Genomic DNA, 57,671 nt, shown 5'->3' with positions numbered 1-57,671 from the left:
GCCGGCGGGGCTTTTTCTTGTCTGGACCGTAGCCGTCGCTACTCTAGCGCATGGATCTGATCAGGACGTTCGGCTGCGACGACGCGAACGCGTACCTCATCATCGGCCTGCTGCTCGGCGGCTTCGTCGGAGAAGTGGTCTATCTGTCCGGTGCCCGCACCCGCTTGAGGCGGCTCTGGTTCCTGGGTGGCACGGTCGTCGGTGTTTTCGCTGGAAGTGCCAGCTATTGGCTGTTGAATGGCAGCTGCGCCTAGCCCGGTTGCCGTACACGTCGCCCATGACAGAACCGGCGACCGAGATCGACGACGTCATTGCCGAGCCCGGCAGCGAGCGGCTGCGATCCCGCCCCTGCTGCTCGACCTCGCCGAGTTGGCTCTAGACGGCGATCGTGCGAGCTCGCGCAGCTACCAGCCCACTCCCGGTGCCAGCAAAGGCAAAGTCGTCGCGGTTCAGCCTGGGCCTGCCACGAGCAGCTTGCGCGGCATTGCTGTCAACCGCCGGCCGCCGTCGGCTTCCACAACGACGGTTTCGCTGAAGCCCAAGCCGCCGGCCGAGACGTACATGTGGAAGACCATGCCCTCCTCCAGCCGCCAGCAGGCATTCGGCAGGAAGACGCGCGAGAAGTCGCTGGTGCGCGGTGTTCGGGCGTAGAGGCCGAGCATATAGCCAGTGACATTGTCGTAGGAGGGACGCAGGCCTGCCGCCAGAACGGCCTCACGCAGGATTGCATCGACATCGCAGGCGAGAGCGCCCGGGCGCATCGCGGCGAATTGCCTCTCCTGCAAGGCGACGAGACGCTCGGCCAGCGGCGCGAGGCCGCGCCGGTCCCCGCCGATCAGCACCGGCCGCATCAGCCGGGCGCCGTGATTGCGGACCTTCGGGATCAGCTCGACATGCAGGATGTCGCCGCCCGCCAGCGGCTCGCCGGTCATGACGCCGTGCAGGAATTCGTGGTCGCCGACACCCGGCAGGATCGGCCCGGTTTCGCCAGTGTCGGCGCCATTCTCCAGGAAGCAGGCGGCGGCTATCGCAGCGGCCGCCCGCGGCGACAGACCTGGTCGGGCCTTGGCTGCGATCGCGGCCATCGCCTTGTCGGCGATGCCAGCCGCTTCTGCGAGCAGGGCGATCTCGGCCGGTGATTTCACCGCCCGCAGCAGGTCGCTGGCGTGTGGCAGATCAATGAACCGCGCCTCCGGCAGCAGTGCCGCGAAACGGTCGCGCGTCGCAGCGGTGAAGCCGTAGGACGCGTGGTCGGCGCCGGTCGCGGCGCCTGCGAAGCCGCGCCGGCGGATTTCCTGCGCCATCACCTCATGCGGCTCGGCCGTATCGGGAAAGCCGACGACATCGGCGAACCAGCAGGCGTCGCGGCACGGACCGGCGTCGAGTTCGCGCAACACGAACCAGGGCTCGCCCTCCCTTGGCAGGAAGGCGGCGCGATACATCGTCTCCGAGACGGTGTAGCCGGTCAGCCAGGCCAGGAACTCGGCATGGTCGACCAGCAGCAGCTCGGCGCCCGCTTCCGCCATCGCGGCGCGGGCCTTGGCGACCCGGCCGGCGAACTCCTCGCGCGGGAAGAGCGGGCTCACGCCACTTCGCAGATGTCGAGGATGGTCAGCATGTAGATACGGACCATGTCGAGGAAATCGCGGATCTCGACGCGCTCGTCGGGCATGGTGTTGTAGCGCCCACCCGGACCGCAGACGATGCCTTCCATGCCGGCCTCGGCATAGAGATGGCCGGCATCGGTGCCGAAGAAGCCGGGCGGCTTGATCGCGCCGGTCGGCTGCTTCTCGCCGCGCACCGCCTCATAGGCGGCATTCACGGTCTTGACGATGCGGGCGTCCTTGGCGACCTCGAAGGCCGGCATCGACTGATGCCCTTCCTTCTTCTCGATGCGGATCGAGGTCTTGAGGCCAGGGAAGCGCTGCTCCAGCGCGGTGAGCTCGCGCTGCATGTCGGCGAGCGCGCCGTCCTGCGTCTGTCCCGGCGCGTAGCGGCCGGAGCCCTTGAGCTTGCAATAGTCCGAGACCTGCGGGGCGCGCCATTCGTGCAGCTCCTTGCCGAGCGCGCCATGGACGACGCCGACATGGACGCGGTTGATCGATTCATGCTCGGGCGATGGCGCGTCGGAGAAGGTCATGGCGTTGAGCCGCGGGATCAGGTCGCAGGCGGCCATGATCGCGTCGACCGCCTGCTCGCGTTTGGAAAGATGGCGGGTGTTGCCGGTGAGTTCGATGACGAAGGAGAAGGCGCAGGCATGCATGGTCACGGCCTGCACATCGGTCGGTTCGCTGTTGACGAAATAATCGGCGCGGATGCCGCTGCGGATTGCCGCGACCGTGCCGACGCCGCCCTGCAGCTCGCCAACGACATAGGTCAGGATCACATCGCCTTTCAGCTTCACGCCAGCGTCGCGCAACGTCTTGACCGCGCAATAGGAGGCGGCATCGCCCGCCTTCATGTTGGAGACGCCGATGCCGTAGATGAACTCCTCATCCACCACGCCGCCCCAGGGATCGACGGTCCAGCCTTCGGTCGCCGGGTTGGTGTCGAGATGGCCGTTGAAGAGCAGGCTCTTGCCGCCGCCGGTGCCCTTCCAGCGGCCGATCGCATTGGCGCGGCGGCCGTCGTCGAAGGGCTGCGCCTCCGCCTCGATGCCCATCGCCTGCATCTGCCCGACGACATGGTGGACGAGCGCCTTCTCGCCTTCGGTCTCGCTGTAGCTCTTGTGCTTCACCCAGTCGGAGAGCAGCGCGAGGCAGGCCTTCTCGTCGAGCGTGTGGATCAGGTCACGGGGATTCATCGTCATAGCCTCGCAAGATCAGGCGGCGGCCGTGGCCGGGGCGGGCACGGCTTCGAGCAGCGATTGCGTGTAGGGATGGAGGGGGCCGGTCGAGAGCGCGGCGACATCGACGAGATCGACGAGGTCGCCGCGATACATCACCGCGATCCGGTGTGCGATCTGGCGCACCAGGTTGAGATCGTGGGTGATGAAGAGATAGGCCGTCCCGAAGCGCTTCTGCAGGTCGACGAGAAGCTCGATCACTGAAGCCTGCACGGAGACGTCGAGCGCCGAGGTGATCTCGTCGCAGATCACCAGTTTCGGCCTGGAGGCGAAGGCGCGGGCGATGGCGACGCGCTGCTTCTCGCCGCCTGAGAGCTGGTGCGGATAGCGCTCGGCGTAAGAGGCCGGCAGCCTGACCTGCTCCAGCAGCGCGCCGATTGCAGCCGCGTCCTTGCGCACACCCGGCTCGCCATAGAGCGCGAGCGGGCGCGACAGGATCTCGCGGATGCGTTGGCGCGGATTGAGCGAGGAATCCGGGTGCTGGAAGATGATCTGGACGTCGCGGCGATAGGCACGATCCATGTCGGAGAGGCCGGTGATCCTGCGGCCGGCGAAACGGATTTCGCCCTCGAAGCGATTGAGGCCGGTCATCGCCCTGGCCAGCGTCGACTTGCCTGAGCCGGATTCGCCGACGATGCCGAGGATCTCGCCCGGCTTCACAGACAGGCTGACCTCGCGGTTGCCGGTGAACTGCGTGTTCGCCCGGCCGAGCAGGCCGCCGAGAAAGGGCTTGCGGCCATAGAGCACGCTGACCTTCTCGACCTCGACCAGCGGCTTGCCCGCCGTCTCGGGAGCCGCCTCGACCAGGCGATGGTCCGGCCGCGGCACAGCTGCCAGCAGCCTTCGGGTATAGGCGTCCTGCGGCCGGGCGAAGACCTCGCCCACCTCGCCCTGCTCGACGATGCGGCCGCGATGGATCACCGCAACCCTGGTCGCGATCTGCGAGACCAAAGCGAGGTCGTGCGAGATATAGAGCGAGGCGACGCCGGTCTCTTCCTGCAAGGCCTTGAACAGATCGAGGATCTGGCGAGCGGTGATGACGTCGAGCGCCGTGGTCGGCTCGTCGAAGATGATGCATTCGGGCTGGCAGGCGAAGGCCGTGGCGATGACGACGCGCTGCTTCTCGCCACCCGAAGCCTCGTGCGGATAGCGCCGCATCATCTGTCCGGGCACCTTCAAGCCGACATGGGCGAGGCGCTCCTCGCCCTCCGCCCAGGCCTGCCGGCGCGTCAGGCCGCGATGGCGCACCAGCACCTCGGCGAGCTGCTCGCCGAGCGGCAGCGTCGGGTTGAGCGAGGTGCTCGGGTCCTGGAAAACCATGCCGATACGCCGGCCGCGGATCGCCTCGATCTCGGCTTCCGAGGCCTTCAGCAGGTCCTGCCCGGTCAGGCGGATGCTGCCGGCCTCGCGCGCGCTCTTGGGCAAATGGCGCATGATCGCCCAGGCGAGCGAGGTCTTGCCGGAGCCGGATTCGCCGACGAGGCCGAGCACCTCGCCTTTGGCGATCGCGAGCGTGACGTCGTCGAGCGCGCGCGTGAAACCGGTCGGCGTGGCGTAGTCGAGGCTGTAGCCGGCAATGTCGAGGATCGGTTCGCCCATCGCCTCAGCTCCTCGGGTTCAGCACGTCGCGCAGGCCGTCGCCGAGCAGATTGAAGCCGATCGCGACCAGCGCGACGGCAAGGCTCGGCCACAGGATCATCCACGGGCTCAAATGCATGAAGCGCCTGGCTTCGGAGACCATCAGCCCCCATTCGGAGGCCGGCGGCTGGGCGCCGAGGCCGAGGAAGGAGAGCGTCGCGAACAGCATCACCGCGAAGGCGACGCGGATCGTCATCTCGACGATGATCGGCGCGATGACATTCGGCAGCATCTCGCGCCCGACGATGAAGGCGGCGCTCTCGCCGCGCGCGATCGCGGCGTTGACATAGTCCTGCTTGCGGACGGAAAGCGCGACCGAGCGGGTGACGCGCGCCATGCCCGGCGCGAAGGCGAGCGCGATTGCGAAGAGCGCGTTGAGGCTGCTCTTACCGAGCAGGTTCACGATCAGCAGTGCCAGCAGCAGGCTCGGGATCGACATGATCGCATCGACCGTGCGCATGATCGCCTCGTCGCTGCGCCCGCCGAGGAAGGCGGAGACGGTGCCGACGACCGCCCCGACCAGCGTGCCCAGCGCGGTCGCCAGCACCGCCAGCAGGACGGTGGCGCGGGCGCCGTGAAGAAGCCGGCTCAGGATGTCGCGGCCATACTGGTCGGTGCCGAGCCAGAACTGCGCACTCGGCGGCTTGTAGCGCATCAGCGGCGCCATCTTCTCGGGATCGTAGGGCGCGAAGGCGGGTCCGACGATGACGACGAGCAGGATCAGGCCGACGATCAGCAGGCCGAGCGCGCCCTGCGGCGAGCGCAGCATGCGCCTGAGGATCTCAATCATACTGGATCCTCCGGTCGAGCCAGGCGTAGGCGATGTCGGCGAGGAAATTGGCGACGGCGTAGGTTGTCGCCATGATCAGCGCTCCGGCCTGGATCGAGGGCAGGTCGCGCGCCTGGATGGCGACGATGAGCTGCCGGCCGATGCCGGGCAGCGCGAATATCTCCTCGACCACGATGACGCCGCCGAGCAGATAGCCGACATCGAGCGCGACGATGGTGATGGTCGGCAGCAGCGCGTTGCGCAGCGCGTGCTTGAACAGCACCTGCCGCTTCGACAGTCCCTTCAGCCGCGCCGCGCGGATATAGTCGGAGTGCAGCACGTCGACGAGCTCGGAGCGCACCATGCGCGAGACATGGGCGATCAGGATCAGCGAGACCGTCAGCACCGGCAAGACGAGATGCTTCAGGCCCCGCAGGGGATCTTCGGTCAGCGGCACATAGCCGGTCGCCGGCAGCCATTGCAGCCAGTCGGCCAGCACCAGCACGATCAGCGTCGCGGTGACGAATTCCGGCAAGGAGACGCCAACATAGGAGAGGAAGCCAACGCCGAGATCGGCCGCCTTGCCCCGCCGCACCGCCGCGACGATGCCGAGCGGGATCGCGACCGCCAGCATCAGCAGGATCGAGAACAAGGCGAGCAGCAGCGAGCGGCCGAGCGCCTCCAGCATCGCGGGAGCGACCGGCTGGCCGGTGCGCATCGAGACGCCGAAATCGCCGCGCACGACACCGCCGAGCCAATGCAGATACTGCATCCAGATGGGGTCGTTCAGCCCCATTTTGGCGCGCAGTGCCGCCAGCGCATCCGGCGTCGCGTTCTCCCCCAGCATCATGACGGCAGCGTCCGCCGGCAGGATTTGGGTGATCGCGAAGACGATCAGCGATACGACGAAGAGCGTGTAGCCGATCAGCAGGATGCGCTTGAGGACGTAAGCCGGTGACACCGCGCTACGGTCCCGCGCTCAGCCGCGCTTCGGCGCACCAGCGCCGAGCGAGACATGGTCGAGCCGGAAGACGGCGCCGCGCGGATGCAGCTGATAGCCCTCGACCCATTCGCGCCGGGCGCCGAGCAGGTCGAAAAAGGCCGGGATGATCGAGGGAACCTCGTCATACATCAGCTTCTGCGCCTCGGCATAAAGCGCGCGGCGCCTGGCCTCGTCGACCGTGGCGCGCGCCTCGAAGACGAGCTTGTCGAAGGCAGCGTTGTTCCAGCGCGTCTCGTTCCAGGCGGCGTTGGAGGTGTAGAGCAGCGAGAAGATGGCGTCGGCCGTCGCCTGCATGTTGTAGAAGCCGACATAGAAGGAGCCCTTCTTCCAGACCTGGTCGAGATAGGTCGCGTGCGGCATGGTCTCGACCTTGATGTCGAAACCGGCGGGCTTGGCCATCTCGCGCAGCGCGACGGCGAGCTGGGTGCGCTGGCCCGGCCGGTCGGAGGCGATCAGCGTCGCTTCCAGCCCCTTCGGGTAGCCGGCCTCCGCGAGTAGCGCCTTGGCCTTGGCGATGTCGGCCTTCTTGGCCGGCAGGTCGGCATAGAAGCGATAGGCGGGATTGAGCGGCGTATCGTTGCCGGCCGAGCCGAAGCCTTCGGTGACGAAATCGACCATCGCCGCACGATCGACGGTGAGCGCCAGCGCCTGGCGCACACGCACATCATTGAAAGGCTTCTGGTCGCAGCCGAAATTGACGTTGCAGAACTGGCCGGACGCGACACGCAGCGCCTTCACGCCGCTCGCCTTCTGCAGCCGGCCGAATTCGGTTGGCGGGGTCGTGCTGATCAGGTCCGTATCGCCTGCGATCAGCGCGGACGCCTCGGCGCTGACGTCCGGAAAGACGACCACCTCGATCTTGTCGAGATAGGGCCGCGCCTTATCGTAATAGGCGTCGTTGCGGGCGACGACGATCTGCCGCTCCGGCTCGAAGGAAACGAGCTTGAACGGGCCGGTGCCTACCGCCTGCCGGTCGAGCTTCTCCAGCCCGCCCTTGATCACGGCAGCAGGCACGATCTTGGCGTTGGTGTAGGCCAGCGTCACCGGCAGGTCGGCGAAGGGCGCCGAGAGCGTGAAGACGACGGTGGCATCGTCCTTCGCTATGACCTTCGCGATCGGCCCGACATTCTGGCGCGCCGGCGAAGCGGTCTTCGCGTCGAGGATCGCCTCGAAGGTCGCGACCACATCGGCCGCCGTGCAGGCCGAGCCGTCATGGAAGGTCACACCCTTGCGCAGGACGAAGGTCCACTCGGTCAGATCGGCCGAGTTCGTCCAGGATTCGGCGAGATCGGGCTCGGCGCCCATGTCGAGCTTGAGCCGAGTCAGGCCGGAATAGAGCAGTTCGGCGACGAGATATTCCGGATTCACGCGGGTGACGAGCGGGTTGAGCTTGGATACCGCCTGGTCGACGCTGACACGCAGCGTGCCGCCGCGGCGCGGTGTTTGGGCGAAGGCCGGCACGCCGGACAGGGCAAGGCCGCTCAGAGCGGCGGAGGCGGCGAGGAAATCGCGACGATGGATGCTCGGCATGGGACGCTCCTTCAGCTCTGTTGCGACGGCAGGTCAGGGTTGATGTCGGGCCTGAAGTCGGCGGCGAGATAGGACAGCACCGCCAGCGCCAGCGAGACGATGTCAGGCACCGTCGTGTATTCGCCGGGCGAATGAATATTGCGGTCGGGCCGCCCGAGGCCGCCGAGCAGAACCTCCTGCCGGCCGGTCGCACGCTGAACCCAGCCGAAATCGGAACAGCTCGCCGCGCCCCATCTCCGGAAATCCTCGGGCGCATAGCCGAAGCCTTGCCCCATCGCCGCCTGCCAGCGCGGCCAATGCGGGCCGGCCGGATCGGCTGTGGGCATGAGATGGCCGACCAAGACGGTCTCGACGGTGAGCCCCGGCACGGTGGCGGCACTACGGCGGACCACCGCCTCGATCTCCGCCAGAGCCTCCTCGAAGAGTTCCTCCGGGGCGTAGCGCCGGTTGAGCGTCAGCTCGACGAGTGCGGGCACCTGGCCGCCGGCCGTCCCGCCCCGGATCGCAGCCAGATTGAGCTGCGCGGCGAGCGGCGGCTTGCCGGGCGGAGGCGGCAGAACGGAGGTCCGGGCCGCGACCTTCGCCTTCAGCGCCATCAGCGCATTCAGCAGCGGCAGCGCGCCCTCGATCGCGTTGAGGCCGGAGCCTTTGCGATTGCCCTCGCCGGCGTGAACGGCCTGGCCATGGATGCGCACCAGCAGGTTGAAGAGGCCGAAACAGCCGGCCCAGATCCGCGCCTCGGCACTGCCATTGAAGTTGAGGATGTGGCCGGAGAGCTTCCCCTGCTCGGCGAGATAGCGGATGCCGGGATAAAGGCCGCCTTCCTCGTCGGTGCAGAACAGCAGCATCGGGTCATAGGCGAGTGCGACACCACAGGCCCGGGCCGCGCGCAAGGCCAGCAGGATCGCAGCGATGCTGCCCTTCATGTCGGCGGCGCCGAGGCCAATCAGGCGATCGCCGTCGTGTTGCATCCGGAGCGGATCGGTTTCCCAGCCGGCCGCAGCAGGCACGGTGTCGACGTGGAAATAGAGGCCGCAGACCGGCCGGCCGCTGGCGCGGCTGGCTACCAGGTTGGTGCGCGGACCGGCGGCCGGGCCATTCGGCACCTTCCACAGGCTTTCGGGGACGGTCACACGCTCGGTCGCAAAGCCGAGCGGGGCGACGAACTCCTCCATCAGCCCGGCGAAATCATCATAGCCTAGACCTGGCGGGAAAGAGGTGTCGATCGCGATCATCCTGCCGAGCTCGGCAACGGCATCGTCGACATTGGCAGCGATCCAGCTGCGCGCCTCGGCCAGCGCCGCTGCGTCCCGCCGCAGAGGTTCAGGTACGCCCATCGCTCAGGCCAACGACGCCGCGCTTGTGGGGCGACGATGCAATCTGCGATGGAGCCCTCGAAAAGCCGCAGCTGGCAGCACCATTTGCGGTCCCCCTTCTTTCATATAAACTATATAGAAATAGGACTCACCGGCATGCCCCCTGTCAATGCCAAAAAAGCGACGCTCGCTGCCGCCGGAACGGGCAACGGCGCCGGAGCCGCGGCGCCGGTCCTGCCGAATTTCGGGGCCGGCGAAGCCGCCCCACTCTATGAACGCGTGAAACGCCACATGTCGGAAGCGATCCTGGTCGGTGAATGGCCGCCCGGGATGATCCTCCCGAGCGAAACTTCACTGGCGCAGGGCTTCGGCATCGCCGTCGGCACGGTACGTCGCGCGATGAGCGACCTTGTGGCGGAAGGATTACTGACGCGCCGCCGCAAGACCGGAACGGTCGTGACCGGGCGCTCGCCGCATCACAGCCTGCGCTTCTTCTTCCAGTATTTCCGCCTGCACAGGGCCGATGGCAGCCTCGTGCACTCGACGAGCCAGTTCCTGAATGTCGAAACCGGGCCGGCAACACCGGCGCAAGCCGAAGCGCTGCAGATCAGGTCTGGCGGCGTGATCAAGGTCCACCGCATCCGTCACGTCGACGGCCGCCCGGTGATGCACGACAAGCTGATCATGGCGGAGGAACGGCTGCCGAACTGGCCGCGCGCCACCTCCAGCTTGCCGCCCCTGCTCTATCTCCACCTGCTCGAGAGCTACGGCATCCGGATTTCCGCTGTTCGCGAACAGATCACCGCCGATCTCGCCAGCGACGAGGATATCGCGCTGCTCAAGCTGGATGGGCGTACAGCCGTCCTGACGATCGACGAGGTCGCATACGACCAGGCCGGCGTTCCCACCATCCTTGGGTGGCATCGCGCGACGACGGCCGCGCACACCTATGTCAATGAAGTCAGGTAGGCCCGCGCCGGGAGCAGACATTGGCATAGACCAGGAGCAGACGCCCCTGCCGGGCATACGCCCCCCTGCCCGGCTGGCGGAGATGCCTCGCGAAGAACGCCCCTGGAGTCCCGTCACGCAGCCCGCAATGTCTCGGCGACGAGATCACCGAAGCGCTTCGTGCCGGTCCTGCCGCCGAGATCGGGGGTGCGTGAGACGGGATCGGCCAGGACGGTGTCGATCGCCTTGTCGATCGCGTGGAACGCCTGCTCGAACGCGGGCAGCTTGCGCTTCTCCCCCAGCCACTGAAGCAGCATGGCACAGGACAGGATCATCGAGACCGGGTTCGCCTTGTCCAGGTTCTGGATGTCGGGCGCCGAGCCGTGCTGGGCCTGGGCGCAGCAATGGGTGTCGCTCGCCATCATCGAGCCGGCGAGCCCGAGGCTGCCGGAGAGCTCGCTCGCCAGATCCGAGATGATGTCGCCGTAGAAATTCGTTGCGCAGATGACGTCGAAGCGCTCGGGATTGCGGACGAGGTGTGCGGTCGAGGCATCGATCAGCAGGTCGTCGAGCTGCACCTGCGGGAATTCGGCGGCGACTTTGCGGACCTCGCGCAGGAAGAGACCATCGGTCTGGTGGAAGCTGTTGGCCTTGTGGACGGCGGTTACCTTGTTGCGACGCTTGGCAGCGAGTTCGAAGGCGCGGCGTGCGATGCGGTTGGAGCAATGGGCGGTGATCTTGCGCAGCGAGATCGCCATGTCGGGAGAGGGCATCAGTTCCGCCCAGCCGAGATGCATGTTGCGGTCGGGGTAGAAGCCCTCGGTGGCTTCGCGCATGATGACGAGGTCCATCGTCTTGCCGGGCTTCATGTTCGACTCGATGAAGGGACGCGTGCGGGCCGGGCGGACATTGGCGTAGAGATCGAGACCGATGCGGAAGCCGGCGGAGACGTTGCGCCCACCCTTCTCGGGCGCCGGATAGTCGGCATGCGACTGGGTGCCGAGGATCACGCCGTCGAAGTCGTTGCGGGCCCGGTCCAGCACGCTTTCGCGCAAGGTGGTGCCGTGCTTTTCGAGGCTCTCGAAACCGACATCGTCGTATTCGAAGCGGAGGCCGAGACCGAAGCGGTCGCTGGCGACTTCGAGGACAGCCATGGAGGCGGACACGATCTCCGGACCGATGCCGTCGCAAGGCAGGACGAGAATCTTCATTTTGGTTTTCCTCCGGCGCGATCGCGATCTTGAATTGGCTATTACATGTTATAAAACCAATAATGGGTCAAGACGCCCCCACGCAGTTTGCCATCCAGCCTTTGACCTGCGATCACTCGGGAAGTTTGAACGGCGCCAGTCATGCCCAATAGCCCCCTCGCTCTTCGCATCGCCAACGACATCATCGCGCGCATCGGGATGGGCGAATTCGGTACGGGATCGCATCTCGCGACCGAGACCCTTGCCAAGCGCTTCGAGGTCTCGCGCTCGCCCGTGCGCGAAGCGCTCGCAATCCTTTGCGAGCAGGGCGTCATCGAAAATCGCCGAAATCGCGGATTCTTCGTCCTCTCGACCGAGCAGCGCAAAAATGGAGAGGCATCGACGGAACCGTTCGGGCCCGTGGACGACGACCCATACTACCAACTGGCGGAAGACTGGCTGAAGGACCGGATTGGAGCCGATCAGACGGAGCAGGCCATCCGGGATCGCTACGATCTCACGCGCTCGCAGGCTCAGGATCTCCTGTCACGAGCCTCCCGCGAAGGCTGGGCCGAGCCCAAGCCGGGATATGGCTGGAAGCTGCGCCAGGTTGCCAAAACAGCCGAGGCGTTCGAGGAGATCTACCGATTCCGCGCCGTGATCGAGCCAGCAGCTTTGCTCGAGCCAGGCTTCCGTTTCGACCGGACCGTGGCTGCTGCGCTGCGCCGGACACAAGAGCGCCTCGCCTCGGGCAATCTGGAAGGATTGGCCCCGGCGGCGATGACGGCTGCCGGCGCGGAATTCCACGAGGGCATCATCCGGATGTCTGGAAACCCGATGTTCTTCTATGCCCTCGAACGCGCAAACCAGCTGCGGCGCCTGGCGGAGTACCGGCTGAAGGTGAACCCGCAGCGCATCGCGGTGCAAAGCTCGGAGCACCTCCAGATTCTCGATCTCCTCGCCAGGGGAGACAATCTCGAAGCCGCGCATCTGATGCGACGGCATCTCAGCGGAGCCCTGGCTTCGAAGTCTCCGGTCGTGCACCCGAAATCCGACGACGCCGGCCGCGCGGCCTAGCCACATCGAAAACCCCAACGAAATCACGGTCCTGGAAACCAAGGACGCGCGGCCAGGCATCAATGGTTTTATAGCTTGATAAAACCAATATCTAGAGATAGGCTTTCCCCCACAACGAAAACCAATGGGAGGAATGGCCATGATGAATCGTCGGCAGTTCGTGCTCGCGTCCGCGGCGAGTGTTGGGGCCCTGGGATCAGGCCTGTCGGTCCGGGCCCAGGAGCTGCCGGCGGGCTATCCCGCGGACTACAAGGCGGTGGTCGAGAAGGCGCGCTCCGAAGGTGCCGTCTCGATCTACACCTCGACCGACGACGTGCAGGGTCGCCCGATCGTCGAGGCGTTCCAGAAGGCTTTTCCGGGTATCCGCGTCGACTACAACGATCTCGGCACCAACGGCGCCTATAACCGCATCATCTCGGAAGCTGCCGCCAGGCAGGTCGGCTCGGACATCGTCTGGACCTCCGCGATGGACCTCCAGATGGTCCTCGTCCAGAAGGGGCTCGCCGAAGCCTACAAGTCGCCGGAAGCCGGCCGCCTGCCGGGCTGGGGCAATTTCAGCGACACGCTCTACGGCACCACGGTCGAACCGGTCGGCATCCTCTACAACAAGGCTCAGCTCGCCTCGTTCAAGCTCCCGAAGACCCGGCCCGAGCTGCTGGCTTTCATGCGCGACAACAAGGACGCGCTGAAGGGCAAGCTCGCGACCTTCGATCCCGAGAAGAGCGGCTCCGGCTTCCTGTTCTTCAGCAACGACGCCAAGACAATGCCGGACACCTTCGACCTCGTCCGCGCCTTCGGCGCAACCGAAGGCAAGACCTATGGCAGCTCGGGAGCGATGCGCGAGAAGATCGTCTCGGGCGAACACTGGCTGGCCTTCAACATCATCGCCTCCTATGCGATCGAATGGGCGGCGAAGAACCCCGCGCTCGGCTACATCCTCACCTCGGACCACACCGCGGCGTTCTCCCGCGTAGCCAATATCTCCAAGGGCGCGCCGCATCCGAATGCCGCGCGTGTCTTCCTAGATTTCCTCCTGGCCAATTCCGGGCAATCGGCCCTGGCTTCGGTCGGCGCGCCGTCGATCCGCACCGACGTGACCAGCGGCCTCAATCTGACCAAGCTGACCGAGATGGCCGGCGGCAATCTCAAGCCGATCCCGATCACGACCGCGCTCCTTGAGGCGACCGAGCCGAAGAACCGGGCGGACTTCTTCCGCCGCTGGAAGGAGGCGCTGCGCGGCTGAGCCGCGCAGCTCCCCGAGGAAGCCGATGTCACTCGCAGCTCAAGCTCCCCGCTTCAGGGCCACGGTCATCCTGGCCCTGTTCGCGATGGTCGCGGCGCCAGCCGCGCTCATCATCTACCAGAGCTTTCTCAGCGCCCCGTTCTTCGACGAGACCGCCCGACCGAGCCTCGAAGCCTATCAGTTCATCCTGACGGACCCCGAATTCTACCGGGCGCTCTGGACGACGACAGTCTATGCCGTCGGGATGGTCGTCGTCGCCGTGCCGCTCGGAGGGCTTCTGGCCTTCCTGATCACGCGAACGGATCTCAAGGGCCGACGCTGGCTCGAGCCGCTCGTCCTCGTCCCGATGTTCCTGTCCTCGATCGTGCTGGCCTTCGGCTATACGGTCGCGGTCGGCCCGTCCGGCTTCGTCACGATCGCCTTTCGGAATATCTTCGGAGCGGCGCCATGGAGCATCTACACCCTCCCCGGCATCATCCTGATCGGCGGTCTCAGCCATGTCCCGACCGTCTATCTCTATGTCGCCTCGGCGATGCGGCGACTGCCGAGCGACCTCGAGGAAGCGGCCCGGACCGCGGGCGCCAGCGTCTGGCGGGTCTCGCTGGACGTCACCCTGCCGATGGTCCTGCCAGCGCTGGTCTTCAGCGCGGCGCTGAACCTGCTGCTCGGCTTCGAGACCTTCGGCATCCCCCTGGTGCTTGGCGATCCGAACGGCATCCTCGTCCTCACGACCTATATCTACAAGGTCAACACGATCTTCGGCGCGCCGACCTATCAGGTCATGGCGGCGGTGACGGTCTTCCTCATCCTCATCACCCTGCCGCTGGTCTTCATCCAGCGCCGGCTGCTGCGGCACGCCCGCCGGTTTGCGGCCGTGGGAGGGAAAGGCGCCCGCACCAACCTCCTCAAGCTCGGTGCGGCCGGACAGGCGATCGCGCTGTCCATCATCGGGCTGTGGCTGCTGGTCTCGGTCGTCTTGCCCGTCGGCGGCGTCATCCTACGCGCCTTCGTCGAGAACTGGGGCGAGGGCGTCAGGCTCTCCGAACAGCTGACGCTCGCCAATTTCCAGCGCGTGTTCGAGCTGCCGAGCCTGTCGCGCGGCATCGTCAACACGATCCTGCTGGCGGCCATGGGTGGGGCGCTGGCGGTCGCCTTCTATCTCCTCGTCGGCCTCGCCGGCCATCGCAACCATGGCCGGACCGGCACGCTCCTCGACTATTCCGTGCTGATCCCGCGCGCTCTGCCGGGGCTGATCGTCGGCCTCGCCTTCTTCTGGCTCTTCCTGTTCGTGCCCTTCCTGGTGCCGCTGCGCACCACGCTGTTCAGCCTGCTGATCGCCTACATCATCGTCGGGCTGTCCTATGGCCTGCGCATCATCCAGGCGACGCTGCTTCAGGTCGCGCCCGAGCTCGAGGAATCGGCGCGCACCGCCGGGGCGGATACGTTCCGGACCTGGCGCGACGTGGTGATCCCCTTGGTTCGCCCGGGGCTCGCCGGCGCCTGGGCGATGATCATGATCGTGTTCCTGCGCGAATACGCCACCGGCGTCTACCTGATGAGCGCCGGCACCGAAGTGATCGGCTCGCTGATGGTGTCGCTGCTGACCTCCGGCGCGATGGACCAGATCGCCGCGCTCTCCTTCATCTCGATCCTGCTGACGGCAGTCGGCCTGACGCTGGCGCTGCGTCTCGGAGCCAAGATCCATGACTGATCTCGTCGTCGACAACGTCCAGAAATGGCTGGGCGGCCTGCAGATCCTGTCTGGCGCGAGCTTCGTCGCCGAGAAGGGCCGGATCGTCGCGCTGCTCGGCGCCTCCGGCAGCGGCAAGACCACGCTGCTGCGCTGCATCGCCGGCCTGGAGCAGCCGGAGATCGGCACGATCCGGATCGGCGGTGTGACCGTCCTCGACGACAAGGCGAAGATCGCCCTGCCGCCGGAGCAGCGCCAGATCGGTCTCGTCTTCCAGTCCTATGCGCTCTGGCCGCACCGGACCGTGTTCGAGAACGTCGCCTATGGCCTGAAGCTACGGAAGGTCGGGACCGGCGAGATCAAGGCCAAGGTCGAGGCCATCCTGGCGAAGCTCGGCCTGGCGCATCTCGCCGCGCGCTATCCCGACCAGCTCTCCGGTGGCCAGCAGCAGCGCGTCGCGATCTGCCGGGCTCTGGTCTACGAGCCCAAGGTCCTCCTGCTCGACGAACCGCTGTCCAATCTCGACGCCAAGCTGCGCGAGGAGGCGCGGTTCTGGATCCGCAAATTGATCCTCGATCTGAAAATCTGCGCGATCATGGTCACGCATGATCAGGCCGAAGCCCTGGCGATCGCCGATCAGGTCCTGCTGCTCAAGGGCGGCAGCATCGTCCAGTCCGGGACGCCGCTCGAGATCTACAGCAAGCCGGAGACCTTCTACGCCGCCGATTTCATGGGCACCAACAATGTCCTGAGCGGCCAGCTGGTCAGGGTTTCCGGGCAAAGCGACAGGATCGACTGCGCTGGCCTCGCGCTGCCGGGGATCTGGAGAGATCGCGAGCCTCCGGCGGACGCGAACTCCGTGCGTGCCGTCATCCGGATGGAGGCGATCTCGGTTTCGCCGGAAGCGGGTGCCGACAGCGCGCCCTTCGACGTCGAGGGCTGCATCTATCTCGGCGAGAAATGGGAATACCGGTTGAAGCGGGGCGAACTGCGCCTGCGCGCGCAAGGCCATGAGCCCTTGAGTGCGGCTGTCGCCCATTGCCGGATTCCGGCTTCGGCGACCTGGCTCTACAACCCCTGAGGCGACGCATGTCCGATCGCATCCGCATCGCGCTCGTCCATGCGACCCCGGTCGCCGTCGATCCGATCGCCCGCTCGTTTCGGGAGATCTGGCCCGAGGCGGAGCCGATCGGTGTCCTCGACGACGGGCTGGCGCTCGATCGGGCTGCCGCGGGCGAACTCACCGACGAGCTGTCGCGTCGCATCGTGGCGCTCGCGCAATACGGGCTCTCGACCGGCGCCGAGGCGATCCTCTTCACCTGCTCGGCCTTCGGGCCCGCGATCGAAGAAGCGGCGCGCATCCTCCCTGTCCCCGTCCTGAAGCCGAACGAGGCGATGTTCGAGGAAGCGCTCGGCCATGGAGCGAACATCGGGATGATCGCGACCTTCGGTCCCGCCGTCGCCATGATGGAGCAGGAATTCGCGGAAGAGGCCAAGCGGCTGAAGCCGCAGGCACGGCTGACGTCGTGGCTGGCGGCTGGGGCGATCGAAGCCCTCAGGGTCGGCGATGCCGCGACCCATAACCAGCGCGTGGCCGAAGGCGTGGCGGAACTCGGCGAGCGGGACGCGATCCTGCTGGCGCATTTCTCGACATCGCGCGCCGGCGAGGCCTGCCGGACGCTGACATCGCGGCCCGTGCTTTCATCGCCCGACGCAGCCGTGAGGAAACTTCGGCGCCTGCTCGGGAGCTGAGCACAACCGCTCGACAACGAGTCTGACCTGGGAGGTCGCAATGAGGCTAATGACCAAGGGCTTGTTCGGTTTGCTCCTGAGCGCGACATGCGGCGCTGCATTCGCCCAGTCTTTTCCCGAGCGGCCGATCACCATGATCGTGCCGTTCGCGGCCGGCGGCGCCGCCGATGCCACCGGCCGCATCCTGGCCGAGGGTATGAGCAAGGCGCTCGGCAAGACCATCGTCGTCGAGAATGTCGGCGGTGCCGGCGGAGCGACCGGCACGGCACGGGTCAAGAACGCGCAAGCCGACGGCTACACGATCGGCCTCGGCCATACCGGCACGCTTGCCGCAGCCGTCACCGTGATGCCGAAGCTCCCGCATGATCCGAAGGCCGACTTCGCCTATCTGGGCGTGGTCGCGGCAACCCCGAACATCATCTTCGTCCGTAAGGATTTTCCCGCGAACGATCTGAAGGAGTTCATCACGGTCGCCCGGGAGAAGAAGGACCAGCTCACCTTCGGCCATTCCGGCAACGGCGCCGCATCGCACATCACCTGCCTGCTGTTCTTCGGGCTGATCAAGGCGCCTCCGACCTATGTGCCCTATCGCGGCTTCGGGCAGACCGTGAACGACATCATCGCCAGCAAGATCGACGGCTCCTGCGATCTCGTCGCATCGGTGGCCGGCCAGGCGCAGTCGGGGCTGGTGAAGGCGCTCGTGGTCGCGTCGAAGGAGCGCTCCGCGACCTTGCCGGAGGTCCCGACAGCCGTCGAGGCCGGGCTGCCGGAGTTCCAGGCGGAAACCTGGACAGGGCTTTTCGCGCCGAAGGCCACGCCGAAGCCGGTCCTGGATATCCTGGAAAAGGCTGTTGCGGCGGCTTTGAACGACCCTGAGGTCGGCAAGCGCCTCACGACCATCGGAGCGCGAGTACCTGCCCTGGGCGAGCGCGGCGGGGCGGCCATGCAGAAACTGGTGTCGACCGAGATCGATCATTGGGCCGACATTCTGAACAAGGCAGGCTTCAAGCCTGATTGAGTCCTGTGCCAACGAACACAAGAGCCGAGTGGACATCCTTTGAGGTGGCGGGAGAACGCTTCCGCCGTCTCGACGTCGCGTCGCTCGTCGGAGCGGATTTTCAACGTCTGCCGCATGTGCTGCGGATTCTGTTCGAGAATGCGCTGCGCTCGGCGTCGGAAGAGGAGACCGCGCATCTCCCTCAAGCTTTCCGGAACTGGCTGGAGCAAGGCTCCAGCCTCGTCGAGATCCCGTTCCTGCCCAACCGGATCATGATGCACGATACGACCTGCGGACCCGCATTGGTCGATATCGCCGCGATGCGCGACGTGCTCGCCGAAAACGGCCGCGATCCGGATCTGTTGACGCCCCGCATCCCCGTGGACGTGTCGACCGACCACTCGTCCGGCGTCGACTTCTTCGGCCGCGCCGACGCCTTCAAGCGCAACCTCGAGAAGGAATTCGCCCGCAACGCGGAGCGCTATCGCCTGATGAAATGGGCGGCCTCAGCCATGCCGGGCATCCGGGTTCATCCCCCGGGATCGGGCATCATGCACACGATCAATCTGGAGCGGCTCTCCAGCGTGGTCGCCAGCGAGATGCATCAGGGCGAATGCCGGGCATTCCCCGATGTCCTGCTCGGGACCGACAGCCATACGCCGACCGTCAATGGTCTCGGCGTCCTCGGCTGGGGTGTCGGCGGCCTGGAGGCGGAAGGAGCTCTCTTCGGCGTTCCAGTGGTCTTGCGCATTCCCGACGTGATCGGGGTCAAGCTCGTCGGCCGGCTCCGCGACGGCGTGCTGGCGACGGACCTCGCGCTCGAAGTCACGCGCGCGCTGCGAGCGATCGGCGTCACCGGCGATTTCGTCGAGTTCTTCGGTCCCGGCGTCTCGACTCTCGCAGTTGGAGAGCGCGCGGCGATCGCCAACATGGCTCCGGAATATGGGGCGTCGACCGGGTATTTCCCGATCGACGAACGGGCCCTCGCCTATCTCTCGCGGATCGGCCGGTCTTCGCGCGACTGCAGCCTGGTCGAGGCTTATGCCAAAGCCAGCGATCTCTGGTTCGATCCCGGCGCCGAGCCGCGCTTCACGCGGAGCCTCACCATCGATCTCGACGCGATCGAAGCCAGCGTCGCCGGCCCGCGCCGGCCGCAGGATCGGTTGCCTGCAGGCAAGACGCGCTCCGCCTTCACGCCGCCGCTGGCGCCTTCGGACAGCCACGCCGTTCCGGACGGGGCCGTCGTGATCGCCGCGATCACGAGCTGCACCAACACCTCCGATGCAAGTCTGCTGGCCGCGGCCGGCGTCCTTGCCCGCAAGGCACGCGCCCGCGGCTTGAAGCCGCCTGCCTATGTCAAGACGTCGCTGGCTCCGGGATCGCCGACCGCCGAGCGCTTTCTGCGCCGGGCGGGCCTGCTCGACGACCTCGAAGGGCTCGGATTCGGCATCGTCGGCTATGGCTGCACGACCTGCATCGGCAATTCGGGAGCCTTGCCCGATGTCGTGCGCCGTGAGCTCGGCCGACCGGGTTTCCGGCCGGTTGCCGTGCTATCCGGCAACCGCAATTTTCCGGGCCGCGTCCATCCCGATCTCGAAAACGGCTTCCTGGCCTCACCGCCGCTGGTCATCGCCTTTGCGCTCGCAGGCACGGTCGACATCGACATCATCAGCGAGCCAATCGGCATCGGCGCCGACGGGCAGCCGGTCATGCTGCAGGAGATCTGGCCGACGGGAGCCGAGATCGACGACGCCGTCGCCTCGGGCTGGGATGTCGCCGACTTCGATGCGGCCTATCACGAGGCGGAGACCCGGCCGCTCTGGGTCGAACTGGAGGCGCCGAGCGGACCGCGCTTCCCCTGGGATACTGCCTCCACCTATCTGCGCCGACCGCCTTTCGTCCGGGAGCAGGGGCTGCCGTCGGCACAAGGCCATGCCCGGCCCCTGATCGTCCTGGGCGACGATGTCACCACAGATCATATTTCGCCGGCTAATCAGATCCACTCCGACAGCGCGGCCGGCCGGCACATCGTCGCGCAGGGCGGCAACCCCGCGGACCTCAACGTCTTCGCCTCCAGGCGCGGCAATTTCGAGGTGATGATCCGCGGCGCCTTCACCAACCGGCTGGCGGTCAATCAGCTGTTGCCGGCGGACGCACCGGCGGGTTTCACCCGGCACGAGCCTTCCGGAGAGATCGTGCCACTGACCGAGGCCGCGGAGCGCCATGCCCGCGACAGGACCCCGCTCGTCCTGGTCGCCGGCGAGCGCTACGGCATGGGATCGTCGCGCGACTGGGCTGCCAAGGCCGTCGCGCTGCTCGGCGTTCGTGCGGTAATCGCAGCCAGCATCGAACGCATCCACCGCACGAACTTGATCGGGATGGGAATCCTGCCGCTGCTGCTGCCGGACGGCGTCCATCCGGACGCGCTGGGTATCCGCTCGACCGACCTCTTCGAGATCGATCTCAGCCCGGATCGCTTGACGCCGCGATGCGAGGTTCCGCTGACCATCCGCAGGGCCGATGGCGAACCCGTCCGCCTCCTCTTGCGAGCTGCGATCGAGACCTCGCTCGAGATCACCCTGCTCAGATCGGGTGGGCTGATCCCGCATGTTCTTGGAGGCTTGCTGCACAGCAGCGCGCCTGTTGCCATGGGTGTCGCGTGATGTCCGAGACGGCTGTTCCCCCCGGAGCCTGCGATTGCCATGTGCATCTCTTCGGGCCGCCCGAGCGTTTTCCGTTTGCGGCGGACCGGATCTACACGCCGGGCAACGCCGGCGAGAAAGCGCTTCTGACCCTGCACGAGAGACTCGGGATGTCCCGGGTCGTCCTCGTCCAGCCCAGCCCCTACGGTACGGACAACAGCCGGCTTCTCTCAGGCCTTGCCGAACTGGGCTCGCGGGCTCGCGCTGTCGCCGTAGTCGAACGGGATGCATCCAGCGTTCTCCTTCAGGGATTGTCGAAGGCCGGAGTTCGGGGGCTACGCTTAAACGTCGATACGCAGGGCGTCGTCGATCCGGAGACGATCTGGACGAGCTTGCATGCGGAGGCAATCCGCTGCGCAAGGCTCGGCTGGCATGTCCAGATCCTGACGCGGCTATCGGTCATCGCAGCCCTGGGCGATCGGCTGGCTACCTTGCCGGCGCCTCTCGTCATCGACCATTTCGGCCGGCCCGACCTCGACCAGGGCATCGATCAACCGAGCTTCGCCGCCCTCCTGCGACTAGTGCGAAGCGGCACTGTCTGGGTGAAGCTCTCCTCGATCGGCCGGCTTTGCGGTGCGCAGCAGGACAGGATCGCGCCCTTCGTCAGAGACCTGGTCGAAGCCCGCGCCGATCGGATGGTCTGGGGATCGGACTGGCCGCATACCGGGGGCGGAAGAGGCGGGCGACCGGCCGGGGAGATCGAGCCCTTCGCCGAGGTCGACGATGCGGAATCGCTGGCGGTACTCATGCGGACTGTCGGCGATGCCGGTACGCTTCGCCGGATCCTCGTCGACAACCCCGCTTGGCTCTACGGATTTGAGGCATGATGAAGCCTTTCGACACCCCGCCCGAACTGGCGAGCTCCGATCTCGATCTCGTCATCTGCGGTTTCCCCGGCAAGTCGGCCTGCCATGGCGGGCTCGGCTGGAGCACCGTAGCGATGCTGCGGCACGGCGAGCGGATCGCGCTCGTCGATGCCGGCAATTTCGGGATGCGCAAGCTCCTGATCGAGCAGCTCGATCAGAGAGGTCTGAAGCCGTCGCAGGTCACCGATCTCCTGCTGACCCATTCCCATTACGATCATTCGGTCAACTGGACGCTGTTCCGGGATGCCCGCATCGTGGTGGGTGCGGTCGAGATGGACTGGGCGCTGACAGTGCCCTGGGGCGAGACGCCAGTGCCAGAGCTCTACATCCGCGCGTTGTCGGACTGGCCGAGCTGTGAGACGGTCGAGGACGGCGCCGAGGTCTTCCCCGGCATGACCGCCCATCTGGCGCCCGGCCATACGCCGGGCTGCCTGGTCTTCCATTGGCGGACCCCGGCGCGGGACATCATCTTCACCGGCGACGCCGCCAAGAACCGGGCCGAGCTGATCTCCCGCGACACCGACATGACCTATGATGCCGCAGTCAGCCGCGCGACGATCGAGATGATCTGGGACAGATGGTGCGAGCGGCCGGGCACCATCGTCGTTCCCGGACACGATCTGCCGATGGTGCTCGACGGAAACGAACCCCGCTATCTCGGCAAGCGAAAGGCATCGATCAGGGCCTGGTTCGGCAAGGACATCGCGACCTTGACCGAACTGGATCTGACCGCCGGCCGGGAGTGAGGACGACCTGCAATGTGATGCTGGCGGTGCTCGAGCTGCCAAGTGTCGGCATTTCAATCGAGCTGCGGAAAGCGCATTTTCAGCCTTTTGGAAAAGGCCGCTGACCAGCAACCGTCGGATTGCGGCCGGCCGGGAAATCGAGGCAAGAAGGAGAGCCGAGTCGTCAGAGCGTGTTCGCCCGCCGTGCTGATGTCCCAGCGGACAAATGGACAGATGTAAATGGTGACACGGGCCGAACTCACCTCGCGACTGGAACGGGCGTTCCTCGACCATGGCTACGAGCATCTGACCATGACCGGGCTCGCCAAGGCCGTCGATGTCACCCGGCGCACGCTCTACAATTATTTCAGCAGCAAGGAAGACGCCTTTCGCTTTCTGATCGAGAACGTCAACGCGCAGGCGGTCGAGGTCGGCATGGCGTCCGGGCGGGCGGCACTGGCCGCCGGGCGTGACCCGACCGAGATCCTGGCGACGATCCTCGACACGCGCTACGGCAATACGCGCCGGCGCCTCGCGACTTCGCCCCACGCCATCGAGCTCAACGACCAGGCCTTCCGGCGTTGCCGCGACCTCATGATCGCCTCCGCGACAGGCTTTCAAGCCCAGCTCGCCGGCTTCATCACCGAGCTGGAGGCGAACCGCATCCTGCAGGTCAAGGCGGACATAGGGCCGGATGCCCTGGCGCAATTGCTTGCCGACGGCGCGCGCGGCACCAATCAGAGCCTGCCTCCGGTCGATCCGGCCAAGCTGCACCTGCGCTATCGCAGCATGGTCCGCGCGCTGCTTCACGGAGCGACGGAGCTACCGGTCTGACGGGTTCTGCCCATCGACGACCGTTGCAACGAAGACACGCCTTTGCCGAAAGCGGGCATCCGCCTGTCGTTTGTGAACCACCGTTCAAAATCGATGGCGAGGCAAGGCCTCCGGAGCCGACTGCCCCACTGTACCGCGGCGTATCGGGCGGACATGTTCGGCGGGCGCGTGCGAGCGCTGCGGGCGGGGGGCTGGATGCAAGGGCTGGAAGCGGAGATCGAGCGGCTGCTCGCCCATCCGCGTTTCGATCATGCCGCGCATCGCCTGGCCCAGGGTTTCCTGGCGGTGCAAGCCGCCGCGCCCCGCCTGGCCTCGCAATTCTCGACGCAGCAACGCTGGCTGATGTCACACGCCGTCCTGTCGCATTATTTCCGCGGGCTTTCAGCCGGCCGGCCGGGATTGTCGCGGCGGGACTTCATCGAACAGACGCTCGCTCACGGGCTGGCGAGTCGGAATACCGCCACCGCCTTCTTCGTCGAGGCGCTGCAATATGGCCTGATCCAGCCCACGAGGGCGCATGCCGACTTCGTGCAGCCCGCACCGGCCACGCTGCAGGCACTCATCGAGTGGTATGCCATCCATCTGGCCGCGCGCGATTTCCTCGATGGCGGCGCCAGCGCGGCACGCCTGCGGGATGCAGGCGAGTCGATCTTGCTCCGGCTCGAGCCGGCCACGGCCGACGCCCTGCTCTCCTGCGAGGCGATCCGTACACCGCCGCCGAGCTATGGGGTGTTCGCCTCGGTGGATGAGGGCGGCAGCCTGATGGACCTCCTGATCGCCGGCATGGACATGACGGCGGCGCGCGATGCGGAAAGAGCGCCGTCGGACGTGACCTCGGTTTCGGCACTCGCCCGTCCGTTCAACCTCTCCCGGACACATGCCGGCCGAACCCTCGCAGAGGCGATCGCCATGGGCAGCATCGGCTGGAGCGGAGTGCCCGGTCGCTCGCCGATCTGGCTGTCGCGTGGCTTCCGCGACGAGTACGCGCGGTTCCAGGCCGCGAAGCTCGCGATCATCGGTACCGCTTTCGCGCAGGCCGTCGCTGCTATCGAGCCCGTTGGGCCCGGCCTTGTCGCCGCGGGAGCCGCTTACGAGATCGCGGAGAGCCCGACATGCTGAGCAGGGCGGAACCTGCGAACGCTCCGGGCCGCGCGATCGCCGAGCGCCTCGATGCCTTGCCGCTCTGCCGCCTGCGGCTCGCGCTGTTTTGCGTCCTGACGCTCGCGCTCTTTGCCGACATCGCCGAAGTCGCGCTCGGCAACGCGCTCGGGGCCGTGTTCCAGGCGCCGCCGCGCACCATGACGCAGGCCGAGCTGTCGCTGTTCCTCGCGGCGATCTTTGCTGGCGGTACCGTCGGAGCTCCGATCTTCGGCCTGCTCGGCGACCGGCTCGGCCGCCGCCTCGCGCTGCAGATGGCACTCGCCCTGATCGCGTTCGGCTCGCTCGGCGCAGCGGCAAGCCTTCACCCAGTCACCCTGATCGGCTTCCGCTTCCTGTCGGGCATCGGCATCGGAGCCTGCCCGCCGCTGATCGCTGCCTATATGGCCGATGTCATGCCGCCGCGCTGGCGGGGGATGCTGTCCTGCCTGTGCGCCGGCCTCGCCTTCCTCGGCGCACCGGCGATCATCTTCCTGATGCGCGCCACCTCGCCGACGGCCTGGGGCCTTGAAGGCTGGCGCTGGGCGCTCGGGTCCGGCGCTGTCCTCGCCCTCGTCGCCGCGGGCCTGCTCAGCCTACTTCCCGAATCGCCACGCTGGCTCGCCGCGGCCGGCCGCCTTGCCGAAGCCGAAGCCGCCTTGCGGCACTTCGGCAACGGTCGCTCGGCCACCCCCCTTGCATCCGCGTCCGGCCAGCCCGCGCTGACCGCGCCGGGCTCCGGCGATGTCGAACGGCGACTGCTCCTGCTCTGCTGCCTCTACGCACTCGCCCCCTGGGCGACGATCGGCTTTCCGCTGATGAGCGGGGCGGTGATGGTGGCCAAGCAGTTCAGCATCGGCGATTCCGTCGTCGCGGCCGGCCTGATCATGTTCGGCCCGGCGCTGGGCAACCTTCTCGTCGCGCCGGTCATCGACAGGATCGGCCGCAAAGCCAGCCTGGTCTGCGCCGCATGGGCAATGGCCGCACTCGGCCTGGCCTTCGCGGCGGCCACCAGCTTCCTTCCCCTGGTCGCCATCGGCGTCGCCTTTGCGCTGGCGAGCGCCATCTATGCCAGCGTTCTCGCCGTCTACGCCGCCGAGATCATCCCGACCGAGCTGCGAGCCTCGCGGACCTCCATGGCCTGGGGGCTGGGCCGCTTCGTTTCGATCTTCGTGCCCTTGGTCTTCTTCGCGCTCATCCAGGAAGTCGGGATCTGGAGCATGTTCGGATTAATCTCAGGCGCCTTGAGTTTCAGCGCCCTCCTGATCGTGGTCATCGGACCGCAAGGACGATCGCGGCAGGCGGTCGCCTGAGCGGGCGGATGTCGGCCACGCTGCGTCCGACGTGAACAGCCGTTCGCATCCGGCCCGTAGGGCCTTGATCCAAAGGGTTAATTCCGCAGGATCGATGTGACCATTTTTGACTCTCATATTGCGCACTTACGAGCAATTTGAGAAATTTCTGCATTCCAATCTCGGCGATCCTTCGCCGGGCGGGGGAGTCGTCGCGGCGCGAAACGCCAGCGACGCGATCGGGTTGGGGGCGTAACGACAGTGCGAACGCGATTTGGGATCCTGGGCGCGGCTCTTGCCATGGGCGCGGCTTCCGCTGCCGCGCAGCCGGCGGCACCGAAGCCCGCCGGCCAGACCGCACCAGCGGCCGCGCCCGCCGTCCAGCCAGTCTCGACGGAACCCAGCAGCACCACCGCGAGCTTCGCCGACTGGGTGCTGCGCTGCCAGCGCGTTTCCGAAGCCGCGAAGGCGAGCCGCGTCTGCGAGGTCGCGCAGATCCTGCAGAGCCAGGGGCAGCAGGCGCCGATCGCCCAGATCGCCATCGGCCGCGCCACCGCGGGCGAGCCGCTGCGCGTCACTGCGGTGATGCCGGTCAGCGTCACCTTCCCGAGCGTGGTTCAGATCGCCATGGGCGAGAAGGATGCAAAGCCGCTCGAGCTCGGCTGGCGGCGCTGCATTCCGAGCGGCTGCTTCGCCGACGCGCTGCTCGGCGACGATGTCGTCAAGCAATGGCGCAAGGCCACCGAAGCCGGCCGGATCGTCTTCAAGGACGCGGCGGGGCGCGATCTCGCCTTGCCCTTGTCCGTCCGCGGCCTCGATCAGGCCATCGAAGCGCTCGCCAAGGAACGGCTCTGACCATGGCCCGGCGTCGCGCAGCCCGCTCTCAGACCGGCGCCCAAATGGGTGGGTCAGCGCTGCGCTATATGGCGACGCCCGTCCATCGCTCCGCTCTCGCCCCGCTGCGCCAGCGCTGCCTCGTCGGCCAGGCGATGGCGCTCGCGCTCTGGAACGCGCCCGCCTTCGCCCAGAACGTCATCACGCCGGACGGACGCACGCAGACCAATGTCGCGGTCAGCGGCAGCACGACGACGATCACGACAAAGACGATTTCGGGCGGCGCCGGCTACAACTCGTTCTCGCGCTTCGAGCAGGGCGCCGGCTCGACCGTCAACATGCATCTGCCACAAGGCACCGGCGCGCTGGTCAATATCGTCCGCGACGGGCCGGTGGTCATCAACGGCATCCTGAATTCCTACCGGAACGGCCAGATCGGCGGCCATGTCTACTTCTCGGATTCGGCCGGTTTCACCGTCGGGCCGAGCGGCGTCATCAACACCGGCCGGCTGACGGTCAACACGCCGACGCGCGAATTCCTCGACCAGGTCGTCGGCCCTGACGGCATTGTCAACGAGACGATGGCGGCCCGGCTGAGAGCCAATGACGTGCCGATCTCGCCCGATGGCAAGATCACCATCGACGGTGCGATCAATGCGCGCCGCGGCGTTTCGCTGAACGGACATTCGGTCAGCGTCGCCGGGCAAATCAAGGCGAATGCCGCCCCTGTCGACATCGCCGAGCGGCGCGAGCGGCACCGCACCGCCTTCTCACAGAGCGTCAACACAGCCGGCATCCGGCATGGCGCGGCCATGGTCGCGCGCAAGGGCGGCGGCATCGAGATCCTCGCGGCCGGCACGGTCAGCGTCTCCGGGCAGCTCAGCGCCAACGCCACGGCGCGGCGCGTTGCCGGTACCGTCGCCATCCGCTCGGGCAAGGGCACCACGATCGCGTCGACGGCGAGGATCATCGCGACGGGCACTGCTCCCGCTCCACGTCCGGCCGGCGCGACACCCACAGCCGCCGTCAACACCGGCGATGGCGGCAAGGTCTCGATTACATCCGACGCGGCGATCACGATCGCTCGCGGCGCGACGATCGATGTCAGCGCGGCTCGTGACGTTGCTGGCAAGGCCGGGGCGGCGATCGTCTTCGCTGGCACCAATCTCGATGTCGCCTCGGGCGCCCTGTTCCGCGGCAAGGCCGGCACCAGCGGCGACGGCGCATTCCTCGAGCTCAGCGCCAAGCAGACCGTCACGCTCGGCGCGATCGACGTCGACCTCTCGGCCCGCAACGGCAAGGCCGGCCTGCTCTATATCGACCCGACCGATATCGTGATCGGCACCGGTGGCAGCGCCAACATGATCACCAACGGCACGAATGTGTCGCTGGAGGCGACCAACAGCATCACCATCCTCGGCGATGGGATCATCGACACCCGCAATTTCAATCGCAACGCCAATGGCGGCGAGCTGTCGGCGGGCAATCCCAGCCTCGGCAACTCCGGCAACATCACGCTGGAGGCGCGGCAGATCACCGTCTCCGGCCAGTTGCTGGCTGGCGTCAGCGCCGGCAGCGGCTATACGGCCGGCGATGTCACGCTGATCGCGAGCGCCACCGACAGGCGCAATTCCGGCAAGGCGACGGCCGATGCGACCATCGACATCTACGGCACGATCACCGGCCGCGACGTCAAGCTCATGGCGGATGCGACCGGCGTCTCCTCCTTCATCAATCCCGGCCCCGGCATCGCGCTGTTCGCCGGGCTGACCAACCTCTCCATCCTGACCGGCCTCAATGGCGGCTATGTCGCTAGCGACATCACCGCCCGGATCTCGGTCAGGAATGGCGCTTCGATCACCGCGACGCGTGACATCGTCATCAGCGCGACCGGCTCGCAGGAAGCGACGCTGCCGTCGATCTCGGTTACGGCGCTGTCGCCGGCGGCGATGGCGGTGACCTATGCCGAGCTGAAGGCGCGGGTGACCGCCGAGGTCGAGTCGGGGGCGTCGCTGACGATCGGCCGCAATCTGACGGTCGAGGCGAAGAACGAGGCGACACTGGGCGCGACGGCGCTTGCGATGTCCGCGGGGCAGACCCTTGCGGACCTAGCATTGGCGGTCGGCACCGCGGATATCGAGACCAAGGCGATCGTCAGTTCCGGAGCGACCGTCACGCTGTCGTCCTCGCTGAGCAATGTCCGGGTTTCGGCGATCAACGAGAACGCGTTCTCGACTTCGGCCACCGCGATGTCGGTCAGCGGCGGCATGGTCGGCCTGTCCCTGGCCTATTCCGATATCAAAGCGAGCGCCGAGGCGAGGCTCGGGGCTTCGCTCGGCGGCAGCGGCAACCGTGTCGGCACCGTCATGGTCGAAGCGCTGTCGGACACCAGCAAGAACTCGACCTCCTCGGCCGTGACGCTCGGCGAAAATATGCTGCTCGGCCTCGTCGGCGTTGCGGGCGGCGCCAACGAGGTGTTCGGGCCGCTGATGTCCCGGCTCGGCTCGCGCGAGATCGGCAAGTTCGGCAGCTCAATCACCCTGGCGAAGAGCGATCTCTCGGCGATCGCCTCGATCGCAGCCGATCCCGGCGACACCGCCCCGACGATATACGCGACCAAGACGGCGGTGGTCAGCGATGTCCGTGACTTTGCGGTCCGCGTCGCCGCCGATTCTGGCCTCAGTTCGAACTCGAAGAACCCGACCGCCGTCAATCCGGAAGCGCTGGTCGCGATCTCGGCCGGCGTCGTCTACGGCGATTTCCGCCATACCTCGCGCGCCTCGATCGGCGCCGGCGTCACCGTCGACTCCGACCGCATCGGCGTCTCCGCAACGACGGCTGTTCCGATCGCCAACACCTGGACCAACTGGGCTGGCTTTGGTGAAACGCTGTCGCATCTGAACGGCACCTTCGGCGTCGCCGGCAACATCCTGACGAGCTATGCCAGCGCCACCTCGGAATCGAGCCAGCTCGGCCTCGCCGGCGCCGTCAGCTACTACAAGATCGCCAATGAGACCGAGGCTTATGTCGGCCCCGGCGCGCGCCTGCGCCAGAACAACGGACTCGGCTCCTGGAATGTCGCGCTCGGCACGGGTGCACTGCAGAGTTTCGACAAGGTCGTCACCATCGCCGCCAGCACGAAGACGGAAACGATCGACGTCGCCGGCAATTACGGCATCTTCTCCGGCACCGGCACCTCGGGTGGCGCCGGCTCGGCGGTCGGCGGCTCCTATATGGACCTCCAGCGCGACAGCCGTACCGTCGCCGCCGTCGGCGCCGGGGTCACGATCACCGCGCTCGAACTCGCGGTCACGGCGAAGACCGAAGACAAGATCTTCGCGCTCGCCCCGACCTCGGGCAAGGCAGCCGGCGATTTTGCCGCCAACGGCATGGTCGCGCTGGTCGGCATCGACAACCAGACGCTCGCCTCGATCAGCAACCAGGCGACGATCGACGTCACCTCGATCGATATCAACGCCCGCCAGTTCGTCTCGCTCTTCGCGCTGACCGGCGCCGTCACCTATGGCGGCGCCAATTCCGTCGGTATTTCGGTCGCCGCGCTCGATAGCGCCGCGGTGACGCGGGCCTATGTCGGCAACAACTCAGCCGACCTGTCGGATAACCGGCTCGGCAGCGGCTATGCACGCGGGCTGATCACGGCGCGCTCGCTCGATGTCGAGGCAGTGACCGACGGGCGGATGCTGGTCGCCTCGCTCGCCGCAGCGATCTCCGACCCCAACGCCTCCAAGCTCAGCTTCTTCAAGGGCATCGCCGCCGAAGGCAAGACCGATGCGGCGGTGCTGCGTTCCGGCGCCGGCAGCAGCATCAGCCTGACCGCGGCCGGCAGCGCCGCCGTCGCCACGACGACGCTCGGCACCTCCGCCTGGATCGACGGCGCGGCCGTCATCGGCAAGGACAACGGCGTCGTCAACACCGATGTCGCGGCGACGAACGCCACCATCGCCGAAGTCGCCTCCGGCTCGGCAGCGCTCAACCTGACCGGAGCCTCGAGCCCACTCAGCGGCGCGCTCTCCGGCGCGGTGGCGATCGGCGCCTTCGACAACACCACCGATGCGCGCATCGCCGATGCGATCATCACCAGGGCGGGCGACACCTTCGTGCAGGCGCTCGCCGGCGGACGCCAGACCGTGGTCGGCATCAGTATCGCCATGGCCCGCCCCAACAGCGGCGCCGCCGCCGTCTCGGCCGCCATCGGCGTCATCACCGACAGCGTCAGCGCCCAGATCCGCAATTCGGCGATCGCCGGCCTCTCCGGTGCTTCCACCGGCAACGACGTCGTGGTCAACGCCTATCGCTCGACCGATATCGGCATCGGCGGCGGCGCAGCCTATGCCGGCGCGCAGGCCGGTCTCGGCGTCGCGCTGACCTACACATCGATCGGCGATCCATCCGGCCGGGACGCGGTCTCGGCGCTGATCACGGACACCTCCCTCACTGCGGTCGACAAACTGACCGTCGCGGCACGGACCTCAAGCCGCATCGTCTCGAGCGCCATCGCCGGCGGCTTCGGACCCGATTCGAATGGTCTGGCCGGCGCCATCGTCATCAACGAGGTCAGCCCGACGACGCGCGCGGCCGTGACGGACACCGCCGGCGCTCCGTCGCGCATCGCGATGGATGGCGATGTGCTCGTCGTCGCAGACAGCGGCAAGGACAGCTCGCTCGATGCAGCCTTGGCGAGCCGGCTGGCCAATACCGACCCCGGGCAGATCGACTTCAGCGGCCGCTCCACGAACGCGGACGAGGCGGCGAATCCGGTTGGAGCGTCGATCATCGCCGTTGCCGGCGCAGTCCAGGCCGGCAAGAACAACCTCGGTTTCTCCTTCCTCAGCAATACGATCAGCCAGTCGCACATCGCGCTCATCGAGAATGTCGAGCTGACGAGCTCGACGGCGGTGACCGTACGTGCGCAGGACGGCTCGCTGATCACGGCCGTGGCGGTCGGCCTCGGGGTCGCGAGCGGCCAGTTCGCCGGCGTCGCCTCGGTCGCGCAGCAGACGATCGACGCCGTCGTCAGCGCCCGCATCAGCGGCGGCAGCATCATCAGCCGCGACGTCTCGGTCCAGGCGCAGGCGGCGTCGACGATCGAGGGCAGGGCTGGCACGCTCGCCATCGGCATCGGCGCTGCCGCTGTCGGCCTTTCGATCGTCGAGAGCAGCATCGCTAATGATGTCGCGGCCGAGATCGACGGAACAAATATCCGCGCAACTCGTGACGTCATCGTCACCGCCGGCTCGACTGCGACGATCGACACGACCGCCATCGGCCTCGCCATGTCGCGCAATGTCGGCCTTGCCGGCTCGGTCGCCAACAACAGCGTCGCCAACGATGTCGGCGCGACGATCACCGACGCCGACATCATCTCCGGCAACAATCTCGGCGTGTTCGCAGGGAATACCGACCGGATCACGGTCTCTGCCGGCGCGCTCGGCGCCACCGCCGCATCGCCGGGCCTCGCCGGCGGCGTCTCGGTCGTCAACAACACGATCGGCGGTGCGACCACCGCTGCGATCGCAGGCAGCAGCGTCGATGCGCGCGCCGGCGGCACCGGCTCGCTGAGCTATGATGCCGGCCAGTTGCTCACCGCATTCGACCTCAGCACGGCCAACAGCCCAAGCGCTGCGCAGCCCTCGCTGGCGATGACGGCGCGCAGCATCCATGGCCTCGGGGTCGTCGCGACCTCGCAGCAGTCGGTGCTGGCGAATGCGGTCACCGGCGGCGTCGCCGCCTTCCCGGTCACCGGCGCGGTCGCGATCGTGCCGATCCGCAACGTGCTCGGCGGCAGCACCAGCGCCACGATCGATGCAAGCCAGGTCGACACCCGTCTGACCGGCACGGACAGCACCGCGGTCGCGGTCGAAGCCGCAAGCCATTCCTATGCCGCGACCTTCATCAATGTCGGCGCAATCGGCGGTGTCGCCGCCGCCGGAGCCAACACCAGCAACATCATGGAGCGCAGCACCAGGGCGGCGCTGACCAACTCGACCACCGGCACGACGACCCCGGGCTATACCGGCGGCGGCGTCAGCGCGCTCGACATCGCTGCGAACGCCTCGCAATCTGCCGCCAGCAATGTGACCGGTTTCGCCCTCGGCCTTGGCGGCGCCGCTGCGTTGGGCGTCGTCAACACCTTCGCGGCCTCGACGAGTGCCGCGCTCGACCAGGGCCTGGTCACCGCCGGGCGGGTCGGTGTCACCGCCGACAACCGCAACGGCTTCCACGCCCAGACGGTCGCAGTCGCTGCCGGCGGCGTCGCTGCCGGAAGCGCCTTCATCGTCGGCACCAGCAAGAATGCGACGCTGGCGACGATCGGCGGCGGCTCCGGCCAGACCGTGCTCAACCTCAATGGCGGCCTCGCCGTGGCGGCCACGAGCCGAAATGCCTTCACCACGCTGGCGGCGGGCGGCGCGGCCGGCGGCTTCGCCGGCGTCGCCGGCATGGTCAGCTTCGTCGATGTCGACAACGAGACACGGGCGGGGCTCTACGGCGCGCGGGTCACGACCCGGCCGGGCGCGACGCAGACCGTCGGTGGCGTCACCAGTGCGGCCGGTATCGGCGTCACCGCCTTCGAGGCGACGAGCATCACGCCGAAGACCGCCGCAGGGGCGAATGGTAGCTTCGGCGCCGGTGCGGCCGCCAATATCGCGAGCCTCGACAGCCAGGTCCAGGCCGATATCCAGGGCTCGATCCTGGTTGCGCCGGGCACGGTCGCGGCCTCCGCCACCTCCGAGCGCACCGTCAGCGCCGAGACGATCACCTATGGTATCGGCGGCTCGGCCGGCATCGGGGCTTCGGTCGCGCTGATCTCGGTCGGTACCGGGACGCCCTCCGCGGCGCAAGGCGAGCTCACCTCCGGCGGGGGCGGCACGCTGTCCCGCATCGGCCAGCTCACAGCTGGCAACAACGATCTCGTCCTCAGCACCGCCGGCCTCACCAGCTATCGCAATTATCGCGGAACGGCCGGCGCGGCGATGAGCGAGAGCGAGCTGCGCGACGCCGCTCAGACCGACTACAATCAGCTGCTGGCCAATGGCACGGTTTCCGGCGGCACGCTGACCTTGACCAGTGCTGGGGTTGTCGCGTTGCGCAGCTCCGCGGCGAGCGCGCTCGGCATCACCAATCCATCCGATACAGAGGTGCGCGACTGGGCCAGCGCCCGTTATGCGGCGTTCCAGAGCGGAGCGGTCGGTTATCTCCTCAGCGACTCCGGCGTCAGCGCCTATCGCGAGCGCGTGATCGCTGCGACGCCGGATGCGAGCGACGACCAGATCCGTAGCGCCGCCAACGATGCCTATGCCCGCCTGCTCGCCAATGGCACGGTCAGTAGCGGCGTTCTGACCCTGTCCACGGCAGGTATCAACGCCTATCGGGCGGAAGCCAACGCCAGCCTCGGCCGCACGGCGACGGACGCCGAGGTCCGCGACTACGCCGCCCAGCAATACGGCTTCTTCACCGCCAATCGCAGCCGCATCGCGGCGCCTGCAACGCAAAGCGCTGCCGCCCTGCTCGAAAGCACCGGCTCAGGCACCAGCGCCAGCGTCAGCGGCGGCAGCATCACGAGCGGCTCCGTCGCGGTTTCGGCTCTCTCGAAGACGACGACCAGCAACATCGCCAGCGGCGTCGGCGCCGGCGGCGCGGCCGGCGTCGGTGCGGCGACCGCCTATACCGATATCGGCGACAAGGTCTCGGCGAGCCTCGACCAGATCAGCGTCAACACCGGTTCGATCGCAGTTTCGGCGAGCTCGACCGATGGAACGGGGTCTGCCGCGCGTGTCGAAGCGCGCGCCGGCGCCGGCGGGCTCGCCGCTGCGGCGGGCGCCGCGGTGGCCGACGGCGCGATTTCCAACGAGGTCAAGGCGACGCTCGGCGGCACGCTGACGGTGACCGGCGCGACCACCGTCAACGCCAGCAACAGCCAGACCAGCCGGTCGGACGCGTTCGGCGCCACCGTGGCCGGCGGCCTGGCGCTCGGCATCTCGCTGGCGAAGAGCAGCGCCGAAAGCGAGGTCGAGGCGAAGTACGCAGGCGGCTCCAGCCTCACCGGCATTGGGCTGACCATTGGGGCGACCAGTACGGGTGCGGCCCATGCCGCCGCCGTCGCCGGCGCTGGCGGCCTGCTCGCCGCCGGATCGGGCGCCGAGGCCAAGGCGAGCGACACCACTAAAGTCACCGCCGTAGTCGGGGCCGGAGCGCGGGCGAATGTCGGCACCGGCACGATCACCGTGTCGGCGACCACCTCACCAGATGCGAAGGCCGCAGCCTTCGGTGTCGCGGTGGCGGGCGGTCTCGCCGTCGGCGCCGCCGTCGCAGAAGCAACGGTCGGCGCGACGGTCAGGTCCGAGATCGAGCGCAATGCCAGCCTGATCGCCAACCAGTTCACCGCCGGCCTGCTCTCGGTCACCGCGACCGGCTCGGTGTTCGGCACGGCCGCCGGTGATGCGGTGAGGCTGGCGGATGCGACCTCAGGCTTCGCGCGCGGCGGCTACTCCGCTGCCGCCTCGGCGGTTGCCGGCTCGGGCGCCTATTATGTCAGCGCCGTCGGCACCGATGCGAAGGCGCACAACACCACCTCCGTGACGGCCTCGCTCGGCGACTATATCGGCCTGTCGTCCGGCTCCGTCACCATCAGCGCGACGAACACCACACTGCAGGCCGCCAAGGCGACCGGCATCACCGTCGCCGGGACGGCGGCGATAGGCAGGATCAACGCCCAGGCCGACGCCGTGACGACGACGACGGCTTCGTTCGGGGCCTCCTCCACCATGGCCGGGAGCGGCACCGGCCGCTTCACCCTGACCGCAACCGGCGAAGACACGCAGATCGCCCGGGCCGAGGCCGGCAGCGGCGGCCTCTATGCCGGTTCCGGTGCAGAAGGCTCGACCTCCAACACCTCCGACGTGACCGTTCGGGTCGGCGCCAATGCAAATGTCCTGACCGGCCTCGCCGCGATAGGCGCCAGCCATTCGACGCGCTACGCTGCGCTCGTCGATAGCCTGCAGGCTGCCGCGCTCGGCGCCAGCGCGGCGCTCGCCCGCAACAACGCCGATGTCGACGTGCTGACCGAGCTCGGCGCCGGCGCCCGCATCACGGCCGCTGGCCCCGGCACGAATAATTGCTATCTGACGAGCTGCCTGCAGGCGATCGCGCTGACCAGCCGCAATGCCTTCATCCAGCTCGAGCGGGGGGATTCCGTGCGCGCGGCCGCAGGCGGCGGCATCAACGGCGCCGGCGCCACCTCGCGGACGGAGATCGACGGCACCTCCAAGGTGGAGCTCAAGGACGGAGTCGTCCTGATCGGCGGCACGAGCCCGACCGCCGCGCCAGGATCGATCCTGGTACAGGCCTGGAGCGAGCTTTTCGGCGACGACACTGCGACCCTGACCACCGGCGGCCTGCTGCAGGGCGCCGGCGTGTCGGCGCGCTACCGCGCCGGCTCCGCCCAGAATCCGCTCACGAACACTGTGAAGCTCGGCAACAACGTCGTCCTCAACTCCTTCGGCGTCATCAACCTCGGCACCTATACGCTCGCCGACGTCACGGCGAACGCCTATGTCAGCACTTACGGGCTGGCGGGCGTCGGGCTCGCCGATGCAGACGTCACCATCCGCACCGACAACAAGGTTCTGATCGGCACGAATTCCGAACTGCTCGGCCTCTACGACGTCAACGTCACCGCCGGCCGCGACGGCTCCGATGCGCGCAGGACCACGCTCTCCGGCACGGCGAATGCGCTAGGCTATGTCCGCGGCCTCATCGCGGTCCCCGATGCCGACGCCTCGACCGACCTGCAGCACCATGCCCGTGTCGAGGTCGGCAGCGGCACCAAGATCTCCAGCGCCCAGAACGTCACCCTCGGTGCCTATGACGGCACCCTCGACGCCGAGGCCGACGGCACCGGCCATGGCTACCAGCTCTATTTCATCCCGGTCACGACCGGTTCGAGCAGTCCGGGCCGCTCGTCGAGCTCGACCCTGGTGATGAACGGCACCGCGACGGCCGGCATCTACAACACCCAGCGCATCGAGATCGGCTGCGGCGTCAACGCCTCGGTCCAGTGCGGCCCGAACGAGTCTCCGACGATCCGCTTCGTCGACGGTGCGCCGGTGACCGCCAGCCTCACGTCAGCCTTCGACCCCGTCGCCTATATCAATGCACGCTATGAAGCCGCGGTCGCCAGCACGCTGATCTCCGGCGTCAATGCGGGCCCGGTCACGGCGGTCAGGCTCAGCCAGCTCTACGCTGCCGGCGGCAACGTCACCGTCAGTGCCGGCACGGTTCAGGGCAACGGCTCCCTCGTCGCCAAGGGCGGGCCATCGATCACGGTGATCAACCGCAGCAACGCCTATCTCGTGCTCGACGGCGGCGCCTATATCCCGCAGTCGAGCGGGGGGCAGATCATCGGCTCCACCGGGACATTGGCGCGCAGCGCGAACCCCGACGCGACGCCCTCGATCATCATCGACAACGCCTATAGCGGTTCGCTCGGCATCGGCGACAAGGGGCCCGCGCTGCTGATCGGCAGCGACATCACCAATCTCGGCGGCCTGGTCTCGATCAACAACACGCTGGGCTCGTTCGGCTTCTCAGGCCAGCGCATCGATTCGCTGCAGTTCAACCTCACCGTGCCGAACGGTGTGGTCGCGGTGTCCTCAAACGGGCCGAACGGCATGTTCAATGCCGGCGGCTCGCCGCAGGGGGAGTACGATGGCGCGATCTACTATCCCGGCGGCGGGCCGGGGTCGGGCTCGTTCGACGTCAACCAGGCGGTCATCGCCGCGGCCAACGCGCTCGCGGCTGCAGCCGGCTACGGCAACAACATCAACTACTTCCTCTATGGCAGGCAGGACGAGGGCGCGACCCGCAACTGGTCACTGCAGTTCTTCGGCAACTGCGCCGGCTATATCGCCAACTCCGGCGCCAACTGCACCGGCGACTACAATATGGGCCGGGGCATCAATTTCTACGCGCTGCCGACGATCCCGACCTATCGCGAGAGCAATCCAACCGTGGCGGGCAGCGCCCCCAAGATCTTTGGCGCCCAGGTCGCGATCAAGGCGACGACGATCAACATCAACGCCTCGATCGAGGCGGGGCGGATCACCAACTGGTCGGGAACGGTCGATGCCGGCATGGCCGCCAGCCTGCGGGCTTCGCGCCAGGACTACCTCCGTGACGGCTATGTGCATGTCAGTCTCAAGCAGGCCCTCGGCGGCACCTGGGCGAATAACGGCGCGGCGCCGCTTTACTACGATCTCGCCAACGACCGGCTGGTGCTCTACGACGTCAATGCCTCCTCGGGCGGCGGCTCGGTGCTGCTCGATGGCCAGATCATCAGCACCAACACGCTCGGCTCCATCAAGATCAATGGTGGCTTCGGCGATGTCAGCCTGAACAACACCTCCGGGCTCGACCTCGTCGTCAACCGCGTCAACACCGGCACCGGCGTCGGCGTCGCCGCGAGCGTCAGCAAGATCACCATCATCGACCGGCTCATCACCTCCGGGCCGAACACGACGATCTATGCCTACACGCCCGGCTCGGGCATCGCGGAATACAAGACGCATAATGGCGCGCAGCCGATCCTGAGCGGCCCCGGCGCCACAACTCCCTTCCGTTTCATCGCCGGCGACACGACCCGGCACGAGACCGTTGCCGGCACCCGCTACGAGTGGACACAGCAGGCCCTGCTGCAGAAGGAGGGCCTGACCGTCGACAACCGTAATCAGGCGAATATTCCGGGCGTCTACTGGCGCTTCGATTCCGGCACCTCGAGCAATCCCTGGGTCTATGTCGACGCCCAGTCGCCGAGCACCAATCCAGGGGCGGATCCGAGATACTGGTGGTCACGCAATGCGCAGTCGCCGAGCGCGGAGTCGGTGTCGGGCCGGGTGGTGACGGGCAAAACCAACCTCACCCATGTCGGGATGACGCAGGAGATCACCGGCGGCCATCTCGACTTCATCCACAACTCCGCGAGCTATGGCGGCTGCAACGGCCAGGCGATCAACCACTGCGACTACGACTTCGTCGCCCAGCCCGGCGCCTCGCAGGCGACATGGGACTACAACTACGCGACCCGGGCCTTCGTCCAGATCACGACCTCGGTGAAGGCCGACAACCCGTTCGCGATCAGCTTCGCCGGCAATGCGGCGGGCCGAGTCAACATCACCTCGAACAGCTCGGTCCTGCAGAACGGCACCATCGTCAATCCGAGCGGCACGACGACGATCACCGCCTCGGGCGGCAGCTTCACCCAGACGAACAACGCCACGATCCTCAGCAACAACCTGAACCTGAGCGCACGCGACTCGATCGGCACCCAAGCAACCGCGATCAAGGCGACGCTGACCCAGGGCGCGCAGCTCAACGCCACGGCCGGCAGCGGCGGCATCAATCTCGACATCACCGGCAGCGCCCGGGTCGTAGCCCTGCGCGCCGACCAGAATCCGGGCGGCGGCTACGGCAACATCAATGTGCGCGCCACCGGCAGCCTCGAAACCGTGGCGACGGGGTCGACCAATATCGTCGGCCGCAACATCACGCTGGTGAGCGACGAGGGCGGCATCGGCTCGCTCTCGAACCTGATGACGATGCGCGCGGTCGCGACGCAGCTGCCGAATGGCAGTCAGGTCGACGGCGTCGTCAACCTCACCGCCCGCAGCGACATCGGTATCGCCCAGGTCGCCGGCGACCTACGCGTCGGGCAGATCGAAAGCAAGACCGGCGATGTGCGCATCGACGTCAGTGCCGGCAGGCTCGTCTCGGCCTCGGGCCAGACGGCGGCGCAGGCGCTCAGCGCCGAGCAGCTCTCGAAGGTCTCCCGCGCGCTCAAGCTCACCGCGGCGGAGGGCGCCGATGCTGCGGCCCTGGCCAGCATCACCACCTTCGAGAAGCAGGTCACACAGAGCTATGCGCAATATTCCGCGCTGATCCGCAATGGCAGCGTCGTCCTCGAAGACACCAATAATGACGGCGTCATGGAGCGCGTTTTCAAGCTCGATACCGCTGCCATCGCGCTCTACCAGGCCTTTGCCGATCAGGAGCTCAAGAGCATGGCGGCGCCCGGCGCAGTCGTGCCCGCGGCGACCGCCGATCAAGTCAAAGCCTATGCCGCCAGGCGCTATGCCGCTTACGGCAGCGTCTTCGAATCCGCCTATGGCAGCGAGTGGGCGGAACAGGCACGCTTCAAGCCGGCGACGCTCGAAAGCAATTACAGCTTCAACGTGAACGGAGCAGGCGTCGCACCGGGGCTTGCCAACCGCATCGCGGGCGACGCGGTCTGGACCGAGCGGCAGCTCGTCTCGGCGATCAACACTTCAGCGCTGCAGCCGGACCCGGGCGTCGTCGGCAATGGCCGGGCGCTGGTCATCGGCCACGACGTCACCCTCAACACCGCCGGCAGCATCGGCTCGCTCGCCCCGGATGTGCAGGTCGCGCTGGCGGATATCCGCAGCGGCGCGGTCTCCAACACCCAGCTCGCCGCGCTTGCGGTCGCGACCACCCCAGGGACGGTCAAGCTCGTCGGACAAAGGCAGGATGGCAGCCTCGTCGACGTTACCGATCTCAACAACGTCCCGACCGGCGTCACGCTCACCCGCGTCGACGTCAAGCAGACTGCTCCGCTCTTCATCAACGCGACCGGGACCTTCTCCGCCTCGGCACAGGGCGACGTCTACGTCCAGGCGACCGGGGCGCCGAACTCGGCCGGCGGCACGCTGACGGTCGGGCGCATCACGGCGACCGGCACAGTCAGCCTGCAGGCGCCGCAGGGGATCGTCGTCGGCACGCAGCCGGACGGAACGACGCCACGCAGCCCGGTGCAGATCCAGACCAATGGCGACCTGATCCTGGTCGCGGGCGGCGGCGGCATCGGCTCCGCCGCGACGGCTCTGACCTACCAGATTGGTGGCAGGCTGGTTTCCGCCTCGGCCGCGGCCGGCGATGCCTATCTCGTCGCCAATGCCGGCAATGCCGAGATCGGCCGCATCTTCGCATCGGGCACGGCCTCGCTGACGGCGCGCGCCGGCGGCATCCAGGGCTATCTGCCGGGCGTCGCGATCTCGGCGAGTTCGATCCAGCTCAACGCCACCGGCAATGTCGGCTCCGCCTCGGCCGCGCTCGGCCTGCGGGTCGGCGCCACCGGCGAGATCTCCGGCACCGTCGGCGGCTCCGCCTGGCTCTCCGGCCCGACCGTGGCCGGCCAGACGCCGACCGTCTTCCGCATCGGCGAGCTGGCGGCCACCAACGGGCTCGACATCGTCGCCGATGGCGAGATCGATGTCCTGCGCTCCGCGCGCTCCAGCGCCGGTGCGGCCTCACTGATCGGCGCCAGGATCACCATGGCTGCTGGCGCCGAGATCAGCGCCGCGGGCCGCGTCAGCCTTGCCTCTGATAGCGCCATCGTGTTCGGCAAGGTCTCCAGTGCGCTCGCCGCTCCGGCCGGCAGCGCCTCGATCGCCTTGACCGCGGCCGGCACGATCATCGGCAATGGCGACAGCGGCGCGCTGCTCGATGCCTCCCAGGCCGGCGGCGCGATCTCGCTCTACGCCGGAGCCGGCATCGGCACGGAAACCGAAGCGCTGGCCTTCGCCGCCCCCACGATCTCGGCGCGCAGCCTTCGCGGCGACGTCCGTCTTACGACGGCCGGCGCCACTCACGCGACCAGCCTCACCGCGGATGCAGGCGCCCTCGCCCTCAGCGCCGCCGGCAACCTCACATTCGATGCTGTGACGAGCAGCGCAGGCACACAGCTCTCGACCAGTAATGGCAGCCTGACGCTCGGAACCCTGACCGCAGGCGCAGACAGCTCGGTCGCAGCGAGCGGAACCGTCACGATCGCGTCCGCCACGACGACGGCAGGCGATCTTGCCATCACCTCGACCGGCGCCGGCATCGGCGCGACCAGCATCACCGCCGCCGGAGACGCAACACTGACCGCCGCGACTTCCGTCTCGGTGACGAATGGCCTGACGGTCGGTGGCGCAGCCACCGTCACCGCCAGCGGCGGGACACTCGGCCTCGGCAGCCTGAGCGCTGGCGCGAACTCCTCGCTCGTGGCTTCGGGCGCGGTCACGCTCGGCACCGCCACGACGACCGCAGGCGATCTTTCGGTCACCTCGACCGGTGCCGGCATCAGTGCGACGAGCATCGATGCCGCCGGCGCCGCGACGCTGACCGCCTCCACGTCGATCGTCGTGACGAACGCGCTGGCGGCCGGCGGCGCGGCGGAAGCCGCTGCAAATGGCGGAGCGCTCGACCTCGGCAGCCTGAACGCGGGTGGGAGCTCGTCGCTGACAGCCTCGGGCCAAGTCACGCTCGGCAGTGCCACGACGACTGGCGATCTTTCGATCGCCTCGACCGGCGCCGGTATCACCGCGACCAGCGTCGATGTCGCGGGCAGTGCAACGCTGACAGCGGCGACTTCGATCGAGGTCACAAGCGATGTGACAGCGGGCGGCTCGGCGACCCTCACCGCCAACGGCGGAACCCTCGACCTCGGCGGCCTGAGCGCGGGCGCGACCTCCTCGCTCACCGCGTCGGGGTCGGTCACACTCGGCTCGGCCACGACGACCGCAGGCGATCTCTCAGTCACCTCGACGGGTGCCGGCATCACCGCCACCAGCGTCGATGCGGCCGGCAGCGCGACGCTGACCGCCGCAACCTCGATCGCGGTCACGAGCAATGTGACTGCCGGCGGAGCCGCTACCCTCACCGCCAACGGCGGGACCCTCGACCTCGGCGGCCTGAGCGCGGGCGCGACGTCGACCCTGACGGCATCCGGCGCGGTCACACTCGGAAGTGCCACCACGACGGCAGGCGATCTCTCGATCACCTCGACCGGCGCCGGCATCAGCGCAACCAGCGTCGATGCCGCCGACAGCGCGACACTGACCGCCGCGACCTCGATCGCCGTGACGAACGCTCTGACGGCGGGCGGCCCGGCTACCGTCACCGCCAGCGACGGGACGCTCGGCCTCGGCAGCCTGAGCGCGGGCGCGACCTCCTTGCTCACCGCTTCGGGGTCGGTCACACTCGGCTCGGCCACGACGACCGCAGGCGATCTTTCGGTCACCTCGACCAGCGCTGGTATCAGCGCGACCAGCGTCGATGCCGTCGGCAACGCTACACTGACCGCCGCCACTTTGATCGCCGTGACGAACAGCCTGACAGCGGGCGGTGCCGCGAATGTCACGGCCAATGGCGGGACACTCGCCATCGATGTGCTGAACGCGGGAGCTAACTCGTTCCTGTCCGCCTCGGATGCGGTCAGGCTCGGCACCGCCGCCACGACCGCAGGTGACCTCTCGGTCCGCTCGACCGGGGCGGACATCATCGCTGCGACCATCAACAGCGCCGGTGGCGTCGTCCTCGGGGCGGCGACCTCGCTCTCAATCACGGATGGCTTGACCGCCGGCCGCGGCGCCAGCCTCTCGGCCAGCGGCGGAACGCTTGCGGTCGATCATCTGACTGCCGGCGCCTCGTCAGCCCTGACGGCATCCGGCGCGGTCGCGCTCGGGACCGCCACGACGACGGCAGGCAATCTCTCGGTAACTTCGACCGGCGCCGGCATCAGCGCCGCGAGCATCGATACGGCAGGTGGCGCGACCCTGACTGCGGCGAGCTCGATCTCGGTGACGAGCGGCCTGACGGCAGGCGGCGCGGCGAGCCTCGCCGCCAATGGCGGGAGCCTGACGATCGACACGCTAACCGCTGCAAGCGCGGCCCTGTCGGCTACCAATGCGATCACCCTGGGCAACGCCAGGGCCGTGATTGGCGAGCTTTCTGCCAGGTCCGTCCGCGCCGGCATCACCGCGCTCACCATCGACGCAGCCGCGGCTGCGACGCTGCAAGGCGCGACCGACCTGTCGATCACGCGCCTCGCTTCCGGTGCTTCGGCTCAGCTCACGGCGGGCGGCCGGGTGGCGCTCGGCAGCCTGGGCGCGGAGCAAGACCTGTCGGTCACGGCTGGTGGTCGGATCGAGATCGGCGACGGGTCGGCGCGTTCCGGCGCGATCTCACTCGTTTCCCGAAATGCCGCCATCCAAGCCAATACGCTCGCGGCAGCCGGTTCGATCACCGGTTCGGCGGCCGGCGATCTCTCCGTCGGCATGGCGCGCAGCGGTGCGGACATCCAGCTCACCTCCTCGGCGGGCCTGATCCGCGGCGGAACGTTGACCGGCGGGCGTGATATCGGCCTGCAGGCGCGCGGCATCGTCTTCGACCTCGTCGATGCGGCACGCTCGGCCTCGCTCGTCGCCCAGACGGACATCATTGGCTCGCGGATCGTCACCAACGATGCGCTGGTGCTGCAGGCCGGCCGCAGCGGCCAGGGCTCGATCACGATCGACATCGGCGCGGCGCGCAACACCAATGCCAGCGCCGACGAGATCAGGTTCGGACGGTTCGGCGCGGGCGACAGCATTGTGATCCTGGGCACGCGGATCGCCGCCGACATTGTCCAGCTTCCCGGCGGGGCGGGATTGCCGCTGATGCTCGACATCGGCGGCTTGCGCGAGCGTACCGCCGAGAATGTCGACCTGCGCATCGACACGGAGCGTTTCCAGATCGGCCGCTTCGAGAGCGTCGACGGCGTGCTGACCACGACCTCGAACGAGTTCTCGATCGCCGAAGCCTTCGTCCCCGGCGCATTGCGCGTGGCGACGCCGATCATGACGATCCTCGCCAACAACCGCAGCCTTGCTCCGGTGCCGGGCTACGACGTCCAGATCTATCCGCGGGATAGGGGCTTCTCGTTGACGGTCAACGGCAAGCGGCTGGCGACGAGCGCTTTCATCGTCGGTGTCGACACCGACGTCGTCGACGCGCCGGAGGGCATGCAGCTTGGCCGCGATCTCGCCCGGCTCGGCGCGCTCTTCTCGAACGGGCCGTCCTTCGGCGAGATCGCGCGCGGCTTCGTGCTGGGCACGGATGGACGCTGGCGCCGCGCCGACACTATCGACGAGCCCGCCACGGTGGCCGGTACGGGCGTGCGGCCGAAGCCGCTCGTCAACCTCGCCGGTTTCGAGGAGCAGCCTTGATCCGCGTCGAACGCGCCGCCCGCCGTTTCATCCTGGTTCTCGGCGCGGGTTTCATGGCGGGGCCGGCGCTCGCGCAGGTCCTGCCGCAGACCCTGGAAAACGAGGCTGCACGCCAGCAACGCGAGATCGAGCGCCAGACCGCGCCGCAGCGCCAGCGCGGTCCGGGGGTAGTGGCACCGGCGCCGGGACCGAGGCTGGAGTTTCCAGCCGGCGGCGCGACCGTTCTGCTGACGCGGGTCGAGTTCGACGACTCCAGGTTTCTGAGCCCCGCCGAACTCGACACCATCCGTGAGCGCTATCTCGGCAAGACGGTCGACCTCGCCGCGATCGGCAGGCTCGTCCAGGAGGTCAACGACCTCTATGCCGCGAAGGGCCAGATCACGGCGAGCGCCGTGCTGCCGCCGCAGAAGCTCGACGGCGGCGTCCTCAAGGTCAAGCTGGTCGAAGGCCGCGTCGGCAAGGTCAGCATCGGTGGGGCGATCCAGACCTGGCCCTGGTATGTCCGCTCGCAGGTCCCGATCACGGAGGGAGAGGTCGTCGACGCGCCGGCGCTCAACCGCGAGGTCTCGATCTTCAACCGGCTCAACGAGCTACAGATCCGCGCCCAGCTCGCCGCAGGAGCGAGCTTCGGGCTGACGGATGTCGAACTCGGGCTGACGGAACCGCCACGCAACACGGCGCAGATCTCGTTCGACAATCAGGGTGTGCTCACCACCGGGCGCTATCAGGGCACCTTGTTCCTGCGTCACCACAATCTGCTCGGGATCGACGACAAGCTCATCCTCTACGGCTCGCGCTCGCGCGGCAGCGTCCTCGGCAGCGGCAGCTACACGATCCCGATCTCGCCCTGGGGCACGCGCCTCGGCGTGACCTATACGCGCTCGGCCTACCGCATCGTCGGCGGCCCGATCCGCGAACTGCATCCGGAGGGCATCTCGGAAAGCGGCTCGCTGACGCTGTCGCAGCCGATCTTCGCGACCGACACCATCCTGCTGCAGGCCACGGGCGCGCTCGGCCGCGGTCGCGGCCGCAGCAAGCTCCTCGACATCTCGACTGTCGACACCAATTACATCCGGAGCCAGGCCGGCGCCACACTGACCGTGAACCTGCCGAACCTCACCCACTCGACGAGCGTGAACTGGTCGCAGGTCGCGCATGACGACACGCTGGCCGGCACCAGGCGAAACTACACGATCTGGACCGGGAACACCGCCTCGCTCTGGCGCATCAGCGACAACATCTATGGCTCCTTCGTCGGCGCCGGGCAGTACACGACCGAGTCGCAGCTCCCAGGCGACCAGATCTACCAGATCGGCGGCCCGACCACGGTCCGCGGCTATCCGATCGGCAGCGCCTTCGGCAATTCGGGCTTCTACGGCCAGGCCGAATTGCACTATTCGCTGCCGGAGCCGCTAAAGCTCGAGAGCTTCGTCTTCCTCGACCACGGCCAGACCTATCTCAACGGCGGCGCGGCGACGCGCGCCACCTCGGTCGGAGCGGGCCTGATCTGGCGACCGCTCGAATGGGCCTCGCTCGAAGGCGGCGTCGGACGGCCGCTTCAGCGCGTCTCGGCGGCGCAGCGCGATGTCGAGCTCTATTTCCGGCTCACACTGCGCGCCAACATCTGATTTTTCTGACGAGGACCCGACCATGGCGCCCCTGCCGCTGTTCTATTCCAGCATCACCGTGCTCGATCGCAACGAGCACCGCGAGGCGCGCATCGCCCCGTCCGACAGCCCCTACGGTTTCGCGTCCGCAGCCCATGTGCTGCCGGCGCTGATGGCCGAGTTCCCGGTCGCCTGCCGCGACATGCCGATCCTCTTCCTCGATGAGGCCGGTACCGTCTCGCCGCTGTTCATGGTCGGGATGCGCGCCGGCGAGAATTGCTTCGTCGATGCGGACGGACGCTGGCGCGGCCAGCATGCTCCGGCCTATCTGCGGCGCTACCCGTTCGTCGGCGGCGAAATCTCGGCGCAGCAGCAGGTCATCTGCGTCGATGGCGGCTTCGCCGGCCTGCAGGACAAGGAGGGCGAGCGCCTCTTCACCGAGGAGGGCGAGCCGACGGAAGCCTTGCAGCGCGCCATCACCTTCGTCGGCGAATATGCCGACGCGGCCGCGAAGACGGCAGCCTTCACCGCCGAGATCAAGGCGCTCGATCTGTTCCAGACCATTAATATCGAGATCCGCTCACCGTCCGGCGCGACCTCGAACTTCTCGGGCTTCCTGGCGGTCAGCGAGGAACGCCTCAATGCGCTGTCGGACGAGGCCTGGATCGACCTGCGCCGGAAAGGCTATCTAGTGCCGATCCATGCCCACCTGATCAGCCTGGCGAATTTCGCGTTGCTCGGCGAGCGCTCATAGACAGCGTCCTTATCCCGTCAGCGCCAGCCGCGACGCCACAGGACAAGGAGACCGCATGCGGCGAGTTGGCCGGCGACCAGCAGATAGGACCAGTCGAAGCTCGCCGTCCGGCTGGCGATCAGCGCAAAGATCAGCGGACCGCAAAAGGAACCAGCGAAGCCGAAGAGGTTCGCGGCGGAGGTAACGTCGCCGATCAGCCCGGGCGGCGAAAGCCGCGCCAACTCGGCCATGTAGACTCCGTTCCATCCCAGGGATGTCGCTCCGATCAGAGCGACGCAGCCATAGAGGAGCCAGGGTGGTCCGGCCGCCGACCAGACAAGCAGCACGAGCGCGCCGCTCGCACCCAGCAGAAGCAGGCAGAGCAGGAGCAGGCCCCGGCGCCACCGATCCGCCACCCAGCCCAGGACGATTCGCGACAGCGTGCTGGCGGCGAGCAGGATCGCGACGAAATAGCCGGCTTCCGCGAGATCCTTGCCGCGCTGAGTCACCAGATAGGTCGCGGTGAAGGCCTGGACGCTGGCCTGGGCGACCGAAAACGAGATGCCCATGCCGGTGACGAGCGGCAATGACGGATGGGAGCGGACGACCTTAGCCGCGCGCCGCAAGGCCGAGGGCGACAGGAACATCCGCGCCCATTGCCGGTTCGCCGGCCCTTTCTCGGTATCGAGGCGCTTCTGGAACGGCTGGACCGCCAGGAGGCTGACGACGACAATGGCTGCGATGAGCCAGGCGGTGTGCGCAAAGCCCAGGCTGACCACGGCCGGGGCCACGGTAACGCCGGCGATCGCACCGCCGAGCGGGACGCCGGCCTGGCGGATCGAGAAGATCAGATTGCGATGCCGCGGCGGCGCCGTGCGCATCAGCATCGTGCTGCCAGCCGGGTTGTTGGGCGCCAGACCGAGGCCGAGCAGGAGGGCGCCGAGGAATCCGAGCACGGCGACCGGCTGCGCCAGCAGGACCATGCCGAGGCATATAGAGGCCAGCCCGAGCTGCAAGGTGCGGATCGGTCCGTAGTGATCGAGCATCGGCCCGCCGCAGGCCAGGCACCAGCAGATCCCGAGCGAAACCGTCGCGGAGACATAGCCGATGCTTTCCGGCGGCAGGTTCCAGCGCTGCGTCAGGATCGGGCCGAGCAAGGGAACGGCTGCCGCAGCAAAGGAGCTCACGACCTGCACGAGGAGCGTCGCGCTCAGGGCGCTCCCCCACAATGGCAGCTTCAAAGCGATCTCCTCCCGGCGCCTTCACCCTGTGCTCGAAGCGGCCCGCCTTCAGCGGCGGCGTTCGACATCGGCTTGCACTGGTCTTCCGTGAATGCGCCGGCGCGGTCGAGGCCGCACCCGGATTGCCTGACCTGCAGGATTTGCATGCAGCCGAATTGGCGAGATCGATTTCGGGCGCGGGACGTCGGCGCTTCACCATCAAGACGGTGCGGACCCCGCAGGTTCCGGCGCCGGAGATCGACGGCCTCCTCGCCGCAGCCAAGACGACGGCATACTGCCCCATGAAGAAACTGCCGTTACGGCATCATGCAGAGATATGCAGTGTCACTCCGCTCATGTCACGTCAAAGCCCTGCCGGACACTCGTCATTCATCGCTTATGACATTGACAACATGATCACGCTGAAGAACATCAGCGTCATTCATCTCGATGATGCGGTCAGCCGTGTTCGGTGTTTTGTTTTCCCCGATGTGTGAGTTCCCGCATTGAGCCGCACGGCTTCGTCTTCCGCTCAAGGCTCGGTCGTGTCGGCGGCGCTGGCATCGTGCCGCGGCTCGTTCGTGGTCATCGGCGTCTTCTCCGGCATCATCAACCTGCTGATGCTGTCGGGCTCGCTCTACATGCTCCAGGTCTATGACCGGGTGCTGAGTTCGCGCAGCGTCCAGACGCTGATCGGCCTGTCGCTGCTCCTGCTCGCAGCCTATGTGCTGCAGGGCTTCCTCGACGGCATCCGCGTCAGGCTGCTCGCCCGGGTCGGCGCGCGCTTCGACGAGGCGGTCTCGCCGGCCGCCTTCGCCGCGGCCCAGAAGCTGCCGCTGCTCGGCTTCAAGCCCGAGCAGGCGCTGCAACCGATCCGCGATCTCGACCAGGTCCGCGGCTTTCTGTCCTCGCTCGGGCCGACGGCACTGCTCGACATGCCGTGGCTGCCGCTCTTCCTCGCCGTCACCTTCTTCCTGCATCCCTGGCTCGGCTGGCTGGTCGTCGCCGGCGGCCTCGTCATCGTCCTCCTGACCTTCCTGACCGAACTCAAGAGCCGCAAGGCGGCCCAGGCCCAGCTGATGAGCGGGGCGGCGCGGCAGGCGATCGTCGAGGCGAGCCGGCGCAACGCCGAGGCGCTGACCGCGATGGGCATGGGCGCCAGCTTCCAGCGCAAATGGGCCGAGCTCAACCTGCGCCATGTCCAGGATTGGCTCGCCGGCTCGGACGCGGCCAGCGGCATCGGCGCCTTCGCCAAGGTCTTCCGCCTGGTGCTGCAATCGGCGGTGCTGGGCCTGGGCGCCTATCTCGCCATGCACAACGAGATCTCGGGCGGAGCGATGATCGCCGCTTCGATCATGACGTCGCGCGCCTTGGCGCCGATCGAGATCGCGGTCGCCCACTGGAAGGGCTTCGTCGCCGCCCGCCAGGGTCTGAAGCGCCTGCGGCAGGTGCTCGATTCGCCTGCCTTCGCCGAGGTCGAGCGCACCGGCCTGCCGGCGCCTCACCGCGAACTCACCGCCGACGGGCTGATCGTGGCGGCACCGGGCAAGCAGGCGCCGATCCTGCAAGGCGCCTCGCTGACGCTGAAGGCCGGCCAGGGCCTCGGCATCATCGGGCCGAGCGCATCCGGCAAGTCGACGCTAGTTCGTGCGCTGGTCGGGGTCTGGCGCCCGCTCAAGGGCGAGGTCAGGCTGGACGGGGCGGCACTCGGCCAATGGGAGCCGAGTGAACTCGGCCGGCATGTCGGCTATCTCCCGCAGGATATCGAGCTGTTCGAGGGTACGGTCGCCCAGAACATCGCCCGCTTCGATCTCGATGCAAGGGACGAGGCGATCGTCGCGGCGGCGCAGGCGGCCGGAGCGCATGAGCTGATCCTGCGGCTCGAACAGGGCTACGACACGCGCATCGGCGAAGCGGGCTCGAGCCTGTCGGGCGGCCAGCGCCAGCGCATCGGCCTGGCGCGGGCGCTCTATGGCGAGCCCTTCCTGGTGGTGCTCGACGAACCCAACTCCAATCTCGACCATGACGGCGACGAAGCGCTGACGCTGGCGATCCGCAGCGTTCGCGAGCGCGCCGGCATCGTCATTGTCGTCACCCATCGCCAGACCGCGATCGCCGGCGTCGACCATGTCGCGATCATGACGGAGGGCCGCATCCAGGCCATCGGCCCGAAAGAAGAAATCCTGCAGAAGATACTGAAGCAGGGTGGCCTGTCGACCGCCCAGCGCCAGCCGGCGGTGGCGTCATGAGCGAGAGCGCCATCACATTGGAACACCAGGGCTTCAGCCGTTCCCTGCGCAGGCTCGCGTTCACCGGCTGCGTCGGCGTTGTCCTGTTTGCCGGCACCGTCGGTGTCTGGGCGGTGGCGGCGACCTTGTCCGGTGCTGTCGTCGCCAGCGGCCAGTTCGTCGTCGACGGCAACGTCAAGAAGGTTCAGCACGCGACTGGCGGCATCGTCGGCGAGCTCAGGGTCCGCGAGGGCGAACGGGTCGAGCAGGACCAGGTGGTGATCCGGCTCGACGACACGCTGACCCGCGCCAATCTCCAGGTCGTGACCAAGCAGCTCGACGAGCTCTCTGCGCGGCGCGGCCGGGTCGAAGCCGAACGCTCGGGCAAGGACGCGATCACCATCGCTCCCGAACTCGCCGCCCGCCGGCACGAGTCGGAAATCGCCGAGCTGATCGCTGCCGAGGAGAGCCTGTTCGAAGCAAGGCGTGCGGCCCGCGATGGCCAGAAGGCGCAGCTCAACCAGCGCATCGGCCAGCTTCACGACGAGATCGCCGGCCTCAAGGCCCAGCAGTCCGGCCGTGACCGCCAGTCCACCTTGATCGAGGAGGAGCTCGGCGGCGTCAGGGGGCTCTACGCCAAGAACCTGGTCTCGCTCAGCCGCAAGACCCAGCTCGAGCGCGAAGCCGCCAATCTCGAAGGGCAGCGGGGCCAGCTCATCGCCGCATTGGCGCAGGCCGAGGGCAAGATCGCCGAGACGAGGCTGCAGATCATCCAGATCGACGCGACCTTGCGCGAGGAGGCGATGAAGGAGCTGCGCGAGATCCAGGGCAAGAGCGCCGAGCTGGTCGAGCGCCGCATCGCCGCGCAGGACCAGATGAAGCGGATCGAGATCCGCAGCCCGAGCGCCGGTTTCGTACATCAGCTTTCCGTGCACACCGTCGGCGGCGTGATCTCGCCGGCCGAGCCGGCCATGCTGATCGTGCCGGCGGAAGACAGCCTGCAGGTCGAGGCGCGGATCAACCCGCCCGACATCGACCAGATCGCGCTCGGCCAGGAGGCGCGGGTCAAGATCCACGCCTTCAACCAGCGCACCACGCCAGAACTCGCCGGCAAGGTCTCGCGCATCTCGGCCGACACCAGCCGCGACCAGCAGACCGGCGCGACCTTCTACACCATCCGCGTCACGCTTCCCGCCGCAGAGTTCTCCCGGCTCGGCCACAGCCGTGTCAGCGCCGGCATGCAGGCCGAGGTGTTCGTCCGCACCGAGGACCGAACTCCGCTAGAATACATCGTCAAGCCGCTGAAGGAACAGATCGCCAAGGCGTTCAGGGAGCGGTGAGGGCCTGTACCGCCGGCGGCAATCCGTCTGGTTGACCGAAGCGGTGGCGCCCGCCTTGTTCCGAGAAGCTACGGACCGACGCCGGAGCAGGACTTTCAGGTCGCGGCTCCCGCGCCTTCCCAATCAGGCGGGATCAGGGCCCGACGAGCTGGCCGCCATCGACCACGATGCTCTGGGCGGTGACCCAGCTGGCCTTGTCGGAGGCGAGAAAGAGCACGACCTCGGCGACCTCCTCGGGCTTGCCCATCCGGCCGAAGGGGATGCTGGCCAAGGTCGACTGATAGAGCTCGGGGTTCGAGGTCTTGCGATCCTCCCAGGCGCCACCCGGGAACTCGATCGAGCCGGGCGCAACGCAGTTCACCCGGATGCCCCTGCGCGCCAGCATCTTCGCCTGGCTCGCCGTGTAGTGCATAACGGCTGCCTTGACCGCGCCATAGGGCGCGGATCGCGATGAGGCCCGCAGGGCCGAGATCGACGAGATGTTCACGATCGACGAGCCCGGCTTCAGATGCGGGATCGCCGCCTGGCTGCCCCGGACGACGGCCATCATGTCGACATTGAGCGAGGCGGCCCAGCCCTCCTCGTCATCGGAATGGCCGAAGCCGGAGGCGTTGTTGACGAGGATGTCCAGCCCGCCGAGCGCTTCCACCGCCGCAGGCACATAGGCCTTGATCGCGCCGGCATCGGCGAGGTCGACACTGGCCGCGTAGGCCGTGACGCCAAACGCCTCGATCTCCCGGCGCGTCGCCTCGAGCGGCCCGGCGCTGCGGGCGCAGATCGAAACGGAAGCGCCGCCCGCCGCGAAGCCGAGCGCGATCGAACGCCCGATACCACGGCTGCCGCCCATCACGACCACGCGCTTGCCGGTGAAATCCTTGGCCATGTGGCACGCCTTCCTGATTGCCTGTCCGCACCCTTATAGCAGCGGCGGCGAGCTTGGCCTCCAGGGCAGACAGCATGGCGCGGTCTCGCACACCGTCGACCCGGCCGCGCGCTTCTCAATGCACCTCATCACCTGCCAAAGAGCCCGGCGGGGGCAGCATCGTCGTGGCCAGCGTCCGGCGCATCATGTCGCGCAGCGCGTTGGCGCTGCGATAGCCGGCGCTGCGCGCAGCCTCGCGCAGCGACATGCCATCGGCCTGCAGCGTCAAGGTGTGCAGGATACGCAGGCGTCGGCGCCATTCGGCGAAGCTCAGGCCGGTTTCGGCACGGAAGCGGCGGGTGAAGGTCGAACGGCTGACGCCGACCTGCTCGGCCCAGCCGTCGAGATCGAGGTCGAGCGCCGGCTTCTGCACCATGTCGCGCGCCAGCTTGCGCAGGCGCGGCGCTTGCGGCATCGGCAAGGCGATGTGGATCTCGGCGGCGCCGACGATCTCCTCGACGATCAGCGCCGCGAGATGGCCGCCGCGACCGCCCTGATCATAGAGCAGCGGCCCGCTCGCCAGCGCCCGCAGCGCGACGTCGAGCAGTTCCGACACGGCGATGACGCGGCAGCTGCGTGGCACGGCCTCGCCGAGCACCTCGTCGGTCAGGAAGGCGGCCCGCATCTCGCAGCAGCCATAGGCCGCAAGTTCATGCGGCAGGTCGGCCGGGATCAGCAGGGCATGGCCGGCCGGCACCGTCCAGGTCCCGGTCTCGGCATGGAGCACGAGCAGCCCGCCGGATGCGTGAACCAATTCGGTACGGCGATGGCTGTGCCAGCGTGTCTTCGCGCCACTGCGGAAGGACTGGTGCAGCACGGTCACCGGGCGCGGCGTCTCCTCGTCGAGCGGCAACCTGTCGACGGTGACCGGCCCCGCCTGACCCGAACTCGGTGCTTTCGTCATGATCTGCATTGTACCGACCAAACTTGACCCGATCCCGGTGAATTCTGAACCACGCCCTTGAAAGGGGCGAAGCTATAATAGTAATGAACGAGGTCAGTTTAAAATCTATCTAAACTACCTCAACGAAAAGAACAATGAAACAATAGCTAAAGCAATTCAAGACCGGCTGAGGCATCATATCTTATGAGCGACGTGTTGGTATCGAAGTGGATTTCGCGCGCGAACAAGCGGATTCCTCGGACAGGGCTGCGGGATGTCTCGCTGGCGGCGCTCTTCATTGCGGCGACGGCTCCGGCTGCGGCGCAGCAGGCGCCCTCTGCAATCCGGCTCGACACGATCGAGGTCCAGGGTACCGGCGAGCGCGCCAACGGACCGGTCAACGGCTATGTCGTGACCCGCAGCGCCAGCGGCAGCAAGACCGACACGCCGATCCTGGAAGTGCCGCAGACGGTCAACGTCGTCACCGCCGACCAGATCAGGGCTCAGGGCGCCCAGAGCGTCAGCGAGGCGCTGCGCTATACCGCCGGCGTGCGCGGCGAGGTCTATGGCGGCGCCTCGCAATTCGACAGCTACACGCAGATCCGGGGCTTCAAGGGCGATCTCTTCCTCGATGGCACGCGCCTGCCCGACGGCGCCGCCACCTCCGACTGGACCACCTCGGTGATCGAGCCCTACGGGCTCGAGCGCGTCGAGGTTCTGAAGGGCCCATCCTCGGTGCTCTATGGCCAGAGCGGTCCGGGCGGCCTCGTCAACATGGTCAGCAAGCGCCCGCTCGCGACGCCGTTCCGCGAGATCCAGCTCCAGACCGGCAGCTATGGCCGCCTGCAGGGCGCCTTCGACCTCTCCGGGCCGATCGATCCGCAGGGGCAGTTCCTCTATCGCCTGACCGGGCTCGGGCGGATGTCGGAGACGCAGACCGACTTCATCGACGATGATCGCATCTTCATCGCTCCGGCCTTCACCTGGCGGCCGAGCGCCGATACCACGCTGACCGTGATGGGCCAGTATCTGCGCGAGCGCGACGGCAAGACCAGCTTCAACTACCTGCCGAGCTCCGGCACGCTCTATCCCAACCGCGTCAATGGCCGCCTGCCCTGGAACCGCTATGCCGGCGAACCCGGCTTCGACCGGTTCGAGCGCGATCAGGGCTCGATCGGCTATGCCTTCGAGCACCGCTTCAATGACAGCCTGAGCTTCAGCCAGAACCTGCGCTACACCCAGAACGACGTCCATCTGCGCGCGCTCAACCGCAATGGCGAACTGCTCGCCGACAACCGCACGCTGAACCGCGCGGCCTTCCGCATCGACGCCGCCGCACGCGCTTTCACCCTCGACAACCGGCTGGAAGCCAAGTTCGGCACCGGCCCGCTGTCGCATACGGCGTTGATCGGCCTCGATTACCGCAACGAGACCAGCCAGTACGATGTCGGCCGCGGCCCCGCCGCCTCGATCCAGATCTTCAATCCGGTCTATGGCGCTGCCATCGCCGATCCCGGCATCAACTTCCAGCGCAAGGATGCGGAGCTGCGCCAGCTCGGCTTCTATGTGCAGGACCAGATCAAGTTCGATCGCTGGATCGCGACCCTCTCCGGGCGCTACGACATCGCCGACACCAGGACGCGCACGCATATGCTGACGACCAATGCGCTGGTGCGCTCCAAGGCGAGCGATCGCGCCTTCAGCGGTCGCGCCGGATTGAGCTATGTCTTCGACAATGGCCTGGCGCCCTATGTCAGCGTCTCGACCTCGTTCCAGCCGACGGCGGAGACCGATTTCTTCGGCGGCGCCTTCAAGCCGCTGACGGCGACGCAATACGAGGCCGGCATCAAGTACCAGCCGACATGGATCAATGCCTCGCTGACTGCGGCAGTGTTCGACATCAGCCAGCAGAACACGCCATCGGGCGATCCCAATCCGGCCCACCCCTTCGCCCGTGTCCAGCTCGGCGAGGTGTCGGTCCGCGGCTTCGACATCGAGGCGCGCGCCCAGCTCAGCGAAGGGCTCGGCCTGATCGCCTCCTATGCCTTCCTCGACCACGAAATCACCAAGAGCTCAGTCGCCACCGATATCGGCAAGCGCCTGCCCTCGACGCCGATGCATCAGGGCTCGCTCTGGGCCGATTACACCATTCAGGGCGGAGCGCTCGCCGGGCTCGGTTTCGGCGGCGGCGTCCGCTTCGTCGGCAGCACCTATGACACCGCCAACACCGTCCGGATCCCCTCCTACACGCTGGTCGACGCAAGCCTGAGCTACGATCTCGGCAAGGCATTCCCGGCGCTGAGCGGAGCCAAGCTCTCGGTCGTCGCCAAGAACCTGTTCGACCGCTACTACGTCTCGCAATGCGGCAACGTGCCGGGTTGCACGCTCGGTTCCCGCCGCAGCGTGCTGGCGACTCTGACCTATCGCTGGTGAGAGGCATGAAGCAGACCCGCCGGAGTGGATTGGCTGCTGCCATCGCGGCGCTAGGCTTGGTGCTCGCGCTGCTGATCGCGCCGGCTGCGCGGGCGCAGGCGATCCGCGTCACCGACATCGCCGGCCGCGAGATCGTGCTGGCGCAGCCGGCCAAGCGCATCGTGCTCGGCGCCTGGGTCAGCCTCGACGCGCTCTCGCTGCTCCATCCCGATCCGGTCGGCCTGCTCGCCGGCTGGGCCGAGGCCGGCGCCAACGCGATCCAGCCGACGATCCTGCGCAGCAAGTTTCCGGCGATCGACAAGGTGCCGGTGATCGGCAAGGGCTCCTTCGAGACGATTTCGATCGAGGCGGTAATCGCGCAGAAGCCCGACCTCGTGCTGCTCAGCCGCTTCGACGCCTTCCGCTTCGGCGCGGAGGCGGCTCCCGGCCTCGACCAGCTCGCCGCGGCCGGCATCCCGGTCGCGATCGTCGATTTCTTCCTCGACCCGCTCAGGAATACCGAGCCGAGCCTGCGCCTTCTCGGTAAGCTGCTCGGGCGCGAGGCTCAGGCCGAAGCCTTCCTCGCCTTCTATCGCCAGCACCTTGTGGCGATCGAGGGCAAGCTGACAGCAGCCGGCAGCGCCCCTCGCCCCTCGGTCTTCCTGCATGCCTTCGCGACGCGGCCGGAATGTTGCTTCTCGGCCGGGCCGGGTACGATCGACGGCTTCATCCGCCTCGCCGGCGGCCACAATATCGGCACCGAGAAGCTTGCGATGCCGGTCGGCCAGCTCAGCCAGGAATTCGTGCTAACGCGCAATCCGGACGTCTATGTCGCCACCGCGATCTCCGACGGCCCCGATGCCGGCAGCTTCGCGCTCGGCCCGGGCGTCGAGCCGAAGCGCGCGGCCGAAGGCTTCGCCAGACTCCTTGGCCGCAACGATCTCGCCGCGATTGGGGCCGTCTCACGCGGTCGCGCTTTCGGGCTCTGGCACCTCTTCGTCCACACCCCCGCCCATGTCGTCGCAGTCGAGGCACTGGCGAAATGGACACGTCCCGAGCTTTTCGCCGAACTCGATCCGCAAGCGACGCTCGACGAAATCAACAAGCGCTTCCTGGCCGCGCCGCTAGCGGGAACCTTCTGGGTCTCTTCGCAAGCGGAGGACGGCCGGAAGCGGTGACCGCAAGGATGCCGGGCCCACTCGTGTACGCGTTCTGCATGCAAGGCGATCAGCGGCCGCCTGTCACGACCTGCCGATCAGGCCGGATCACATCCGGCCGGCGTCGACCTTGATGCTCTCGGAGGTGATCGAAGAGGACTGCTCGCTCGCCAGGAACAGGGCGGCACGCGCCACCTCCTCCGGCTCGACCCAGCGCTTCAACGCCGCCTTGTCGGTGTAGTTGACCTGGATGATCTCCTCTGCCGGCCGGTTCTCCTTGGCGGCGCGGGCGGCGATGACGCGCTGCATCAGCTCGCCGTTGACCGCGCCGGGGCAGAGCGCATTGACCCTTATGCCGTGGATGCCGACTTCCTGCGCGACGGCCTGGGTGATGCCGATCACCGCGAATTTGGTGGCAGTATAGGCGCTGCGCATCGGATAGCCGCGCAGGCCCATCAGCGACGACATGTTGATGATCGAGCCGCCGCCGCGAGCCCGCATCAGGGGCACGCAGTGCTTGATGCACAGGATCGTGCCGCGGATGTTGATCGCCATGGTCTCGTCCCACTGGACGATGTCGAGGTCCTCGGCATTGGCGACCTGCCCGGTCACGCCGGCATTGTTGACGAGGATGTCGACGCCGCCGAAGCGCGCGGCCGTCTCCCTGGCGAGCCGGCTGGCATCGGCCTCCTGCGAGACATCTGCGGCGATGGCATGCGCCC

General features: G+C 67.5%; 35 protein-coding genes (1 of these 35 cut by a window edge). 23 read left to right on the top strand and 12 right to left on the bottom strand.

The features are described 5' to 3' along the window. Positions 1 to 50 precede the first annotated feature (50 nt). The gene (locus ACQKLX_RS16380) at positions 51 to 254 is read left to right on the top strand and encodes a hypothetical protein (protein ID WP_427362637.1); all 204 of its coding nucleotides are present in this window, start codon (positions 51 to 53) and stop codon (positions 252 to 254) included. Positions 255 to 449: 195 nt separating this feature from the next. Here ACQKLX_RS16380 and ACQKLX_RS16375 read toward each other — a convergent pair whose 3' ends face one another. Genes ACQKLX_RS16375 through ACQKLX_RS16345 form a run of 7 tightly spaced genes read right to left on the bottom strand, consistent with a single transcriptional unit; the run spans position 450 to position 9,122 of the window. Then, positions 450 to 1,586 carry a M24 family metallopeptidase gene (locus ACQKLX_RS16375; RefSeq protein WP_427362636.1) on the bottom strand — a complete coding sequence of 379 codons (1,137 nt, stop codon included), beginning with the start codon at positions 1,584 to 1,586 and terminating at the stop codon, positions 450 to 452. After that, positions 1,583 to 2,803: a M20 family metallopeptidase gene (locus ACQKLX_RS16370; RefSeq protein WP_427362635.1), complete on the bottom strand. Its 1,221-nt coding sequence runs from the start codon at positions 2,801 to 2,803 to the stop codon at positions 1,583 to 1,585. Before ACQKLX_RS16370 ends, ACQKLX_RS16375 begins: the two co-directional genes overlap by 4 nt. Before the next feature lie 18 nt (positions 2,804 to 2,821). Then, positions 2,822 to 4,444 (bottom strand): dipeptide ABC transporter ATP-binding protein, encoded by a 1,623-nt coding sequence (locus ACQKLX_RS16365; RefSeq protein ID WP_427362634.1) that lies wholly within the window; start codon positions 4,442 to 4,444, stop codon positions 2,822 to 2,824. Between the two features lie 4 nt (positions 4,445 to 4,448). Further along, positions 4,449 to 5,273 (bottom strand): ABC transporter permease, encoded by an 825-nt coding sequence (locus ACQKLX_RS16360; RefSeq protein ID WP_427362633.1) that lies wholly within the window; start codon positions 5,271 to 5,273, stop codon positions 4,449 to 4,451. Further along, positions 5,266 to 6,213: an ABC transporter permease gene (locus ACQKLX_RS16355; protein WP_427362632.1), complete on the bottom strand. Its 948-nt coding sequence runs from the start codon at positions 6,211 to 6,213 to the stop codon at positions 5,266 to 5,268. Before ACQKLX_RS16355 ends, ACQKLX_RS16360 begins: the two co-directional genes overlap by 8 nt. A gap of 18 nt (positions 6,214 to 6,231) precedes the next feature. Beyond that, positions 6,232 to 7,785, bottom strand: a complete 1,554-nt coding sequence (locus tag ACQKLX_RS16350; protein ID WP_427362631.1) for an ABC transporter substrate-binding protein — start codon at positions 7,783 to 7,785, stop codon at positions 6,232 to 6,234. An 11-nt stretch (positions 7,786 to 7,796) separates the two neighbouring features. After that, complete coding sequence (locus tag ACQKLX_RS16345) at positions 7,797 to 9,122, bottom strand: M20 family metallopeptidase (protein ID WP_427362630.1); 1,326 nt, start codon at positions 9,120 to 9,122, stop codon at positions 7,797 to 7,799. Between the two features lie 36 nt (positions 9,123 to 9,158). Between ACQKLX_RS16345 and ACQKLX_RS16340 the strand changes: the two genes are divergently transcribed. Beyond that, positions 9,159 to 10,070, top strand: a complete 912-nt coding sequence (locus ACQKLX_RS16340; protein ID WP_427362629.1) for a GntR family transcriptional regulator — start codon at positions 9,159 to 9,161, stop codon at positions 10,068 to 10,070. 113 nt (positions 10,071 to 10,183) lie between these two features. Here the strand turns inward: ACQKLX_RS16340 and ACQKLX_RS16335 are convergent, their stop codons facing one another. Then, positions 10,184 to 11,260: an isocitrate/isopropylmalate dehydrogenase family protein gene (locus ACQKLX_RS16335; RefSeq protein ID WP_427362628.1), complete on the bottom strand. Its 1,077-nt coding sequence runs from the start codon at positions 11,258 to 11,260 to the stop codon at positions 10,184 to 10,186. A gap of 141 nt (positions 11,261 to 11,401) precedes the next feature. Here ACQKLX_RS16335 and ACQKLX_RS16330 point away from each other — a divergent pair, with 141 nt between their 5' ends. The 16 genes from ACQKLX_RS16330 (at position 11,402) to ACQKLX_RS16255 (ending at position 46,808) form a co-directional block, all read left to right on the top strand. Next, a complete protein-coding gene (locus tag ACQKLX_RS16330; protein WP_427362627.1) occupies positions 11,402 to 12,316 on the top strand; it encodes a GntR family transcriptional regulator in 915 nt (304 codons plus the stop codon). Between the two features lie 139 nt (positions 12,317 to 12,455). Continuing rightward, the gene (locus tag ACQKLX_RS16325) at positions 12,456 to 13,559 is read left to right on the top strand and encodes an ABC transporter substrate-binding protein (protein ID WP_427362626.1); all 1,104 of its coding nucleotides are present in this window, start codon (positions 12,456 to 12,458) and stop codon (positions 13,557 to 13,559) included. A 25-nt stretch (positions 13,560 to 13,584) separates the two neighbouring features. Continuing rightward, a complete protein-coding gene (locus ACQKLX_RS16320; RefSeq protein ID WP_427362625.1) occupies positions 13,585 to 15,270 on the top strand; it encodes an ABC transporter permease in 1,686 nt (561 codons plus the stop codon). Then, complete coding sequence (locus tag ACQKLX_RS16315; protein WP_427362624.1) at positions 15,263 to 16,330, top strand: ABC transporter ATP-binding protein; 1,068 nt, start codon at positions 15,263 to 15,265, stop codon at positions 16,328 to 16,330. Before ACQKLX_RS16320 ends, ACQKLX_RS16315 begins: the two co-directional genes overlap by 8 nt. A gap of 8 nt (positions 16,331 to 16,338) precedes the next feature. Then, on the top strand, positions 16,339 to 17,001 hold the full coding sequence (locus ACQKLX_RS16310; RefSeq protein ID WP_427362623.1) for an aspartate/glutamate racemase family protein: 663 nt from the start codon (positions 16,339 to 16,341) through the stop codon (positions 16,999 to 17,001). A 40-nt stretch (positions 17,002 to 17,041) separates the two neighbouring features. Then, positions 17,042 to 18,019 carry a Bug family tripartite tricarboxylate transporter substrate binding protein gene (locus ACQKLX_RS16305; RefSeq protein ID WP_427362622.1) on the top strand — a complete coding sequence of 326 codons (978 nt, stop codon included), beginning with the start codon at positions 17,042 to 17,044 and terminating at the stop codon, positions 18,017 to 18,019. 44 nt (positions 18,020 to 18,063) lie between these two features. Next, entirely contained in the window at positions 18,064 to 20,661 is a 2,598-nt protein-coding gene (gene acnA, locus ACQKLX_RS16300) for an aconitate hydratase AcnA (RefSeq protein ID WP_427362621.1), read from the top strand. Continuing rightward, positions 20,661 to 21,527 carry an amidohydrolase family protein gene (locus tag ACQKLX_RS16295; RefSeq protein WP_427362620.1) on the top strand — a complete coding sequence of 289 codons (867 nt, stop codon included), beginning with the start codon at positions 20,661 to 20,663 and terminating at the stop codon, positions 21,525 to 21,527. Before acnA ends, ACQKLX_RS16295 begins: the two co-directional genes overlap by 1 nt. After that, a complete protein-coding gene (locus tag ACQKLX_RS16290) occupies positions 21,524 to 22,312 on the top strand; it encodes an MBL fold metallo-hydrolase (protein WP_427362619.1) in 789 nt (262 codons plus the stop codon). The genes ACQKLX_RS16295 and ACQKLX_RS16290 overlap by 4 nt, the downstream gene beginning before the upstream one ends. A 219-nt stretch (positions 22,313 to 22,531) precedes the next feature. Beyond that, a complete protein-coding gene (locus ACQKLX_RS16285; protein ID WP_427362618.1) occupies positions 22,532 to 23,125 on the top strand; it encodes a TetR/AcrR family transcriptional regulator in 594 nt (197 codons plus the stop codon). Positions 23,126 to 23,167: 42 nt separating this feature from the next. Next, positions 23,168 to 24,244 carry a hypothetical protein gene (locus ACQKLX_RS16280; protein WP_427362617.1) on the top strand — a complete coding sequence of 359 codons (1,077 nt, stop codon included), beginning with the start codon at positions 23,168 to 23,170 and terminating at the stop codon, positions 24,242 to 24,244. Then, entirely contained in the window at positions 24,238 to 25,575 is a 1,338-nt protein-coding gene (locus tag ACQKLX_RS16275) for an MFS transporter (RefSeq protein WP_427362616.1), read from the top strand. Before ACQKLX_RS16280 ends, ACQKLX_RS16275 begins: the two co-directional genes overlap by 7 nt. A 279-nt stretch (positions 25,576 to 25,854) precedes the next feature. Further along, the gene (locus ACQKLX_RS16270; RefSeq protein WP_427362615.1) at positions 25,855 to 26,409 is read left to right on the top strand and encodes an invasion associated locus B family protein; all 555 of its coding nucleotides are present in this window, start codon (positions 25,855 to 25,857) and stop codon (positions 26,407 to 26,409) included. A gap of 44 nt (positions 26,410 to 26,453) precedes the next feature. After that, positions 26,454 to 44,447: a leukotoxin LktA family filamentous adhesin gene (locus tag ACQKLX_RS16265; RefSeq protein ID WP_427362614.1), complete on the top strand. Its 17,994-nt coding sequence runs from the start codon at positions 26,454 to 26,456 to the stop codon at positions 44,445 to 44,447. After that, a complete protein-coding gene (locus ACQKLX_RS16260) occupies positions 44,444 to 46,075 on the top strand; it encodes a ShlB/FhaC/HecB family hemolysin secretion/activation protein (protein WP_427362613.1) in 1,632 nt (543 codons plus the stop codon). Before ACQKLX_RS16265 ends, ACQKLX_RS16260 begins: the two co-directional genes overlap by 4 nt. A 22-nt stretch (positions 46,076 to 46,097) precedes the next feature. Beyond that, entirely contained in the window at positions 46,098 to 46,808 is a 711-nt protein-coding gene (locus ACQKLX_RS16255) for a SapC family protein (protein WP_427362612.1), read from the top strand. A gap of 17 nt (positions 46,809 to 46,825) precedes the next feature. On the opposite strand, the gene ACQKLX_RS16250 is transcribed toward ACQKLX_RS16255, so the two are convergent. Continuing rightward, positions 46,826 to 48,028: an MFS transporter gene (locus tag ACQKLX_RS16250; protein ID WP_427362611.1), complete on the bottom strand. Its 1,203-nt coding sequence runs from the start codon at positions 48,026 to 48,028 to the stop codon at positions 46,826 to 46,828. Between ACQKLX_RS16250 and ACQKLX_RS16245 the strand changes: the two genes are divergently transcribed. Genes ACQKLX_RS16245 through ACQKLX_RS16235 form a run of 3 tightly spaced genes read left to right on the top strand, consistent with a single transcriptional unit; the run spans position 48,016 to position 51,575 of the window. Further along, complete coding sequence (locus ACQKLX_RS16245; protein ID WP_427362610.1) at positions 48,016 to 48,504, top strand: hypothetical protein; 489 nt, start codon at positions 48,016 to 48,018, stop codon at positions 48,502 to 48,504. The two genes, ACQKLX_RS16250 and ACQKLX_RS16245, sit on opposite strands and share 13 nt — an antisense overlap. Positions 48,505 to 48,552: 48 nt before the next feature. Then, positions 48,553 to 50,256, top strand: a complete 1,704-nt coding sequence (locus ACQKLX_RS16240) for a type I secretion system permease/ATPase (RefSeq protein ID WP_427362609.1) — start codon at positions 48,553 to 48,555, stop codon at positions 50,254 to 50,256. Next, positions 50,253 to 51,575, top strand: coding sequence for an HlyD family type I secretion periplasmic adaptor subunit (locus ACQKLX_RS16235; protein ID WP_427362608.1), 1,323 nt, complete (start codon positions 50,253 to 50,255; stop codon positions 51,573 to 51,575). Before ACQKLX_RS16240 ends, ACQKLX_RS16235 begins: the two co-directional genes overlap by 4 nt. 133 nt (positions 51,576 to 51,708) lie before the next feature. Here ACQKLX_RS16235 and ACQKLX_RS16230 read toward each other — a convergent pair whose 3' ends face one another. Further along, positions 51,709 to 52,458, bottom strand: coding sequence for an SDR family NAD(P)-dependent oxidoreductase (locus ACQKLX_RS16230; RefSeq protein ID WP_427362607.1), 750 nt, complete (start codon positions 52,456 to 52,458; stop codon positions 51,709 to 51,711). Between the two features lie 115 nt (positions 52,459 to 52,573). After that, a complete protein-coding gene (locus tag ACQKLX_RS16225; RefSeq protein ID WP_427362606.1) occupies positions 52,574 to 53,401 on the bottom strand; it encodes an AraC family transcriptional regulator in 828 nt (275 codons plus the stop codon). Between the two features lie 183 nt (positions 53,402 to 53,584). Between ACQKLX_RS16225 and ACQKLX_RS16220 the strand changes: the two genes are divergently transcribed. Further along, on the top strand, positions 53,585 to 55,813 hold the full coding sequence (locus ACQKLX_RS16220) for a TonB-dependent siderophore receptor (RefSeq protein WP_427362605.1): 2,229 nt from the start codon (positions 53,585 to 53,587) through the stop codon (positions 55,811 to 55,813). A gap of 5 nt (positions 55,814 to 55,818) precedes the next feature. After that, positions 55,819 to 56,970 carry an ABC transporter substrate-binding protein gene (locus tag ACQKLX_RS16215; RefSeq protein ID WP_427362604.1) on the top strand — a complete coding sequence of 384 codons (1,152 nt, stop codon included), beginning with the start codon at positions 55,819 to 55,821 and terminating at the stop codon, positions 56,968 to 56,970. An 87-nt stretch (positions 56,971 to 57,057) separates the two neighbouring features. Here ACQKLX_RS16215 and ACQKLX_RS16210 read toward each other — a convergent pair whose 3' ends face one another. Then, positions 57,058 to 57,671: the 3' portion of an SDR family NAD(P)-dependent oxidoreductase gene (locus ACQKLX_RS16210; RefSeq protein ID WP_427362603.1), read on the bottom strand. 172 nt of this gene lie beyond the right edge of the window; only the last 614 of its 786 coding nucleotides appear in the window; its start codon lies off the right edge, out of view; the stop codon is at positions 57,058 to 57,060.

This window comes from Allobosea sp. NPDC003192, from assembly GCF_050275675.1.
In the GTDB taxonomy this organism is placed as follows: domain Bacteria; phylum Pseudomonadota; class Alphaproteobacteria; order Rhizobiales; family Beijerinckiaceae; genus Allobosea.
Note: the sequence above shows the minus strand (reverse complement) of the source record. Positions and strands in the feature narration are given on the sequence as shown.

Bases quoted from the DNA above. Each gene is read 5' to 3' on its own strand.
- ACQKLX_RS16340 (WP_427362629.1), top strand. From the start codon at position 9,159: ATGCAATCTGCGATGGAGCCCTCGAAAAGCCGCAGCTGGCAGCACCAT.
- ACQKLX_RS16230 (WP_427362607.1), bottom strand. From the start codon at position 52,458: ATGGCCAAGGATTTCACCGGCAAGCGCGTGGTCGTGATGGGCGGCAGC.
- ACQKLX_RS16380 (WP_427362637.1), top strand. From the start codon at position 51: ATGGATCTGATCAGGACGTTCGGCTGCGACGACGCGAACGCGTACCTC.
- ACQKLX_RS16310 (WP_427362623.1), top strand. From the start codon at position 16,339: ATGTCCGATCGCATCCGCATCGCGCTCGTCCATGCGACCCCGGTCGCC.
- ACQKLX_RS16275 (WP_427362616.1), top strand. From the start codon at position 24,238: ATGCTGAGCAGGGCGGAACCTGCGAACGCTCCGGGCCGCGCGATCGCC.
- ACQKLX_RS16220 (WP_427362605.1), top strand. From the start codon at position 53,585: ATGAGCGACGTGTTGGTATCGAAGTGGATTTCGCGCGCGAACAAGCGG.
- ACQKLX_RS16345 (WP_427362630.1), bottom strand. From the start codon at position 9,122: ATGGGCGTACCTGAACCTCTGCGGCGGGACGCAGCGGCGCTGGCCGAG.
- ACQKLX_RS16255 (WP_427362612.1), top strand. From the start codon at position 46,098: ATGGCGCCCCTGCCGCTGTTCTATTCCAGCATCACCGTGCTCGATCGC.
- ACQKLX_RS16285 (WP_427362618.1), top strand. From the start codon at position 22,532: ATGGTGACACGGGCCGAACTCACCTCGCGACTGGAACGGGCGTTCCTC.
- ACQKLX_RS16350 (WP_427362631.1), bottom strand. From the start codon at position 7,785: ATGCCGAGCATCCATCGTCGCGATTTCCTCGCCGCCTCCGCCGCTCTG.
- ACQKLX_RS16335 (WP_427362628.1), bottom strand. From the start codon at position 11,260: ATGAAGATTCTCGTCCTGCCTTGCGACGGCATCGGTCCGGAGATCGTG.
- ACQKLX_RS16330 (WP_427362627.1), top strand. From the start codon at position 11,402: ATGCCCAATAGCCCCCTCGCTCTTCGCATCGCCAACGACATCATCGCG.
- ACQKLX_RS16315 (WP_427362624.1), top strand. From the start codon at position 15,263: ATGACTGATCTCGTCGTCGACAACGTCCAGAAATGGCTGGGCGGCCTG.
- ACQKLX_RS16225 (WP_427362606.1), bottom strand. From the start codon at position 53,401: ATGACGAAAGCACCGAGTTCGGGTCAGGCGGGGCCGGTCACCGTCGAC.
- ACQKLX_RS16365 (WP_427362634.1), bottom strand. From the start codon at position 4,444: ATGGGCGAACCGATCCTCGACATTGCCGGCTACAGCCTCGACTACGCC.
- ACQKLX_RS16295 (WP_427362620.1), top strand. From the start codon at position 20,661: ATGTCCGAGACGGCTGTTCCCCCCGGAGCCTGCGATTGCCATGTGCAT.
- ACQKLX_RS16265 (WP_427362614.1), top strand. From the start codon at position 26,454: ATGGGTGGGTCAGCGCTGCGCTATATGGCGACGCCCGTCCATCGCTCC.
- ACQKLX_RS16270 (WP_427362615.1), top strand. From the start codon at position 25,855: ATGGGCGCGGCTTCCGCTGCCGCGCAGCCGGCGGCACCGAAGCCCGCC.
- ACQKLX_RS16290 (WP_427362619.1), top strand. From the start codon at position 21,524: ATGATGAAGCCTTTCGACACCCCGCCCGAACTGGCGAGCTCCGATCTC.
- ACQKLX_RS16320 (WP_427362625.1), top strand. From the start codon at position 13,585: ATGTCACTCGCAGCTCAAGCTCCCCGCTTCAGGGCCACGGTCATCCTG.
- ACQKLX_RS16305 (WP_427362622.1), top strand. From the start codon at position 17,042: ATGAGGCTAATGACCAAGGGCTTGTTCGGTTTGCTCCTGAGCGCGACA.
- ACQKLX_RS16245 (WP_427362610.1), top strand. From the start codon at position 48,016: ATGGCAGCTTCAAAGCGATCTCCTCCCGGCGCCTTCACCCTGTGCTCG.
- ACQKLX_RS16215 (WP_427362604.1), top strand. From the start codon at position 55,819: ATGAAGCAGACCCGCCGGAGTGGATTGGCTGCTGCCATCGCGGCGCTA.
- ACQKLX_RS16325 (WP_427362626.1), top strand. From the start codon at position 12,456: ATGATGAATCGTCGGCAGTTCGTGCTCGCGTCCGCGGCGAGTGTTGGG.
- ACQKLX_RS16370 (WP_427362635.1), bottom strand. From the start codon at position 2,803: ATGAATCCCCGTGACCTGATCCACACGCTCGACGAGAAGGCCTGCCTC.
- ACQKLX_RS16235 (WP_427362608.1), top strand. From the start codon at position 50,253: ATGAGCGAGAGCGCCATCACATTGGAACACCAGGGCTTCAGCCGTTCC.
- ACQKLX_RS16360 (WP_427362633.1), bottom strand. From the start codon at position 5,273: ATGATTGAGATCCTCAGGCGCATGCTGCGCTCGCCGCAGGGCGCGCTC.